The organism is Arthrobacter sp. NPDC058288, assembly GCF_042880995.1.
In the GTDB taxonomy this organism is placed as follows: Bacteria; Actinomycetota; Actinomycetes; order Actinomycetales; family Micrococcaceae; genus Arthrobacter.
Genome location: NZ_JBHVYH010000005.1, coordinates 57,672 through 115,342, shown reverse-complemented (window position 1 = coordinate 115,342; position 57,671 = coordinate 57,672). Strand labels below are relative to the sequence as shown.

The 57,671-nt window shown below is 66.5% G+C and carries 44 protein-coding genes and 1 pseudogene (1 of these 45 only partly in view); 14 read left to right on the top strand and 31 right to left on the bottom strand.

Features of this window, described 5'->3' with window-relative positions:
* Positions 1 to 251: 251 nt before the first annotated feature.
* From ACFVWT_RS14630 to ACFVWT_RS14620, 3 genes are all read left to right on the top strand, one after another.
* A complete protein-coding gene (locus ACFVWT_RS14630) occupies positions 252 to 1,700 on the top strand; it encodes a polysaccharide deacetylase family protein (RefSeq protein WP_390248946.1) in 1,449 nt (482 codons plus the stop codon).
* A 63-nt stretch (positions 1,701 to 1,763) separates the two neighbouring features.
* Positions 1,764 to 3,659 carry a polysaccharide deacetylase family protein gene (locus ACFVWT_RS14625; RefSeq protein WP_390248944.1) on the top strand — a complete coding sequence of 632 codons (1,896 nt, stop codon included), beginning with the start codon at positions 1,764 to 1,766 and terminating at the stop codon, positions 3,657 to 3,659.
* Complete coding sequence (locus ACFVWT_RS14620) at positions 3,656 to 5,101, top strand: glycosyltransferase family 2 protein (RefSeq protein WP_390248942.1); 1,446 nt, start codon at positions 3,656 to 3,658, stop codon at positions 5,099 to 5,101. Before ACFVWT_RS14625 ends, ACFVWT_RS14620 begins: the two co-directional genes overlap by 4 nt.
* A gap of 102 nt (positions 5,102 to 5,203) precedes the next feature.
* Here ACFVWT_RS14620 and ACFVWT_RS14615 read toward each other — a convergent pair whose 3' ends face one another.
* A complete protein-coding gene (locus ACFVWT_RS14615) occupies positions 5,204 to 6,253 on the bottom strand; it encodes a hypothetical protein (RefSeq protein ID WP_390248940.1) in 1,050 nt (349 codons plus the stop codon).
* A gap of 401 nt (positions 6,254 to 6,654) precedes the next feature.
* Between ACFVWT_RS14615 and ACFVWT_RS14610 the strand changes: the two genes are divergently transcribed.
* From ACFVWT_RS14610 to sufU, 3 genes are all read left to right on the top strand, one after another.
* Positions 6,655 to 9,315 (top strand): LuxR C-terminal-related transcriptional regulator, encoded by a 2,661-nt coding sequence (locus tag ACFVWT_RS14610; protein ID WP_390248938.1) that lies wholly within the window; start codon positions 6,655 to 6,657, stop codon positions 9,313 to 9,315.
* 124 nt (positions 9,316 to 9,439) lie between these two features.
* Positions 9,440 to 10,771, top strand: a complete 1,332-nt coding sequence (locus ACFVWT_RS14605; protein WP_390248936.1) for an aminotransferase class V-fold PLP-dependent enzyme — start codon at positions 9,440 to 9,442, stop codon at positions 10,769 to 10,771.
* Positions 10,768 to 11,253, top strand: coding sequence for a Fe-S cluster assembly sulfur transfer protein SufU (gene sufU / locus ACFVWT_RS14600; protein WP_390248934.1), 486 nt, complete (start codon positions 10,768 to 10,770; stop codon positions 11,251 to 11,253). The genes ACFVWT_RS14605 and sufU overlap by 4 nt, the downstream gene beginning before the upstream one ends.
* On the opposite strand, the gene ACFVWT_RS14595 is transcribed toward sufU, so the two are convergent.
* Positions 11,250 to 11,474 carry a helix-turn-helix domain-containing protein gene (locus ACFVWT_RS14595; RefSeq protein WP_011691098.1) on the bottom strand — a complete coding sequence of 75 codons (225 nt, stop codon included), beginning with the start codon at positions 11,472 to 11,474 and terminating at the stop codon, positions 11,250 to 11,252. The genes sufU and ACFVWT_RS14595 overlap by 4 nt on opposite strands.
* Positions 11,475 to 11,671: 197 nt before the next feature.
* Here ACFVWT_RS14595 and ACFVWT_RS14590 point away from each other — a divergent pair, with 197 nt between their 5' ends.
* A complete protein-coding gene (locus ACFVWT_RS14590) occupies positions 11,672 to 11,809 on the top strand; it encodes a hypothetical protein (RefSeq protein WP_390248932.1) in 138 nt (45 codons plus the stop codon).
* 329 nt (positions 11,810 to 12,138) lie between these two features.
* Here ACFVWT_RS14590 and ACFVWT_RS14585 read toward each other — a convergent pair whose 3' ends face one another.
* The 3 genes from ACFVWT_RS14585 to ACFVWT_RS14575 are packed head-to-tail and all read right to left on the bottom strand — an operon-like array spanning position 12,139 to position 14,413.
* On the bottom strand, positions 12,139 to 12,360 hold the full coding sequence (locus tag ACFVWT_RS14585) for an SCO4848 family membrane protein (protein ID WP_390248930.1): 222 nt from the start codon (positions 12,358 to 12,360) through the stop codon (positions 12,139 to 12,141).
* A gap of 4 nt (positions 12,361 to 12,364) precedes the next feature.
* The gene (locus ACFVWT_RS14580) at positions 12,365 to 12,862 is read right to left on the bottom strand and encodes a DUF2505 domain-containing protein (RefSeq protein ID WP_390248928.1); all 498 of its coding nucleotides are present in this window, start codon (positions 12,860 to 12,862) and stop codon (positions 12,365 to 12,367) included.
* A gap of 54 nt (positions 12,863 to 12,916) precedes the next feature.
* Positions 12,917 to 14,413: an SDR family oxidoreductase gene (locus tag ACFVWT_RS14575; RefSeq protein ID WP_390248926.1), complete on the bottom strand. Its 1,497-nt coding sequence runs from the start codon at positions 14,411 to 14,413 to the stop codon at positions 12,917 to 12,919.
* A gap of 202 nt (positions 14,414 to 14,615) precedes the next feature.
* Here ACFVWT_RS14575 and mfd point away from each other — a divergent pair, with 202 nt between their 5' ends.
* Together mfd and ACFVWT_RS14565 are read left to right on the top strand one after the other, a co-directional pair.
* A complete protein-coding gene (gene mfd, locus ACFVWT_RS14570; RefSeq protein WP_390248924.1) occupies positions 14,616 to 18,287 on the top strand; it encodes a transcription-repair coupling factor in 3,672 nt (1,223 codons plus the stop codon).
* Between the two features lie 4 nt (positions 18,288 to 18,291).
* Positions 18,292 to 19,116, top strand: coding sequence for a metal-dependent hydrolase (locus ACFVWT_RS14565; RefSeq protein WP_390248922.1), 825 nt, complete (start codon positions 18,292 to 18,294; stop codon positions 19,114 to 19,116).
* Between the two features lie 117 nt (positions 19,117 to 19,233).
* Here ACFVWT_RS14565 and ACFVWT_RS14560 read toward each other — a convergent pair whose 3' ends face one another.
* The 13 genes from ACFVWT_RS14560 to nirB all read right to left on the bottom strand — a co-directional run bounded on the left by ACFVWT_RS14560 (position 19,234) and on the right by nirB (position 35,625).
* The gene (locus ACFVWT_RS14560) at positions 19,234 to 19,464 is read right to left on the bottom strand and encodes a hypothetical protein (protein ID WP_209746460.1); all 231 of its coding nucleotides are present in this window, start codon (positions 19,462 to 19,464) and stop codon (positions 19,234 to 19,236) included.
* A gap of 72 nt (positions 19,465 to 19,536) precedes the next feature.
* Positions 19,537 to 20,280 carry a deoxyribose-phosphate aldolase gene (gene deoC / locus ACFVWT_RS14555; RefSeq protein WP_390248920.1) on the bottom strand — a complete coding sequence of 248 codons (744 nt, stop codon included), beginning with the start codon at positions 20,278 to 20,280 and terminating at the stop codon, positions 19,537 to 19,539.
* A 92-nt stretch (positions 20,281 to 20,372) separates the two neighbouring features.
* Positions 20,373 to 21,251, bottom strand: coding sequence for an FAD-dependent oxidoreductase (locus tag ACFVWT_RS14550; protein WP_390248918.1), 879 nt, complete (start codon positions 21,249 to 21,251; stop codon positions 20,373 to 20,375).
* 234 nt (positions 21,252 to 21,485) lie between these two features.
* Positions 21,486 to 22,838, bottom strand: a complete 1,353-nt coding sequence (locus tag ACFVWT_RS14545; protein WP_390248916.1) for a patatin-like phospholipase family protein — start codon at positions 22,836 to 22,838, stop codon at positions 21,486 to 21,488.
* Positions 22,835 to 23,326 carry a hypothetical protein gene (locus ACFVWT_RS14540; RefSeq protein WP_390248914.1) on the bottom strand — a complete coding sequence of 164 codons (492 nt, stop codon included), beginning with the start codon at positions 23,324 to 23,326 and terminating at the stop codon, positions 22,835 to 22,837. Before ACFVWT_RS14540 ends, ACFVWT_RS14545 begins: the two co-directional genes overlap by 4 nt.
* The gene (locus ACFVWT_RS14535; RefSeq protein ID WP_011691112.1) at positions 23,323 to 23,805 is read right to left on the bottom strand and encodes a hypothetical protein; all 483 of its coding nucleotides are present in this window, start codon (positions 23,803 to 23,805) and stop codon (positions 23,323 to 23,325) included. The genes ACFVWT_RS14540 and ACFVWT_RS14535 overlap by 4 nt, the downstream gene beginning before the upstream one ends.
* Positions 23,802 to 24,758 carry an acetoacetate decarboxylase family protein gene (locus ACFVWT_RS14530; RefSeq protein WP_390248912.1) on the bottom strand — a complete coding sequence of 319 codons (957 nt, stop codon included), beginning with the start codon at positions 24,756 to 24,758 and terminating at the stop codon, positions 23,802 to 23,804. Before ACFVWT_RS14530 ends, ACFVWT_RS14535 begins: the two co-directional genes overlap by 4 nt.
* Positions 24,755 to 25,819: an alpha/beta fold hydrolase gene (locus ACFVWT_RS14525; protein WP_390248910.1), complete on the bottom strand. Its 1,065-nt coding sequence runs from the start codon at positions 25,817 to 25,819 to the stop codon at positions 24,755 to 24,757. Before ACFVWT_RS14525 ends, ACFVWT_RS14530 begins: the two co-directional genes overlap by 4 nt.
* A complete protein-coding gene (locus ACFVWT_RS14520) occupies positions 25,816 to 27,867 on the bottom strand; it encodes a hypothetical protein (RefSeq protein WP_390248908.1) in 2,052 nt (683 codons plus the stop codon). The genes ACFVWT_RS14525 and ACFVWT_RS14520 overlap by 4 nt, the downstream gene beginning before the upstream one ends.
* Before the next feature lie 13 nt (positions 27,868 to 27,880).
* On the bottom strand, positions 27,881 to 30,607 hold the full coding sequence (locus tag ACFVWT_RS14515) for a GMC oxidoreductase (RefSeq protein ID WP_390248906.1): 2,727 nt from the start codon (positions 30,605 to 30,607) through the stop codon (positions 27,881 to 27,883).
* A 167-nt stretch (positions 30,608 to 30,774) separates the two neighbouring features.
* The gene (locus ACFVWT_RS14510) at positions 30,775 to 31,929 is read right to left on the bottom strand and encodes a uroporphyrinogen-III synthase (RefSeq protein ID WP_390249264.1); all 1,155 of its coding nucleotides are present in this window, start codon (positions 31,927 to 31,929) and stop codon (positions 30,775 to 30,777) included.
* A 19-nt stretch (positions 31,930 to 31,948) separates the two neighbouring features.
* A complete protein-coding gene (cobA, locus tag ACFVWT_RS14505; protein ID WP_390248904.1) occupies positions 31,949 to 32,983 on the bottom strand; it encodes a uroporphyrinogen-III C-methyltransferase in 1,035 nt (344 codons plus the stop codon).
* 2 nt (positions 32,984 to 32,985) lie between these two features.
* Positions 32,986 to 35,625 (bottom strand): nitrite reductase large subunit NirB, encoded by a 2,640-nt coding sequence (nirB, locus tag ACFVWT_RS14500; RefSeq protein ID WP_390248902.1) that lies wholly within the window; start codon positions 35,623 to 35,625, stop codon positions 32,986 to 32,988.
* A gap of 281 nt (positions 35,626 to 35,906) precedes the next feature.
* On the opposite strand from nirB, the gene nirD reads away from it, so the two are divergent.
* On the top strand, positions 35,907 to 36,272 hold the full coding sequence (nirD, locus tag ACFVWT_RS14495) for a nitrite reductase small subunit NirD (RefSeq protein ID WP_390248900.1): 366 nt from the start codon (positions 35,907 to 35,909) through the stop codon (positions 36,270 to 36,272).
* Here nirD and ACFVWT_RS14490 read toward each other — a convergent pair whose 3' ends face one another.
* Positions 36,273 to 38,015, bottom strand: coding sequence for a phospho-sugar mutase (locus ACFVWT_RS14490; RefSeq protein ID WP_390248898.1), 1,743 nt, complete (start codon positions 38,013 to 38,015; stop codon positions 36,273 to 36,275). It abuts the gene before it with no gap.
* Positions 38,016 to 38,110: 95 nt separating this feature from the next.
* Between ACFVWT_RS14490 and ACFVWT_RS14485 the strand changes: the two genes are divergently transcribed.
* Complete coding sequence (locus ACFVWT_RS14485) at positions 38,111 to 38,596, top strand: RrF2 family transcriptional regulator (protein ID WP_390248896.1); 486 nt, start codon at positions 38,111 to 38,113, stop codon at positions 38,594 to 38,596.
* Between the two features lie 31 nt (positions 38,597 to 38,627).
* On the opposite strand, the gene ACFVWT_RS14480 is transcribed toward ACFVWT_RS14485, so the two are convergent.
* Positions 38,628 to 39,446 (bottom strand): purine-nucleoside phosphorylase, encoded by an 819-nt coding sequence (locus ACFVWT_RS14480; protein WP_390248894.1) that lies wholly within the window; start codon positions 39,444 to 39,446, stop codon positions 38,628 to 38,630.
* A gap of 95 nt (positions 39,447 to 39,541) precedes the next feature.
* Here ACFVWT_RS14480 and ACFVWT_RS14475 point away from each other — a divergent pair, with 95 nt between their 5' ends.
* Positions 39,542 to 40,957, top strand: coding sequence for an NAD(P)H-quinone dehydrogenase (locus tag ACFVWT_RS14475; protein ID WP_390248892.1), 1,416 nt, complete (start codon positions 39,542 to 39,544; stop codon positions 40,955 to 40,957).
* Positions 40,958 to 40,959: 2 nt separating this feature from the next.
* On the opposite strand, the gene ACFVWT_RS14470 is transcribed toward ACFVWT_RS14475, so the two are convergent.
* From ACFVWT_RS14470 to ACFVWT_RS14450, 5 genes are all read right to left on the bottom strand, one after another.
* On the bottom strand, positions 40,960 to 41,601 hold the full coding sequence (locus ACFVWT_RS14470) for a hypothetical protein (RefSeq protein WP_390248890.1): 642 nt from the start codon (positions 41,599 to 41,601) through the stop codon (positions 40,960 to 40,962).
* 102 nt (positions 41,602 to 41,703) lie between these two features.
* Positions 41,704 to 42,186: a hypothetical protein gene (locus ACFVWT_RS14465; protein ID WP_390248888.1), complete on the bottom strand. Its 483-nt coding sequence runs from the start codon at positions 42,184 to 42,186 to the stop codon at positions 41,704 to 41,706.
* Between the two features lie 220 nt (positions 42,187 to 42,406).
* Entirely contained in the window at positions 42,407 to 44,008 is a 1,602-nt protein-coding gene (locus ACFVWT_RS14460; RefSeq protein ID WP_390248886.1) for an FAD-dependent oxidoreductase, read from the bottom strand.
* Complete coding sequence (locus ACFVWT_RS14455) at positions 44,005 to 46,191, bottom strand: molybdopterin oxidoreductase family protein (RefSeq protein ID WP_390248884.1); 2,187 nt, start codon at positions 46,189 to 46,191, stop codon at positions 44,005 to 44,007. Before ACFVWT_RS14455 ends, ACFVWT_RS14460 begins: the two co-directional genes overlap by 4 nt.
* A gap of 1 nt (position 46,192) precedes the next feature.
* Entirely contained in the window at positions 46,193 to 47,605 is a 1,413-nt protein-coding gene (locus tag ACFVWT_RS14450; RefSeq protein ID WP_390248882.1) for an MFS transporter, read from the bottom strand.
* A gap of 268 nt (positions 47,606 to 47,873) precedes the next feature.
* Here ACFVWT_RS14450 and ACFVWT_RS14445 point away from each other — a divergent pair, with 268 nt between their 5' ends.
* Positions 47,874 to 49,286, top strand: a complete 1,413-nt coding sequence (locus tag ACFVWT_RS14445) for an MFS transporter (protein ID WP_390248880.1) — start codon at positions 47,874 to 47,876, stop codon at positions 49,284 to 49,286.
* A gap of 71 nt (positions 49,287 to 49,357) precedes the next feature.
* Here the strand turns inward: ACFVWT_RS14445 and ACFVWT_RS14440 are convergent, their stop codons facing one another.
* The 4 genes from ACFVWT_RS14440 to ACFVWT_RS14425 all read right to left on the bottom strand — a co-directional run bounded on the left by ACFVWT_RS14440 (position 49,358) and on the right by ACFVWT_RS14425 (position 54,189).
* Positions 49,358 to 50,089, bottom strand: coding sequence for a glutamine amidotransferase (locus tag ACFVWT_RS14440; RefSeq protein WP_390248878.1), 732 nt, complete (start codon positions 50,087 to 50,089; stop codon positions 49,358 to 49,360).
* A 96-nt stretch (positions 50,090 to 50,185) separates the two neighbouring features.
* Complete coding sequence (locus tag ACFVWT_RS14435) at positions 50,186 to 52,033, bottom strand: acetyl/propionyl/methylcrotonyl-CoA carboxylase subunit alpha (RefSeq protein WP_390248876.1); 1,848 nt, start codon at positions 52,031 to 52,033, stop codon at positions 50,186 to 50,188.
* A 124-nt stretch (positions 52,034 to 52,157) separates the two neighbouring features.
* Entirely contained in the window at positions 52,158 to 52,832 is a 675-nt protein-coding gene (locus ACFVWT_RS14430; protein ID WP_390248874.1) for a Maf family protein, read from the bottom strand.
* Between the two features lie 709 nt (positions 52,833 to 53,541).
* The gene (locus tag ACFVWT_RS14425) at positions 53,542 to 54,189 is read right to left on the bottom strand and encodes a uridine kinase (protein WP_390248872.1); all 648 of its coding nucleotides are present in this window, start codon (positions 54,187 to 54,189) and stop codon (positions 53,542 to 53,544) included.
* A gap of 308 nt (positions 54,190 to 54,497) precedes the next feature.
* Between ACFVWT_RS14425 and ACFVWT_RS14420 the strand changes: the two genes are divergently transcribed.
* On the top strand, positions 54,498 to 55,424 hold the full coding sequence (locus ACFVWT_RS14420) for an RHS repeat-associated core domain-containing protein (RefSeq protein ID WP_390248870.1): 927 nt from the start codon (positions 54,498 to 54,500) through the stop codon (positions 55,422 to 55,424).
* 499 nt (positions 55,425 to 55,923) lie between these two features.
* Here the strand turns inward: ACFVWT_RS14420 and ACFVWT_RS14415 are convergent.
* Both ACFVWT_RS14415 and ACFVWT_RS14410 read right to left on the bottom strand, forming a co-directional pair.
* Positions 55,924 to 56,732 (bottom strand): annotated as a pseudogene (locus ACFVWT_RS14415) (AAA family ATPase).
* A protein-coding gene (locus ACFVWT_RS14410) for a Mu transposase C-terminal domain-containing protein (protein WP_390248868.1) crosses the window boundary here: on the bottom strand, positions 56,729 to 57,671 show its 3' portion. 479 nt of this gene lie beyond the right edge of the window; 943 of the gene's 1,422 nt are visible here — the last part of the coding sequence; its start codon lies beyond the right edge, outside the window; it ends in the stop codon at positions 56,729 to 56,731. The pseudogene ACFVWT_RS14415 and the gene ACFVWT_RS14410 overlap by 4 nt, the downstream one beginning before the upstream one ends.

Below are 57,671 nucleotides of genomic sequence, written 5' to 3'. Positions count from 1 at the left end.
GGAACGCGCCGGCCAGAGCGACCTGCCGGTGACTTCTCGTCCTATTCTGCCGACACAGCTGCCGCGAGGCAGCCAGCCCTGGCGCACAGGCCCGGGGCCCATGAACGGGGGTCGGTGGCGAACAAGCCTTTGAGACCAAGGCTTCCCCCCAGTCGTCACCGACCCCTTCGAGGTGTCAATCAATGAAGCACTACGGCCTGGGGGGATCCTCTTGCGGCCGGGCGATACGGATGTAAGAGGGGATATCTGTCATGAGCCAGAGGCATGAACTGCCGGGGGAGCAGGGCGGTCCGCCCGGTTCCGGTCTGACACGCCAGCGGAAACGGACAACGCTCAGGGCGGTCTCGTGGCTGGCCGGGCTGGCACTCCTGACGGGATCCGCCGCCCTGGTGCCCAAGGCCGGCCCGGGACCGGCCCAGGATGCGCAGGGCCCCTTGAAGAATTTTGCGGCACCGGTGGACACGAGCCTGGCGCTGACCACCGTCACGCTGACGTTCGACGGTGGCAGGGCCAGCCAGCTGGCCGCCGCCCAGACCCTTCGAAGCCAGGGATTGCGGGGAACGTTCTTCGTCAACTCAGGCTTTATGGGGGCGAAGGACTACATGACGGTGGAGGATCTGCACGCGCTGGCCGCGGACGGCAACGAGATCGGCGGCCACACGGCAACCCTCGCGGATCTGACGGCCCTTGAACCTGCTGAAGCCACCCGACAGGTCTGCAATGACCGGACGAGCCTCACTGACTGGGGTTTCAAAGTCACATCCTTCGCGTACCCCTTTGCCGCCAAGTCGCCGGAAGCCGAGGCGATGGTGGCCGGCTGCGGGTACAACAGCGCGCGCAGCCAGGGAGATCTCCGCAACAAACTGGGGTGTGCCGCTTGCGCCGTGTCTGAAACTGTCCGGCCGGCCGACCCGTTCAGCACGCGGTCGACGCCGGAGATCGGTTCTGCGTGGACCCTCGCGGACCTTCAGCAGTCAGTGATGGACGCCGAAACCACCGGAGGGTGGCTGCAGCTGAGCTTCTTCGACATCGATGACAGCGGGAGTCCGCGGTCCGTCAGTCCTGCACTTTTTAACGACTTCGTCTCGTGGCTGGTGACCCGCACAGACGAGGGAACCACGGCCATCCGCACCGTTCACGATGTGATTGGTGGCGGCGCAAAACCCGCAGTTCCAGGACCAGTTGCTCCGCCTGCGCCGCCGGGCACCAACGCGCTCCGCAACCCGGGACTGGAAACAGCCGGAAAATACGGCCTACCCGAGTGCTGGCAGGTTTCCTCTTACGGCGAGAATTCACACGTCCTGAGCACGCTGACTCCCGGCCGCTCGGGCACTATAGCCCGGCGCCTGGACGTGACCGGCTATGCATCCGGGGACGCAAAGCTCCTGCCTGTCATGGACCTGGGGGCGTGCGCACCGAGCGTCGTCGCCGGCCACAGCTATACGCTGCGCGCGTGGTACAGCTCCACATCATCCACGCAGTTCGAGTTGTATTACCGCAACAAGGTTGGCACCTGGACCTATTGGACAGCCAGCCCATGGTTTCCCGCCAGCGCTGCCTACCGGCAGGCTGAGTGGACTACACCGCCGGTGCCGGCAGACGCCGTCGGCATCAGTTTTGGCTTGAATCTGTTCAGCGACGGGGAGCTGGCGACAGATGACTACGAGATGTTTGACACGGGGGCGCCGCCCGCCCCGTAGGCCCCCGCCCGTTGCCAGCGCAGAAGCTCCACGGGCTCGAAAATAAGAATCGAGTCGATTCCCATGAAGTTACAAACTTCCGGGCGTTTAGCATGGCAGATTGACCTTGGCCCCGCACTTAAGGGGATCAGGAGGCGGACGAGGACGGCCGTCACGGTCTTGGGCATTGTGGCCCTTGCCGTGACGGGCGTGGCTGCGCTGGCATTTCCGGCCCAGGCAGCGGCACCGACGGTTGTTTCGTTGACGTTCGACGACGGCAACGCCGACCAGATGACCGCGGCACAGATCATGAACAACGTTGGCATCGACGGCACGTTTTACATCACCTCAGGGGTCATCAACACCACGAACTACCTGACTGTTGCCAACCTCCAGGGCCTTGCGGCGAACGGCCATGAGATCGCCGGCCACACCGTAACCCATCCGGACCTTGTGACATTGCCTTCGGATGAAGCCACCCGCCAGGTGTGCAACGACCGGGTCAACCTGACCAACTGGGGTTTTGCCGTCACGAGCTTTGCCTATCCGTTTGCGTCATCGAACGCTGCAGTCGAGGGCATCGTGAAAAACTGCGGTTACAACAGCGGGCGCGGACTCGGTGACATCCAGACCCGTTTCAGTTGTGCCGGATGCCCCCTGGCAGAGACCATTCCGCCCGCCAACGCCTACAACACCAGGGCGCCGGACCAGGTAGATAACACGTGGTCGCTGGCCGACCTGCAGAGGTCCGTGACACAGGCGGAGTCGGTGGGCGGCTGGATCCAGCTGACCTTCCACCACATCGCGGCGTCCAGTGCGGATCCGCTCAACGTTACGCCCACCGTCTTCCAGCAGTTCGCTACCTGGCTGAAGGGCAGGCCGGCCACCACCACGGTGAAAACGGTGAACCAGGTCATTGGCGGAACCGTCAAGCCAGCCGTCTCTGGCCCGGCTGTTCCGCCGCAGCCCACGAGCGGGAACCTGGTGAAAAATCCGGGCCTTGAAACCATGGTCAACGGTGTGCCGCAGTGCTGGCAGGCGGGCGGTTACGGGACGAACACCCGCACGTTAACGACGGTCAGCCCCGGCCGGACCGGGTCCGTGGCAGGCCGCGTGGTGGTCTCGGGTTATGTCGACGGCGATGCCAAATGGCTGCAGTCGCTGGACCTTGGCGGATGCTCGCCGACAGCTACGCCCGGACACACCTACGCCCTCGGCGCCTGGTACAAGTCAACCGCCAACACCCAGTTCGCCCTGTACTACCGGACCGGTCTCGGCTCCTGGGTCTACTGGACTTCGAGTCCGTGGTTCGGGCCTGCCACGACCTTCCAAAGGGCCAGCTGGACAACCCCCGCGTTGCCTTCGGGGGCCAGTGGCATCAGCTTCGGGCTCAACCTCTTCAGTAACGGAACGTTGATTACGGACGACTACGAAATGACCGACACCGCGTCGTCCACACCTCCGCCACCGCCGCCGGCCGCCGGCACGAACCTGGTGCAGAACGCCAGCCTTGAAACAGCAGGCACCGGTTCCGCGCCACAATGCTGGCAAACGGCAGGTTACGGCTCCAATACGGCGTCCTTTAGTACCGTCTCAACCGCCCGGACCGGGACGAAGGCCGAACGGCTGGTGATGAGTAACTACGTCAACGGTGACGCGAAACTCCTCCAGACGCTGGACTCCGGTTCGTGCGCACCGCCGGCGGTCGCCGGCCACACATATTCGCTCCGCGCCTGGTACACCTCGACGACGGTGACCCAGTTCGCTGTCTACTACCGGAACTCCGCCGGGGCCTGGGTCTACTGGACATCAAGTCCCTGGTTCGCTGCCGTCGGTTCCTACACGCAGGCCAGCTTCACCACCCCCGCGTTGCCCTCCGGCGCAACCGCGATCAGCTTCGGGCTGAACCTCTTCAGGAATGGCACGCTCGTCACGGATGACTATGCCATGTACGACACGATTGGAGCGCCGTCGCTGTGATAGCCGTATACATCGTCCTTGTCCTTGGAATCAGCACGATCTTCTGGTCGTTCGTGGGTTTGGTGCGCCTGGCCAACGAGCAGTACACCCGGCGGATCACCCTGGGGCCGCCACTGAGCGGGCGCATGTTCCGGCTCCTGCAGCGCTGGCCGCTGGCCAACCGGCTCGGCACCGGAGTCCATGGCGCCCACACCCTGCCGGCGCCGCGGGCACACCGGGGGCAGATCCAGCGGGAGCATGGCCGCCACCGCGCCAGGGACCCGAGGATCCTGCCCGCAAATGTCGCGGTGCTTATTGCTGCCCACAACGAAGCCCTGGTCATCCGGGAAACCATCCGGGCCGCCTCGGCCCTGGTGCCGCTCCGGAACATCCATGTGATCTCGGACATGTCCACGGACGACACCTCCGCGATTGCCCGCGCGGCCGGGGTCAAAGTGCTGGACCTCGAACCGAACCGGGGGAAGGCCGGCGCGCTGGCCGCCGGAATCGCGTATTTTGAGCTGTGCCGGAAGTTCAAAGTAGTGATGCTGCTTGACGCGGACACCCGGCCTACCCCGGATTACCTGGAAACCGGTCTGCCGCTCTTCCTTGACCACTCTGTGGTGGCGGTGGCCGGCAGGGCAAAGTCCATCATGACGCCCCCGGCCCCCACTGCGCTGGGACGGTTCCTGGTGGCCTACCGGGAACGGCTGTATATCGTGGTGCAGCTGCTGCTCAAGTACGGCCAGGCGGCCAGGGGCGCCAACGTTGTCTCGATCGTGCCGGGCTTTGCCAGCATGTACCGGACAAGTGCCCTCGCCAAAATCAAGGTCCTGGCGCCGGGCCTGGTCATTGAAGACTTCAATATGACCTTCGAGATCCATGCCAAGAAATTGGGGCGGATAGCGTTCCATCCTTCAGCCGCCGTGGCGTACACCCAGGATCCGGACAACCTGCAGGACTACACCAGGCAGGTCCGGCGTTGGATCCTCGGCTTTTGGCAGACGGTCCGGCGGCACCGCCTGCAGGCCGGAAAGTTCTGGTTCGTGCTGGTCTTCTACATCATCGAGCTCGTGATCAGCTGCATGTTCTTCGTCTTGTTGATTCCGGTCTTCCTGCTCTCGCTGGTGGCGTCCATGCAGCTCCAGGCTTTCGGCGACAATGGCGAATCGTTCCTCTACCTGTCAGGGCTCATGCGCCCGCAGGACGTCCTCCTGGGTGTCCTCATCCCTGACTTCCTGCTCACCGTGATAGCGGCGCTGGCCCTGCGACGTCCGGGCATCCTGCTGATGGCACCGTTCTTCCCGCTCATGCGCATCCTCGACTCCGTCATCTGCCTGATGGTGCTGCCCCGGGCCTTCTCTGCGGCCTCATCGGGCGTATGGGTCAGTCCGGTGCGGCGCATCCAGGGCGAAAGCCTCGAGCTGGAAGAGGCTACGGCGGGTGCCGGGATCACCCGATAGCGCAGAAACGCCCCTCCCGCAGGACACTGTGGTCCGGCGGAAGGGGCGATTCTGCGTACAGGGTTCCTGATCAGGCTTCCTGCCTACACATACGTGCTGCTGTTACGAGCTGACACCCGAGGTGGTTTCGACGTTCAGCCACGGTCCGGCAGGAACATCTGCGCGGTCAACAAACCTCCACGAGACGTGATCGCCGCTGCCGTCCAGTTCGGCGAAGCCGAGGCAGCCGTTCAGCGCGGGGGAGACATCCATTCCTGCGCCCTGAGTGCCGTCGGCGGAGAAATCGGTGTTTGCCGGCCGGGCGTCGGCCGCACCGAAGACGTAGTTCGCGTCGTGGTATTCGGAACCACTGGACGGACCGGCATCCTCGATCTGTCCGTAGCAGACGTTGCCGTTGGGCCCGGTCATCTGGACCCACCGGTTCTTCATATACGAATAGCTGCCGTCCGCGCAGTGGTTGACACCCGTGGCGGCGTTGTCCGCGGCAGCCCACGGGATGACCTGGCAGCGCTGCTGGAACGCGACGGTGTCGTTAACGTCGTCGTAAGGCAGGTCAAGATAGAACGGGTTCTCCAGCGGCGCGGGCTGGTTCTTGGGGAAATACCCGTTGGAGGCATCGCGTGCTTCCGTGGCGCAGGTGAACGAGCTTCCCGAGCCGGAGCTGACGCCGTCGCAACCGCCGTAGATGCTGCCGGGGCAACCGGAGGCGGAGGCGGGGGTAGTGCCCGCATTGATGCCGGTGTGTTTGAAAGCCCACTGGCCGTTGTACGTCGAGCAGACCTGGGAACCGTCAGCGAGGTTAGCATTGAAGATTTCGCCTACCCAGAAAGTGGTGCTCACAACGTTGGTGTGCAGCGGGTACTTGGTGGCAGCCGGGGCGGCCGCGGGCTCAGCTGCGGTTACGGCCAACGGTGCGGGAGCTGCCACAGCAGGTTCAGGTGCGGAAACCGCGGCGGGCGCAGGTTTCTCGGCGGGGGCCGCGGCCGGCGTCGAACTGGGTGACGGGGATGCCTTCGGCGTTACCTGCGCGGCTTCTGCGCTGGCTGACGAGGGACTGGGGGAGGCCGACGGGCCGGGCGCCGGTTGGGCGGCACAGCCTGCGGTCAATACTCCGAGAAGGAGGATCAACACAGCCATGATGGGCGTGGTCATGTGTTTCATTTTTTGGGATACATATCTGTTGGGGACATTAACAGGGATGGCGGGTACCCAATGAGGGCACGCCAAGCACGGGTCATGACCGCCAGATTGGCGCGGCAGTGGCCGCGCCCAGAATCGATGCTGATTGTGAAATCAGCGGAGCCGCTTACTCCCCAGAAGCAGCCAGCGGGACCGTCAAGAGACCCGTAGAGACCGTTAATACGCGCTCCACTTTACACGTAAGCCTGTGAGTAGCCTGAACGGGCCTGAGAGCATGGGCCCGTCATTTTCGAGTAGTCACTACTCACGCCAGCGCGGGCAGTAGCTAGGTAGCGTAGGAGTTGCTAATGCCGGCAGATGGTTGGGGGGCGGTCCGGAACTTCACGCTCCGCGGCTAAGGAATCGACGCAACCATGGACGTTAGGGCAGGGAATCCATCGTTCCCCCCGGTCATTCGGGTGGCCGAACTACGGGCCGTCACCAACGCGCTCTCCGCTTCAGAGAGTTCGGGCGTCATCGTTACCGGCGCTGCCGGTTCGGGCCGGACCAGGCTGCTTGGCGCCGCGGCGGAGGAGCTCTCCGGACGGCTCACCGTCATTGTCCACAGCGTTCCGCAGTCCTGCCGCCGGATGAAGTTCGGCATCGGCAGTGTGCTGGCGCCGGCGTTGCCTGTGAATTCCAAGGTGTCGCCCCTGAACATCGTCCGGGCCTGCCGTGATGCGCTCCGCAGCCAGGATCCCGGCGCAAACGGGATCCTGGTGGTCCTGGACAACGTGGACCACCTCGACGGAACGTCCCTCTGGGTCCTCAACCAGCTCCTCGCAGAACCGGACATCAGGATGTTGGCAAGCCACCGTTCGGACCGGCAGCTGCAGATGGAGCTGATGGAATCGGTGGTGGCCCGGCAGCTGTCCATTGTGGAACTGGAGGATCTGACACAGGACCAGGTCCGCACTTTCCTCGAGCACCGGCTCCCGGGCCGGCCCGGTCGCAGCCTGGTGCGCGACATCCACGCCGCATCGCGCGCCAATGCGCTAACGGCCAGCTGGCTGGTCGACGCAGCGTTGGCGGACGGCCGGATTGTGGAGCGCAGCGGCAGCTGTGCCATGGTCCGCCCGCCGGACCGGTCGGAAGGACGTCAATTCGACCTTGCCCGGCGGCGGATCGAGGCGCTTCCAGCGGAACAGCGCCAGGTGGTTGACTTCCTGGCGGCCGCGGATCCTGCTCCGCTTTCCGTACTCGCCCGGGCCGTGCCGCCGGCCGCCCTGGCCGCGTTGGAACTTGGCGACTTCATCCGGCTCCAAATCAGGGTCGACGGCGGGGCCGACGTCACGCTGAATCACGAGGTCGAGGCCAATGCTGCCAGGCAATATCCGGGCGGGGCCGGGCCGCTGGACCTGGGGCCGGAAGCAGACCTGCACGGCAGGGGGCCGGCTGTCTCCCGGCGAGCGGCGGAGGAACCATTGTGGGACCTCTTCCGGCGGGTGGAAACCGCGCTGGATGCGGGGACAGTTGTCCCGGACCTGGACCTCCTGGCTGTGGCCGCCGCCGCAAACAACCTTTACGACAGCGACCGCGCACTGAAGGCGGCCGAATCGATCAAGGCACCGGAACTCCAGCTCATGGCGCAAACGGAGGCCGCCCGGGCACTGTTCCATTCCCACGAGTACGGCCGGAGCGCTGCGGTTCTTAGAGGCGTTGTGGAGACCACGCCGGCCGTGCTGAGCATGGAGTTCGCCCGGGCAGTGGGCCTGCTTCTGCAGGCGCTCATGCCGACGAATCCGGGCCGGGACGCACTTCAGTCCGTACTGGACGGAGCAAGGCGCCGCCTGGCCATGGCGGCTACTGCGTCCGGCGGTGATACGGCCGCCGACACCTACCAGAACGCCGTGCAGGATGAGCTGGATGTCCTGCAGCTTTACCTGGAGTCACGGGAGGGACACTGGCCCAGCCCGGGTGGCGAGCTCTTCCACCGGCTTTGCCCTCCCGGTTTCTGCGACGGCGGCCAGTCCGGTCGCGATGATGCGCCGGATACCCATGCAGGCATCCTGCTCCTGGCGCTGGCCTCACAGGGGCTGTCCGTGCGGGGGAAGTCCGCTGATGCCCTCGCTCTTTCCACCCGGGCGCTTAGCGCTGTGGAACGGCTGCCGCGATGCAGCGTCGATTTCCACTCGACAGTGCTCACCATCCATGCGTCCAACCTCGCCCGCCTGGGCCAGGGGCACGACGCCGGCAGTGCGGACAAACGGTCCGGCCGCAACAAATGGATGAGCTACCCGGGCGGCCCGCTGCAGCTTTTCCGGGCCATGATGTTCTGCCGGCAGGCGGCCGGGCGTGCAGCTGAGCAAGCGTACGGCGGCACGGACGCCGGAACAGCAGGTGATCCTGATGACCTGCTGGCACTCACCGTCGGCGCGCAGGCCACTGCGGAGTGGCTGACCTGGGACCTGGCGCAACTGCCCGGCGCCGGGGGCACCCCGGCAGACGGGCGGGCAGGGGACAACCGGGCAGCGGACGGCGACCTCGCGGCGAGGCTGGCTGAAACCTACGCATCGGTGGCGCGTCCGGCCGTGACCGGCGCCGCCGGTCCGCCGCTGAGGGCGCCCCGGAAGCCAGCCCTGGCAACGGGTGGGGGCAGGAGCCGCCGGGCGCGCGAATTGTTGAACCTCGGAGCTGCGGGCAGGCCCGACGGAACGGCATTTGAACAAACGACCGACGGGCCGCCGGAGTGGCGGTGGTCGAGTGATGGGAACAGCGGGCAGGGGCCCGGCGAAACACTGGACTGGCTGTCGGAAGATACGGGCTCCGAACCGGGGAGAAGGGGCAGCGCGGGCCGGCGCGCTCCTTCGGGCAGGAACGGGCAGGCCGCTGATGCCGCCAAGCTGTCGCAAAGGGAGCGCGAAGTTGCGGTACTTGTGGTCACCGGCATGGGGAGCGCACGCGTAGCGGCGGAACTCGGGATTGCAGTGAACACGGTCAACGCGCATCTGCAGCGCATTTACGGCAAGCTGGGGGTTTCCCGGCGCCAGGAGCTTGCTGAACTCTGGAACAGCCTGGACGGCGCCGGCCGGTGACGGCCGGGCGGAACCGGGGCCGGGCAATAGTGGGACAATTGAGGAGTAGCACCGCGGACGCAAGCGGTGTGCCTGCCCGTGGCGGCGAGCCGTCGGCAGGTTTTGCCTATCAAGGAGCTCCAGTTTGGTCATGGTATCCACTCCCGCTACCGCAGACACCCAGGTCGGGCTAAGTGATGTCGAAGTCCTGCGTATCCGCAACGATTTCCCCGTCCTGGACCAGGAAGTCAACGGCAAGCCCCTTGTTTACCTGGATTCCGGCGCCACGTCCCAGAACCCCAGAAGCGTGCTCGAGGCCGAGCAGGAGTTCTATGAACTGAGGAATGCCGCGGTGCACCGCGGTGCCCACCACCTTGCCGTCCAGGCCACTGACGCCTTCGAAGACGCCCGTGCCACCGTGGCCGGATTTATCGGCGTGGCGGAGGACGAGCTGGTGTGGACTGCGAACGCCACCGCCGGGCTCAATCTCCTCGCGTACGCCTTTTCGAACGCCAGTGTCGGGACCGTCCGGGGTGAGGCCGGCCGTTTCGCCCTCGGTCCGGGGGACGAGGTCCTGGTCACCGAGATGGAACATCACGCGAACCTGATTCCCTGGCAGGAACTATGCCGGCGCACCGGTGCCACCTTGAAGTTCATCCCCATCGACGACGACGGCGCGTTGCGGCTCGAGGAGGCGGCGCGGCTTATCACCGGGCGCACCAAGGTCCTGGCGTTCACCCATGCGTCTAATGTGCTCGGAACGATCAATCCGGTCGCCGAGCTCGTGCGGCTGGCCCGGGCGGCAGGCTCCCTCGTTGTGCTGGACGCCTGCCAGTCGGCGCCGCACCTCCCGTTGGACTTCAAGGCACTTGACGTGGACTTCGCTGTTTTCTCCGGCCATAAGATGCTGGCGCCCACGGGGATTGGCGGCGTGTACGGGCGGCGGGAACTGTTGAACGCCATGCCTCCGTTCCTGACCGGTGGTTCCATGATCACCACCGTGACGATGGAAAAGGCCGAGTACCTTCCGGCGCCCCAGCGGTTCGAGGCCGGTACCCAGCCCATCTCCCAGGCTGTGGCGCTCGCAGCAGCCGCCAACTACCTGCGCGAAACCGGAATGGAACGGATTGCCGGCTGGGAAGCCTCCCTCGGCCAGCGGCTGGTCAGGGGGCTGAGCGCCATTGACGGGGTTCGTGTCGTGGGGCCGGCCGCCGGCGTGGAACGGCTCGGCCTGGCGGCCTTCGACGTTGCAGGCGTGCATGCGCACGACGTCGGGCAGTACCTCGACAGCATGGGCATCGCCGTCCGGGTGGGTCACCACTGCGCCCAGCCGCTCCACCGCCGGCTGGGCCTCACTGCCACCACGCGGGCGAGCACCTACCTGTACAACACCACGGAAGAAGTGGACCTCCTGCTCGAGGCTGTGGCCCAGGTCAGGCCTTACTTCGGCGTAGAAGGCACGGGGGTATCCAAATGAGCGCCCTGGATGCGATGTACCAGCAGTTGATCCTGGAGCATGCAAAAGCCCGGAGCGGGGCCGACCTGACGGCTGAGGAAGCCACTGGGGCGCCTGACCAACCAGGAGTCGGGCAGTGCCATCAGCTCAATCCGGTCTGTGGCGACGAAATTACGCTGCGCCTGGAACTTGAGGCCGAGGGGAACCCGCCATCCGTGAAGGGAATCCATTGGCTTGGTGACGGCTGCGCCATTTCAATGGCCTCGGCCTCGATATTGAGTGAATTGTCCGAGGGGGCATCTCCGGACGAGCTCAGCGAAATGATCGGCCACTTCCGGGAGCTCATGCGTTCGCGGGGCAGGCTGGAGCCGGATGAGGAAATTCTGGGTGATGCGGCGGCCCTGGCGGGGGTGGCAAAGTACCCGGCCAGGGTCAAGTGCGCCATGCTGGCGTGGGTGGCTGCCGAGGACGCGCTGCGGCAGGCCGTAGCCACCAGCCGCTAAGTCTTGCCGGCCTCCGGGTGCTCATCGTCCGCGAGGGTGGAATGGTGCTGGACGTAGTCTTCGATGGCGTGCTCGGGGACCCTGTAGGAACGGCCAAAACGTACGGCAGGCAGGTCGTGCGCCTTGACGAGACGGTAGACGGTCATCCGGGACAGGCGCATGACTTCTGCGACTTCCGAAACTGTCAGGAAACGGGTATTTGAAAAACCTTCAGCGGCCACTGTTCTCAGCTCTCCTGGGACGTAGTTCGATCCTGAGGACGTACTTCAATCCTGAGACAAACGTCGCTGAGCCGATCGCCGATCTTATGGCCACTTTATGGCATGGTGAGCTTGATGTGAAGAGCGCGCCGCAATGGGGATAAAGACAAGTAGTGACTACTCTAGTGGCGTGCAGGCGGGACCCGTAGCGTCTTTATATGGTTGATATCCAGGACGAGGCTGAATGGCGGCAGACGCAGCACAGGATTCACAGGGCGGAAATTGTTTGTGTTCTGGCCCTCGTGGTGCTCACTGTGCTCACGATCGTGGCCGGGTACTCCGATTTTGTCCGGTAACGCCGCGCGATGCGGATATCGGCCGGCACGAAAAATAGAACTCCGGCAGGTGGGGACCCGCCGGAGTTCAGGTTATGGTGCGGAAAATTACAGAATTAGTGGGGAAATACAATTATTACCCACGCAATAAGCCCCAATAGGGTGAGTGCGAAATACAACGACCAATTTCTGCGGTCGATTTTACGGTGGCTTCCGTGCCAAATCCGTTCCATATCGTTCGCGTCCATAGCAGAAATCTAGGGCTTATCACGTTGAGATAACAGCGTGTCCTCCACCTCACTTATGGTCCCTCCCACTCCATTTGCCGTTGCGGCTACTCGAGTGGTCGGCTAACCGATCATGCCGGCGATGCCGATTGCCGCGGTGGCCGCGCCAAGCACCAGTGAGATGGACACCAGGACGACGTGGACCGTGAGGAACCGCGTCGCTTTGCCGGCGGAGTCACGGGCGCGCGGATCCTTCATCACCCGCTTGAGGAACTGTGGCCAGACCACCAGGGACCAGACACCGGCAATGACCAGGACCCAGGCCAGGGCAACGGGAAGCTGCACGGCGTCAGTGGCTTTCCAGCCAGGCCTGCGCCTGCTGGGACTGGATGTTCAGGGCCTTGCCCACCATGGGCTCAGCCGCATCGGCGATCTTGCCGCCCAGGAACGGTACCGAGGACGTCACATTGCCCTCCAGCTCCACGCGGGTGCTGCCGCCGTCGGCCACCAGCCGCTGCACGGCGCTGACGTCCAGCGGGGCACCTGCGATCTTCAGGCTGATGCTGCTCTGCCGCGAGCCGTCGGCGGCAGGGGCTTCCCACGTCTCAAGCTGGGTGACGGTGAGGCGCTCGCCCACGAATTTGCGGGCAATTTCCGGCAACCGGGTGGTGGGCAGGGTACGCACCGAGGTGGTGCTGAAAGCGCCGGCAACATCGCCGTCGACCTTGAACGATTCAAGGGTTCCGCCCACCAGCTCACTGGTGTGGCGCTGGAAGTCTTCATTGGCGAATACGGCCGTTACGCGGTCAACGCTGTGCGGCAGGGTGGTGGAAGCACTCAGTGCCATTGTTCCTCCATTGGGGTTGGGGGGTATGGGGCATCGGTTTTTGCCTCCCACATCCTATGTGGTGGACCCGGCGGACTCCGATTCGGCTTCTGCCAGCTTTTGCGCAGCAGCAGTGATGTTGTGTGACATGGCGGGGAATATGACGCTGTGAAAGGGCAGTACGGCGAGCCAGTACAGCTTGCCGCTGAGGCCCTTCGGGAAGAAGATTGCGCGCTGGCGGTAGCGGCTGCCCGTCCCTTCCGGTTCCACGGACAGCTCCAGCCAGGCCCGGCCGGGAGCGCGCATTTCCGCCCGGAGCCGCAGCAGCCGGCCACGGTCTATCCGCTCTGCCCGCCACCAGTCCACCACCTCCCCTTCGGCAAGCAGGTGGGGATGCCGCCGGCCGCGGAGCAGGCCGGCGCCCCCGGTCAGCTTGTCCAGCCAGCCGCGGACCTGCCATGCCAGCGGCAGGGAGTACCAGCCGTTGCGGCCCCCGATCCCCTCGATGATGGTCCAGACATACTTGGGGTCCACCGGACTGGAATAGCTTCGCTCGTCGACGTACACCCGGTGGCCGGCCCAGTCCGGATCGCTCGGCAAGGGATCCGCGTCCGCGCCGGCGCTGGCCCAGGTTGTTTCGACCTGGGCGTCGCGTTCCTTGCCCAGGGCGAGGGACACGGCGCGGCGGTAGGGTGTCAGGCCGCCCTCGGGCAGCGGTATGTAGTCGTCGATGTCGTGCTCGCGCGCCACTGCGTCGTGTTGCAGCGATTCGACAAGCGGCAGCGACATGGACAGGGGGATGGGAGTGGTCAGGGCCACCCACATGCCGGCGAGTTTCGGTGCAGGGATGGGCAGGGCAAGCACCACGCGGTAGGGCAGGCCGGCCTCGGCGGCGTACTCCTTCATCATTCCGGCGTAAGTGAGGACCTGTCGGCACCCGATGTCGAAGGTGCGGTTAATGTGGCCTTCCAGGGACGCCGCGGCTACGAGGTAGTACAGCACGTCCCTGACGGCGATCGCTTCGATCCGGTTCCGCACCCAGCTCGGCGCGGGCATCAGGGGGAGGGTCTCTGAGAGGTGCCGGATCATCTCGAAGGATGCCGAACCGGATCCGATCACCACTCCCGCCTGGAACACGACTGCGTCCACCGGACTCGCAAGGAAGACCTTGCCCACGGCTTCGCGCGAGCGCATGTGTGTTGAGAGTTCCGCCCCTTCCGGATGGAGGCCGCCAAGGTAGACGATCCTCTCCACCCCGGCGTCTTCCGCGGCCATCGCGGCGGTCTCCGCCATGGCCTTCTCTTTGGCTTCGAAGCCGGCGCCGGTGGCCATTGAGTGGACCAGGTAATAAAGCACGTCGACGCCGTCCAGCGCCTTCCGGAGCATGTCGCCGTCGTCGAGGCTGCCTTGGATGACCTCCACCTTTTCCAGCCACGGAACGCCGGCGATCTTGGCCGGAGTCCGGACTACGACTTTCACGGTGTGCCCGGCTTCAAGGAGCCGGGGGACCAGCCGCCCGCCGATATATCCGGTGGCACCGGTGACAAGCACGGTTTTCGGGATGCCGTTCATTTGGATCTCCTTGGAACGAAAGCGGAGTGCGTCGGTGCAAAGCCAGCTTAGCAATCCAGGATTTTAGCTAAGTCCCAAAAGCGGGGACGGGAAATGGGGTACAGCTCCGCGGTCGCGGTAGGCTGGGAAGACCCCGGGATTCTCGCGAATTTCGGGTTTTCGTGTTGCCTGCTTTCCCGTGATCATTTCAGGAGCTTCTGCCATGAGCCTCACCGGCCCGTCACTCACAGGCCTTCGCCGCGCGCTCGCCGGAGACACAACGTTTGCCCGTGTGCAGGCTGAAGCGTCCCGGAGTTTTGGAACCCGCAGCGAGGATTACCAGATCAGCGCGCCGGCCGGACTGCGCGCGGCGCTGCTGGCGGAGATGTCTGACGGCCTCGCGGCGCTCCACGCCGGCGGCGGCGCGTCGCCGGAGCCCACCAACGACGACGCCGGCGGGGCACCCCTGGTGCTGGCAGTCACCGCCACCGGCCGCGAAGCCGAGGACCTCACCGCGGCGCTGCGGGCGTTCCTGCCGGCCGGCTCCGTGGCCGAATTCCCCAGCTGGGAGACGCTCCCGCACGAACGCTTGTCTCCGCGTTCGGACACCGTTGGGCGCCGCCTGTCGGTGCTGCGCCGGCTGGCCCACCCGGGGACGGCCTCCGGCGGACCGCTCCGCGTGGTGGTGGCACCTGTGCGCGCAGTGGTTCAGCCGATTGTGGCGGGCCTGGGCGATCTCAAGCCCGTCACGCTGAAGGTGGGCCAGGACGCTCCCTTCAGCGACGTGGTGCGCAGCCTCTCCGACGCCGCCTACGCCCGTGTGGACATGGTGACGCACCGCGGCGAGTTCGCCGTCCGCGGCGGCATCCTGGACGTCTTCCCGCCCACCGAGGACCACCCGATCCGGGTGGAATTCTTCGGCGACGAGGTGGACCAGATGCGCTGGTTCGCCGTGGCGGACCAGCGGTCCCTCTCATCTCCCGGCCTGCACCATCCCACCGAACTCCATGCCCCGCCGTGCCGCGAGATCCTGATAACCCCCTCCGTGATGTCCAGGGCCGCCACGCTCAAAACCCAGCTGCCCGCCGCTGCCGACATGCTCGAAAAGATCGCCGGCGGCATCGCGGTGGAAGGCATGGAATCCCTGGCGCCCGTCCTGGTGGACGCCATGGTTCCCTTTGTGCAGCAACTGCCCGGCGGGTCCATCTCCGTAGTGATCGAGCCGGAAAAAGTCCGCACGCGCGCCCACGACCTCGCCGCCACGAACGAGGAATTCCTCGAGGCGGCCTGGTCCACGGCGTCCGACGGCGGCACGGCACCGCTTGATTTGAGTTCCGCGGCGTCCGAAGCGCTGCATTCGGCCAGCTTCCGCTCCTTGACGGAGACTCGCACTTCGGCCCTGGGACAGGAAGTCTCGTGGTGGTCCATCACCTCGCTGGCCACCGACGAAGAGCTGACCCCGGACATCAACGTGCTCAACCTGCATGCCCGGGAACCCCGCGGCTACCAGGGCGACGTGGCGGAAATGATGGAGTTCATCGGTTCCCACGTCCGGGACCAGTGGCGCATTGTGGTGGCCACGGAGGGCCCCGGCCCCGCCCAGCGCCTGGCCGAACTGTTCCATGACGCGGACATCCCCTGTGCCCGCGTTGACTCCTTGGACAACGAGCCCCAGCCCGGCATCATCGAGGTGACCACTGCCGCCGTCGGACGCGGTTTTGTCCTGGACGGGCTGAAACTGGGCCTGCTGACGGAAGCGGACCTGCTGGGCCGCACGTCCGCCGGCTCCACGAAGGACATGCGGCGCATGCCCTCCAAACGGCGGAACGCCGTGGACCCGCTGCAGCTCGTGGCGGGAGACCACGTGGTGCACGAGCAGCACGGCATCGGCCGCTTCGTTGAGCTGATCCAGCGCAAGGTTGCCGGAGGCGGCGAGGGTGTCCGCGAGTACCTTGTCCTGGAATACGCGCCCTCCAAGCGGGGTGCTCCGGGGGACAGGCTCTTTGTGCCCACGGACCAGCTGGACCAGGTGACCCGCTACGTGGGCGGGGACACCCCGGCGCTCAGCAAGATGGGCGGATCGGACTGGGCCAGCACCAAGTCCAAGGCGCGCAAGGCCGTCAAGGAGATTGCCGGCGAACTCATCCGGCTGTATTCCGCCCGGATGGCGTCCAAGGGCTTCGCCTTCGGCCCGGACACCCCGTGGCAGCGCGAGCTGGAAGAAGCTTTCCCGTACGTGGAGACCCCGGACCAGCTGACCACCATCAACGAGGTCAAGGCGGACATGGAACGGGAGATCCCCATGGACCGGCTGGTGTCCGGCGACGTGGGCTACGGCAAGACCGAAATCGCCGTCCGGGCAGCGTTTAAGGCAGTCCAGTACGGCAAGCAGGTGGCGGTGCTGGTGCCCACCACGCTGCTGGCCCAGCAGCACTATGAAACCTTCACGGAGCGTTTCTCCGGCTTCCCGCTGCGGGTGAAGCCGCTGTCACGCTTCCAGGCCTCGAAGGAGGCCAAGGAGACCGCGGAGGGCGTCAAAAACGGTTCCGTTGACGTGGTGATCGGCACCCACCGGCTCCTGTCCAAGGACTTCGCGTTCAAGGACCTGGGCCTGGTGATCGTGGACGAGGAACAGCGCTTCGGCGTCGAACACAAGGAAGCGCTCAAGAAAATGCGCACCAACGTGGACGTCCTGGCCATGAGCGCCACCCCGATTCCGCGCACCCTGGAGATGTCGCTGACCGGCATCCGCGAAACGTCCACCCTGGCCACCCCGCCGGAAGAGCGTCACCCGGTGCTGACCTATGTGGGCCCGTACACCGACAGGCAGACCTCCGCAGCCATCCGCCGCGAACTGATGCGCGAGGGGCAGGTGTTCTTCGTGCACAACCGCGTGTCCACGATCGAACGGACCGCGGCGAAAATCCGCGAACTGGTCCCCGAGGCCCGGGTGGAGGTGGCCCACGGCCAGATGTCCGAGAGCCGCCTCGAGCAGATCATCGTGGACTTCTGGGAGAAGCGCTTTGACGTGCTGGTTTGCACCACCATCATCGAGACGGGCCTGGACATTTCCAACGCCAACACATTGATCGTGGACGGCGCGGACAAGTACGGCCTCTCCCAGCTCCACCAGCTTCGCGGACGCGTGGGCCGCGGCCGGGAACGCGCCTACGCGTACTTCCTGTACCCGTCCGAGAAACCTCTGGGCGAGGTGGCGCTGGAACGGCTTAAGGCGGTGGCAACCCACAACGAGCTGGGAGCCGGCATGCAGCTGGCCATGAAGGACCTTGAGATCCGCGGTGCGGGCAACCTGCTGGGCGGCGAACAGTCCGGCCACATCCAGGGCGTTGGCTTCGACCTCTACATCCGCCTGGTGGGTGAGGCCGTGGCCGACTTCCGCGGCGAGGCCGAGGAGAAGGCCGCCGAAATGAAGATCGAGCTGCCCGTCAACGCCCACCTGCCGCACGACTATGTGCCGGGCGAACGGCTGCGCCTCGAGGCCTACCGCAAGCTGGCGTCCGCGCTCACGAACGAGGCCATCGACGAGGTCCTGGCCGAACTCGTGGACCGTTACGGCGAACCGCCGCTGCCGGCGCAGAACCTGATCGCCGTCGCGCGGTTCCGGGTGGGAGCCCGCGAAGCCGGGCTGTCCGACGTCGCCCTGCAGGGAAACTTCATCAAGTTCTCCCCGGCCCAGCTGCCCGAATCAAAGACCATGCGGCTGGCCCGGATGTACCCGGGCTCGCAGTCCAAGCCCGCCCTGGACGCGGTGCTCATCCCGAAGCCCAAGACCGCCCGGATCGGCGGCCGCGACCTGCAGGACGCCGAAATCCTGGAGTGGGCCAACGGCGTCATCCGGAACATCTTCTCCGACGCCCCGCTCACAGTCGGTTAGCCGCATGATGGGAGGACACCACGCCGCGTCGGGAGCCGCGGCGTGGGTAGCCATTGCCTCGACGGGGCCTTACACGCTGGGCTGGTACCCGCTGGACGCCACCGGAATCCTGATCGGCGGCATGGCGACGGCGGGAACGGCGCTGGTATGCGACTGGGACCACCGCCACAGCACCGTAGCCAATTCACTGCCGCCGCTGTCCAACGTGATTGCGGTGGGGATCGAAAATGCCAGCGGCGGGCACCGGCAGGGGACGCACTCGGTGCTCGGGGCCGCCTTCTTCGTGCTGCTGGCCACCATTGCCGGGCAGCTCCAGCTGCACACGGATTGGGGCCTGCTGTCCGTGGGTGCCGGCCTGCTGTGCATGTTCATGATCAATATCGCCGCCAAGGCCCTGAAGCTCTTCCCCAAGTCAGGCTTCATCAGCAACTGGCTCTTCGCACTGACCATGGCCGGACTGGTCACCTGGTTCGCGCCGGACCAATGGACCTGGCTTCCCGTCTCGATGCTCACCGGGGTGGTGGTGCACATCGTCGGGGACATGATCACCACCGGGGGCGTGCCCCTGCTCTGGCCGATCGTGATCAAGCCGCCCCGGTTCCTGCGGAAGCTCCCGGTGCTCAACGACGTGTGGAAAGCTAACGGCGCGTTCTCCATCCCGCTTCTGGGACGGGCCGGCTCCCGGCGCGAGTGGCTGGTGCTGATTCCCGTCAGCGCCTACGCCATGGTGGGGATGTGCGTTGCGGCCTGGGCGCTGGCCAAGGCCCATTTCCCGGCCGCCCTGGCGCTGGGAAGCGCTCTGGTCAGCAGCCTGTTCGGCGCGGGCTAGGCGCCGGCCCGCACCGGCCGCGCATGGCCTGCCCCGGTCGCGTAAGCACGCTCCGGCCGCTTAAACAGCTGAAGCCCCCGGATGATCCGGGGGCTTCAGCGTGTTAAGTTCGACGGATTAGTTCTCGCCGGCCGAATCCGAACGGCCCAGGAGGGTCTGCGGGATCCAGAACGCCGCGGCGAAGAGGACCAGGCAGACGGCCATCGGCCACGGGTTGCCCAGTGTCAGGAAGGACAGCGAGTAGATGGAGCCGAGGAACAGGGCCATCATGACCACGAAAACGGCGATGCTTCCGGCAAGGCTGTTCTCGTTCTGAGGGGTCTTGGGGCTATCAACGGTCTTGGACATTCATTCCTCCTCGGCCCCGCAGGGCTCAAAACGCCCCGAAGGGCTCAAAAACTGTGGCGCTTCCGGACCCGGTCAGTACGCGGACGAACCCTGTTCGCCCTTGACGATCGCAATGCCGGAGCTGGCGCCAATACGTGTTGCACCTGCAGCAATCATAGCCTGAGCGTCGGCCAGCGAACGCACACCGCCGGAGGCCTTGACTCCGACATCCGGGCCTACCGTGCGGCGCATCAGGGCCACGTCCTCCACTGTGGCGCCGCCGCCGTTGAAGCCCGTGGACGTCTTGACGAAGTCCGCTCCTGCTTCCACTGCGGCCTCGCAGGCCAGGACTTTCTGCGAATCGCTGAGCAGCGCGGTCTCGATGATCACTTTCAGGATGGCGTCGCTGCCGTGCACAGCCTCGGCGACGGCCCGGATGTCATCAACCAGCGCGCCTTTGTCATCGGCGCGGGCGGCCGCGATGTTGATCACCATGTCCACCTCGTCGGCGCCGTCCAGCACAGCGCCGCGGGCTTCGAAGGCCTTGACGTCGGTGGGGGTTGCGCCGAGGGGGAACCCGACAACCGAGCAGGTCAGGACTCCCGAACCCTTGAGGGCGTTGGTAACGGTCTTCACCCACACCGGGTTCACGCAGACGGATTTGAAGTGGTATTCGGCAGCCTCGGAACAGACCTTGAGGATCTCCGCTTCACTGGCCTCAGGCTTCAGCAGCGTGTGGTCGATGAAGGAGGCGATTTCTCCGGGTGCGGTGGCCCCGGGTGTCGTGACTCCGCCGGCGGTTTCAGGCATGCCGGCCGCGGTGGCTTCGTTGCTCATGGTGGTCCTTCCTGGTGCGCCTGCCGGGCCTTGTGGGCAACGGGCGCCGTGGTCTTCGTGGCTTCTCAGGTGACCATCTTGCCACAACGGTGCTAGGCGGCAGCGGCCACAGGTTCCTGCAGCGTTGCCTGCATGAGCCGGGCTGCGCAGACTCCGGCTGCGGAGCCCGACGCCACGAGAAGGCCCAGTCGCACGCCGTCGAACGAGGCGGCGTCGCCGATGGCCCAGATCCCGGGAACTGACGTCCGGAAGTCCTGGCCAATCACGATCCCGCCATTGGCTGCCGTCTCAAGGCCAGCGCTCGCCGCCAGGCCGTCGCGTGCCACCCGCTCTTCGGCGAGGACCACCAGGTCGCCGTTCATGCTGCTGCCGTCTTCGAAGACAATCCCGGCGGCGGGGAGCACTGAGCCGGCCAGTGTCGGAACCACCGCGGCCGGCCGGAGCGTGGTGCGGATAGGACGCACGCCGCGGGCCCGCAGCACCGCTTCGGCCTGTCCCGCCTCGGGGCCCGTTCCTACCAGGATTCCCAGCGGCCTGCGACCGAGGACGCGGGTGACTTCCTTGACGGCGTCACCGATCCGGGCGGCGTCGTCGATGGTGGAGTAGCTGAGGCACCGGCCTGCGCCGTCCACGGGAGAAAGGGCCGGGGCGGAGCCGGTGGCAATCACCAGCTGGTCATAGCTGAATTCCATACCGTCCGCGGTGGTCACCATGCGGTTGGCCGCGTCGATGAAGCTGGCCGGCTGGCCGAAACGGACCGAAACCTGCGGAAGGGCGGCCAGCTCGAGTAGCTCGGACGGGGCGTCGTCGCGGTTGCTGAGCACCGTGATGGTGCCCGCGAACCGGGACTTCTCCAGCTGGCCTACCAAGGCGCGGGCAGCGGGTCCGGCGCCGGCGATGACCACGCGCGGTGCCGGGGAGGACCCCCGGAACGTGGCGGAGGAGGAGATGGACGGTGCCGGAGCGGACATGTGAAGGCCCTTTCGCTGGTGAGGCCCTCGTCAGGCCCGGGTTGGTGATGGGATCAGCCTAGGCGCACGGTTTTTCGGGGGTGTTTCCCCGTTGTTGCCGGAATGACAGCGCCTGTTCCACGATGTTTACCAGTCGGCAACAAACGTGTCCTTGGATGTGTTGCGGGTCACAATCAAGGCGCTGCAGCCGGCCCTGCCACGCCTCTTAGGCGGCAGCGTTGCCGGCTGCGGCCTTCAGCCGTATCGGCGGAAGGCCTCCCGGAGGCCTCCGGCCACGACTTTTGCGACGACGCCGGCGCGTTCTCCCGGACCGTGGACGCCTGCCGGTTCCACCGAGGCGATCAGGGCCGCTGCGTCCGCCAGCCCCATGGTGACCGGGGCATCCAGCAGCGATCCCACGGTGAGGCGGGCCTGCCTGGTGTCCTCCCAGGCGTCCGGTCCGGGATCGTCGTGGAATACCCTGGCCAGGGACAGCCGGTGCCAGGCGCCGCGCGCATGCACGGACGCCCGGTAGGTCACCGATTCGCCGCGGACGTCCACCCGTCCGCCCGCCAGGAACACCCTTGGGCCGAAGGGCGCGTGGTCAAGGAACCCGGTGAGCCTTGCTACCGCGCCTGAACCGTCGAGTGGCAGGGCCACCGTGACTGTGAGCCGGACTTCCTGACCGCCGGCGTCGCCACGCAGGCGTTCGGTGAAGCGGATACCGGCCGGGGGTTCCACCATCGCAGTGCAGGAAGCGTCCTTGGACAGGCCTTCGGCTGTCATGTCCTTGAGGTAGCTGCGGGCGTCCCGGTACCCCATGCCGATCAGCGTGTCCGCATCGACGCGGCCCAGGTAGAACTCCGGGTCCAGCGGCAGGGGATTCTCCGGCCTGACCACGTGGAGGATGAAGTCCCGTCCGGCCGCTGCCGCAGCCTCGAAGTCTGCCAGCAGCGCGCCCATGGCGCTCATCTCGATCATGTGCACGTACTGCTCCAGCGGACCGTCGCCCCAGTACCCGGTGTTGCCGATGCACCAGACCAGCCAGACCTCGTCCGCCCCGCGGCGGAGGGCTTCGGCCACGTTGGCGTCACGGATCCAGACTGCGTCCGTCCAGACTTTCCCCTCCCGCCGCAGCGGAGTGAGGAAGATGGGCAAGGACATTCCCGCCGCCATCAGTTCGGCGTCGACATCACGGGCGTCGATGGCGTGACAGCGTTTTTCGGTGAACTCCACCACGTTGAAGGTGCCTTCGACGGCGCCCGGCAGGGCGGCGCGGCGGCGGATCCCGCCGGCGTCGATCCCGAGGGCCGGGAACACCTTGCCAAGCAGGCCGTCGGCGTCGCCGATGGCGGGCAGCGACCACGGTCCTTTGACGTAGTCGCCCAGCGGCAGCGCCGAGCCGAAGTCCTTGACGTTCACAGCGGACCAGTTCCGGCACATGTCCTCGGGCGACACCCCGGACAGCAGCATCCCTGCTGTCAGGATGCCCCCGGACGTCCCGTCCACGTGGTCAAAGTGCAACCCCTCTTCGGCCAGTGCGCGGACCACTCCGGCCTGCCACGCCACGCGCATGCCGCCACCGGCAAGGACCAGCGAGCGCTTCATTGCAGTGCTCCGGGTCCGGTGGCTTGGCCGGCACCGTTCCCCGCCGGGCCCCCACGCAGATAGGCCAGTCGGCGCAGGTAGATCAGGCAGAGGGCCGCCGTCGCAAGGTCAAACAGCGCTACGGCGAGCGCCACCGGAGCGAAGACGCCATTGAGGACGCCGACCGCGACGGCGGCGCAGGCCCCCGCCTTCTGCACGCCGGACCACAGCAGCACCTCGGACGCCGGCTGCGGGCGCAGCAGCGTGTGCAGCAGGAGGCCGCCCACCACCACCATGAACATTCCCACGGTGGCGAACAGCTGACGAGCCGCCGTCGTCGGCTCCGCGCCGAGCAGCTCCAGGACGGCGCCGCCGAACGGGATCTGCACCGCACCGGAAAGGACGGTGACGACGGCGATCCCTGCCAGAAGGGCACGCAGCGGATCGGCCGCGACCCAGGCGCCGACGCCGGAAAGAGCCGACCCGGACGGGCGGACCGCCCCGCTCATGCGAACGCCTCCCATAGCCGTCCCCGGTCCACCAGCAGCCAGACGATGGCCAGCCAGGTGAGGGTGGAAACGTAGAAGCGGATGTCGTTGAGCAGCATCCACCGGCGCAGCAGGGACCGCAGTTCGGCGTCGTCGGCAAAGTCTCCGCCCCGGATCCGGATGTTAACGGGAATGATCATGGCCTGGCCCACCACGGTGAGGGTGATGATCCCGAGGAGGCACAGCACCGCGGGGATGATCCGGACCGTGCCCCATTCGGTCCAGACCAGGATGATGCCGCTGATGAACATCGGCGGCACCACCACAGTGAAGAACTTGGTGGCCTGGCGGGTGGGGATGCCGAAGTGCATGTCCACGTTGCCGCGGTTCAGGGACTCCCAGGTGGGGTAGAGGAAGAACTTCAGGACCCACATGGTGCCCACGTACATCGTGGCGCCGAACAGGAAGTACAGCGCGTTCAGCAGCAGGAGCCAGTTCACCGGGTGTCTCCGGTGCCGGTGCGGGTGGTGGCGCTGCGGTCCGGTGCGGGCAGCCACTCCTGGCCCTGGCCCAGGCCCGCCACGGATTCGAGGGGGTCGCCGCCGGGGATCCGGGCGGCCTCCTCGGCAGTTGGGGCGGTCAGGAACCAGGCCTCGTAGTGGTCATCCAGTACTCCGTGGGCTTCTGGCAGGTAGGCGGTGAACACCGGTTTCTCCGCCGGCTGGAGGCCTTTGAGGGCGGCAACACCGGGCGCGTCGCCCAGCACCAGCCGGGCCTTTGCGTCGCCTCCCAGGGCGACGTCCCCTTTGGCTTCGAAATAGATGTCGGATTTCATGAGCATCCCGCGGAAGGCGCAGTAGTTCGACGCGGCGAGCTTGAGCGGGATGCCCATCGCCGGGGGACGTTCAATTTCGATGAAGCAGCCCAGCTTCCCGTCGTCGTCGTACTGCGCGGAAACCGCGCTGTCCGTGACCACGAAGTCCAGGTTTGCCTGGTGCTTGGGCATGCCCCAGATGCCTTTGCCGCCCTTGACGGAGATTTCCGTGCTGACCGGCAGGTCCACCACGTACTGGCCCAGTCCGAAGGTCTTTTGGAAGACCAGCGGCAGCAGCGGAGGCGCCGGCCGGGAGCCGTGCGTGACCGCGATCGCCAGCGAGTATTCGATGTATTGGCCGATGTCCGTGGACCTGTAGTTCACCACGGTAACCACCAGCAGACCCTTCCCGCCGAGGCTGAACGGCCGGAGTTCCGTGCCCGGCAGGACGGCCGCTGCGGCGCGCTTGTTGATGGGGAAGGCCGCCATCAGCACCGGGGAATCGTCGGAGTTGACCGGCATGGAGTATTTGATGCCGTCCACCGTGGCGTGTTGCCCCCGCAGTCGCTCCTGGCGGTGCGGCACGGGGGAGGGCACCAGCCGCAGCAGGGAAGCGGCAAGACCGATGAGTTTGTTCATCTGTTCAGCTCCTTGAGGATGACGGGATAGGTGTCCGCCCAGGCGCGGGCACCGAAGAAGACGTCCAGGTGCCCGTACCCGGGCAACAGGTGCAGGGAATCCTTGCCGGGGCGGTGGCCCTGGAAGAAGGCGTAGGTCCGTTCCTGGCTTTCGGGCAGGAAACAGCGGTTGTTGCGGCCGGCGAGGAAGGAGAACCTGGCATCGGTCTGCGGCGCGTCGGCTAGGAAGTTCGCGGGCAGTTCCGGGTGGTTCCCTGCGGCTACCATGCGCCGGGCCAGCACGCTGCGGCCCATCTCGGACAGGAACGTAAAGGGCACCTCGGCGAACTCCCCGCTGATCCAGTTGTGGGTGGCCTCGTCCAGGTTCTCGTGGGACCAGAGCGCGGGCCGGCCGCTGCCGTACGTGAAGCTGACCAGCCGGCACACCAGGTTGTCGCATTCGTGGTGGGTGGCCTTGACCATGGACCTGAGGATGCGGGAGAAGTACCCGTTGGATTTGTAGCCCCACGCCGGCGAAAGACAGGGCGTGAACGGCTTCAGCAGCCCGGCCAGGTAGGTGATCTTGATGACCGACCACAGCGGGATCACGGGATGCAGGGATACTGCGTTGGACACCACCGTATCCACCCGGGGAAGGAGCCCGGCCACGGCCGCCATGGTGAAGGAAACCGACCCCTGGCAGTGGATGACCGCCTTCAGCGTTTCGGCGCCGGTGGCTCCCAGGACGTAGTCGACGGCGGCAGGGTGGTCGTACACGGCGGCGTCGCCCAGGGTCCATGAGAGGGGTTCCAGATCGATGGAGGCACGCCAGTTCAGGAGCCAGACGTCCCAGCCGTCTTCCAGCAGGGCGTCCACCAGGGTCCGCGGCAGCGGTGGCCGGAAGAGCTCGGCGCGGACCCCGGCCCCGTGGACCAGCAGCACCGGCCCTTTTTCCGGAGCTCCGGCGTCGCGCGGCGCAGCGGAGGTGACGTGCACCAGGGTCAGCGGCGTGCCGTCGCGGGAGGGAAACGGGATGACTTCCGTGACGTGGTCCGCCCGGGTGATGGTACGGGGGCTGTTCATGGCGCGAATCCTTCCCTGCCGACGGTGACCGGCGGTTCGAAAAGCCGAAGCGGCGGCAAGCCGCCGGCCGGCACCGGGCGGAGTCCGCCGTCGTCGTTCTCCTCAAGGGTCCAGTCCCGGCAGACGCGGTCCACTGCCACCGGATAGACCGTCAGGGTGCCGTCTGCGGCGATCCGTATCCGCAGGAAGCCCTTGTGGTCCTCAATGGCCTGGCCGGACATGGCCCACGACGCCACTTCACCGCGCGGTGTGCCCAGGATGAAGAGCGCGAACGCCTCGCTGCCGGCCGCGAACCCTGTGGCGAAGGTGATGGCGAGGACCAGCGCGAGGGTCAGGAACGGCGGCCACCCTGCCGGCCAGGGAAGAAGGAGGACGACGGCGACCCCGGCACCGAGAGCCGTCAGCTGCCAGAGCACACCGCGGGCGGCGGTGAACCCGGCGCCGTGTTGGCGGTGACCGACCAGGAGGCGGGAGGCCTCCAGGAACGCCAGGAGGGCGGCCGGAACTGCCGCGATCGCCAGTGCGAGGAACCCGGTGTTGCCTGCCCTCAGGCTGAGGAGGCTGTCCACGAAGGAGAGGCCGCGGAAAGCACTGAAGACGGTCCAGAGCGTCAGCGCAGCCACCAGGTGTGCGATGCCGAGTGCCGAGCCGAAGCCGGGGTTCCGCAACGGCAGCCAGAAGGGGGACAGCGGATTGGCCAGGCGTCCGCGGAACTGCCGGGACTCTACCGCGCCCGGGAACGTTCCCGGGGCCCGGAAGAAGCGGCGGCCGGGGCCGGGATTGATCCGTGGTTCTGTGGCGGCCGGGGTGCGGGGCTCGGTGCCGGCGACGGCATGTGCGGGCTGGTGCGCAGGAAGTGTGAGCTCCGCGGGCAGCCACCGGGCATCCAAAAGGAACGCGCCGCCCAGTCCGCAGGTGATGAGCTGGGTCCGGCGCGGGTCGTGGGGCGGGTCATCCCCGGTCCGGGTGCCCGCCGCGGAGGCAGCTTCCGGTGCCAGTTCCTCGTAACGCGAATAGTGGTGCAGGTCCCCCGTGAGCCAGAGCCGCACGGACGCCCCGGTGTCCTCGAACAACCCGGCGCGGCGGTTGAAACGGCGCCGCAAGTAGTCCTGCTCGAAGAAGTGCACCTGCCGGAAAGAGTTCGCGTTTTCCGTTTCCCTCACCCAGTAAGGGGCTGCCACGCAGAGGATGATGGCATCGCCCGGCAGCAGCTTGGTGGTGACGGTGTTGTAGAAGTAGTCCAGCTGCGGTTCATCGATGTACTGGCCCAGCTGGCTGTCCAGCCCCACGACCCACCATCCGGGCGAGTCATCCCCGCCCGTCAGCCGGAGGGCAAAGTAGCTGCGCGTCTGGATGGTCCGCCAGCCGCCGATGTTCCGTTGCCGGGTGAACAGCCGGATGAAGGACGTCAGGCCGTCGTACCAGTCATGGTTGCCGGGCAGCGCCAGCAGCACGCCGTCCCGGCCGGGGGAGCGGCCGCCGGGCAGCGCCGTCCGGTACGGACCTACCATGCGGTCCTCGTAGGCGGCGGGGGAGGCCACCGGATACACCTCGTCGCCGCCCAGCACCAGCACCTTGCCGCGGCGCAGATCGTGCCCTTCCACCAGCAGCGACTCTTCGGCCAGCAGCGACGCCACGGTGTAGGTGGCATCAAAGCCGTCGCCAAGGTCGGCCGTGAAATCCAGCCACAGCGCCGTGGCCCCGGACTCGCCGGCCCGGTCCGCGCGGCCGTCTCCCTGGCCGCCGGATTCCTCTGCGGGTCCCTCTTCGGGTCCCTCGGAGCCCGAGGGGAGCGGCGTTCCGGGCAGCCCCAGCCCGCGGACCACCGGCTGCGCGGGCTGGCCCGGGACAGGGAGCCGGTCCAGGTCGAGATCGTAGCGGGGGAAGCCGCCCTCCAGTTCGCGTTTGTCGCCAAAATCGGCGAAGACGGACGCGAGGACAACCCGCACGGCAGTCCTGCCCAGCTGGGCCGGGGCGAGCCAGCGCACTGCGTCCCGCGGGGTGAAGCCAAGTCCGTCGCTGTGCTGTGCCAGCTCAGCCCGCTTCATGCCCCGTCGCCCTTCATGGCCGTCCGGCGGCCTTGCCGGCGTCTTCGCGGCCGTGCATCCGGCGCCCGTACACCTGCCAGAGCTCGCCGAGGAAGACCTTGCCGAATGCGGCCAGGGCGCTCGCAGGGTTCGGGCCCACCGCGCGGAACGTCGTCAGTTGCCGGGCGAAGTCCCACGGCCGGATAAACAGGATGCCTGCCCCCGCCACCGCATTAGCACCCGCCACCGCTTCGGAGTTTTTGTCCACATAATGCGAGTTAGGGGGCGCAGAAGTCCCTGAATCTGGACGAAAATTCTCCGGGGGCGGAACGTGCCCGCGCAGGACGGTGACATACAGCGTGGTGGTGTCACCCCAGACGTCGAAGCCTGCGTCATTGCGGACATCCTTGTGGCCCACGAAGGTCAGCGGCGTGCCGCCCGGATCCCGCAGCCAGAGCCGGTAGAGCATTTTCCGTCCGCCGGCTGCCCCTTCGGCACTCCCGCTTCCGGTACCGCCGTCCCTGACGAAGAGGTTGAACCAGCCCCGTTCCACCGGCAGGCGCCCGCCAAACTGATCGGCCAGGACGTAGCCTTCCGCGGTTGCCGGGTGGAGCGGATCCCGCACGAACTCGTCAATGTCAGGGGCGGTGATGGTCAGTTCGAACATCATCCGGCGGCTGCGGTCACGGCCCAGGCTGCGTCCTTGCTCGGGGTCCGCCACGCCGGCGCTGAACCACCCGTGCATCTGTTCGGTGAAACTGACGGAGGACGGCCCTGTTTCGGCGAGTTCCGCTTCCTCCTCGACCTCGGCTTCCTGCAGTGCCTCACTGCCGGGGGAGGAGACGGCGGCCTCCGGGGATTCGAGGTTTCGCGCGCCCGGCGACAGGCTGGCGGCCCGCGGGACGAACGTGCTTTCTTCGGCGGGGGCGTTGGCACCTTTGGTGGCGTCCGGCACCAGGTTGCGACGCGGCCCCGGCTGGTAGCCGGGAATGCCGCCGTCGGATGTCACGCCGTCGGTATTTCCGGGCGGGAAGCCTGCGGTGCCCAGGCCGCCGCGCTGCCGGTCCGCATCAGTTCCGTCCAGGATCCGGTGGCAGGCCCGTTCTGCAAAGGCGGCAATGGTCAGTGCCGGGTTGGCTCCCACCGGCCCGGGCATCACGGCGCCGTCCACCACGTGCAGCCCGGGGTAGCCAAAGACTTCACCGTAGGAATCGCACACGCCCTCGCTGCTGTTCCGTCCTGCCGGGGCGCCGCCCAGCGGATGCACGGTGATGACCCGCTTGCTCCACCAGAGCGGATTCTGTTTGAAGCTCCCGCCCAGTTCCGTGGCAATCGCCTGCATTGTGGCCTGCATCCGGCCGAAGTACGCCGCCGAAGTGGCCAGGGTCCAGTTGATGGCCAGCCGGCCGCCCTGGAGGGTCATCACGCCGTCCGGTATGTCACGTCCCATGCCGAGCAGGGGCACGGAGGACGCCGACAGCCGGCCGTCTCCCAGGGCCGCGGCAAGATCGGCGGAGATGTTGGAGCGCTGGGCCTGGAAGAGCCGGTCCTTGAGGAGCTGCACCATCACTTTGCCCGCGCGCTTCGCCACCTGGCGGAATTGTCCGGTTTCCAGGAGCCAGTTCATGAAGGAGGGGTACCCGGCGTCTTCGATGTAGTACCCGCGGCCGTCGCCGCCGTCGGTGGAGTCGGGCGTGCGGATGGCAGTGGTGATCACCGGTCCCATGCTGCCCGAGAGCGTGCGCGTGACGCCGTCGGGGTCCCTGGCGTCAAGGACGAAGCCCAGCAGGTCCCCGTTTCCGCTGAACCTGGTGCCCAGTGCAGGGCTGAGCGCGGGCAGCGAGGCGCGGTTGCGCAGCAGCAGGAACGTGGTGCCGAACGTTCCGGCGGCGAGGACGAGCCGGCGGCAGTGGATCAGCTGTTCGCGCAGGAGCCCGGGCGCGGCGTCGGCGGGATCGTGGACTACGTAGCGGACTTCATAGCCGCCTCCCGGAAGGGGGCGGACGCCGCGGACGTCGTGGTGGGTCCGGATGTCTGCGCCGGCAGCCTTGGCCGCGGACAGGTAGTTGTGGTCCAGGGTGTTCTTGGCACCGGTGTTGCACCCGATGTCGCATTCGCCGGACAGGGTGCAGGTGGTGCGCACCGTCCCCTCGCCATGGACGCTTCCGTACGGGGCAGGCGGCAGCACCTGGTTCCTTGCGGGGGCGGCGCCCGGCGACTGGGAGAAGGTGACGGCGATGGGCGGCCGCGTGATGCTGAGTCCGAGTGCGCGCGCGGCGGTTTCCATGGCCAGGGTCTTGGGGGTGTCCTGGTAGGGGTAGGGCACGGGGCGGAGCATGGCTTCGGCGGCATCGTAATAGGGCTCGAGGTCCTGCCTGCTAAAGGGCCAGCTTTCGTAGCCTCCGCCGGGAACGGGGGATTCCTGGACAAACCAGTTCTTGTCCTTGCGCAGCAGCACGTTCGCGTAAATCAAGGATCCGCCGCCCAGGCCGCTGGAGACGATTCCTTCCAGGCCCCGGAAGGTCCAGGCGTCAAAGAGACCGTAGAGGCCTTTGTCCGGATCCCAGAAGTTCCGGCCCATCTCGGCCGGTGTCCTGGCGAAGCTTCCCGGCGGGTAGGCCCTGCCCCGTTCCATCAGGACGACGGACTGGCCGCCGTCCGCTAAACGGTAGGCCGCTACCGATCCGCCGAAGCCGGAGCCCACCACCACGGCGTCCACCGACTCCGCGGGATCATCGTCCCCTTGCACCACCGGTTCCACGCAATTCCCCTTGGAAGAGCTGACTCGCCGGACGCCACTGCGGCCACGTACCGGAGCGGTACGAACGCGGCCACGGGGCGGTCAGACGCAAACCATAGCGACATGTTCCCACTGCGGCCCGGGTCTGTCCACGGATTGCGGCCGCGGCCGGCGCCGGCAGGGAACCGCTAGACCCGGATCCGGTATCCGCGCTTGACCACGGTCTCCACCATGCGGCCGTCCGGCAGCGAGGACCGGAGCCGGCTGACAGTCATGTCCAGCGCGTGCACGGAGCCGCGCAGTTCGAGAAGTTCGGAGAGGGATTCCCGGGACAGGACGGCGCCTTCTGCGCCCAGCAGGGCCCGCAGCAGCAGGAGGGGCGCCGGGGCCATTTCGACCGGCTCCCCGTCGATCCGGAGTGACCGTCCGCGGAGTTCCACGTTTCCGGACCGGGTGTCCAGGCGGCGGACGTGGTTCAAGGCAAGGTGCTCGCAGACCAGCCGGATCAGGGCGCCCATCCGGAAGCGTTCCGGAATCAGCGGTGACAGGCCGGCGTCGATCAGCGGCTGGGCCGTGATGGGACCGACGACGGCGGTGGTGACGGTGGTCTTCAGAGCGTCGACGAGCTGCTTGTAGAGGCCCATCTCGTGCGCCGTGCTCCACATGGCGTCTACTGCGGGCGCGCTGGTGAAGGTCAGGACGTCCAGGTTGCCGCTGCAGGCTGCCTCGATCAGGCGCGGCAGTTTGTCCTCGCCGTCGGGCTTGACCCAGCGGTAGGGGGTTACCGTCAAGACGGTGGCGCCGGACATCTTGAGCCGTTCCAGCTGGCGGACGTCTGTGTAGCCGTGCAGCTGCACGGCCACGGTCTTGCCGCGGACGCCCTCCTTCAGGAGCATGTCCACCAGCGTGGCCGTCGTTTCGTCGCTGCTGATTCCGACGTCGGCAAGGCCGGCGGCGCGGACGGCGCCGCGTGCCTTGGGACCGCGGACAAACATGCGGCAGGCCGCGAGGGTCTCCAGCAGGTCGTCGCCGATCCCGGACGCGTCAGCCGCTTCGCACCAGCGGCGCATGCCGTAGGCGGTGGTGGCGATGCACAGGTCGGGCTGGGCGGCAATGATGGCCTTGGTGTCCTCGATGAGGCGCATGTCCTCCTGAACCGGCGCGATCTTGAGCGCGGGCGCGTGCAGCACCTCCGCTCCGCGCCGCTCCAGGGCCTCGATCAGGTCCTGGGAACGCCGATGCGACGTCACCCCGATCCGGAACCCCTCCAGGGGCGAATCGGGGGCGTCGGCAGCGGGCGAGTCCTGCGGGCCGGAGGCGGAAGCGGGGGCAATTGAGTTCATGGCGCTCATGTTTTTTCTTTCACGATTCCATCAGTGACGCTGCGAGGCGGTCGAGATCTGCCGCCGCCTCGGCGTGCCCGCGGTTGGCTTCAGCCACCCGCACCACCTCGCCGATGACCAGCACTGCCGGGTTGGTGCAGTCGGCAGCCGCGGTGACAATCGTACCCAGCTGGGCGATGGTGGTGCGCTGTCCGGGGCGGTAGCCGCGTTCGACGACGGCCATCGGCATCTCAGCCGGCATGCCCGCCCGGCGCAGGCCGGCGGCCAGCTGGTGCAGCGTTCCGATGCCCATGAGGACCACGATGGTCCCGCCCAGCCCGGCGAGGTGGGTGAGCTCCTTTTCGGTCAGCGGCGCGTGGCCCGACACCACGGTGAACATGTGGCTGACCTCGCGGTGGGTGACCGGGATCCCGGCCGCTGCCGGCACGGAGATGGCGCTGGTGACCCCGGACACCACCTTGACCGGCACCCCGGCAGCAACGCAGGCGGCAACTTCTTCGCCGCCGCGGCCGAACACGTAGGGGTCCCCGCCCTTGAGGCGGACCACGTTGTTGCCGGCCAGGGCGCTCTGCACCATGAGCTTTTCGATGTCGCCCTGGCTGACTTTGTGGTGGCCGGGCTGCTTGCCCACATCCACCAGTTCGGCCGAGGTCAGGGACGGCAGTTCCTGGTAGGGGGCCAGCCGGTCGTAGAACACGACGTCGGCATCGCGCAGCGCCTTGACGGCGGCAACGGTCAGCAGCTCGCCGACGCCGGGGCCGCCGCCCACCAGCGTTACGTGGCCCACTGCGCCGGCAGCCGGCTCCACCGCCACCGGGATGCCGGTTGAGCGGCAGCGGTCCAGCAGCGCGTCCCAGCCGGGCTGGCCGTCGTCGACGGCAGCCACGAGGAACGGGCGCTCGGGCAGCGGCCCGTCGTGGCTTGCTCCCTGCGGCGTGCTGAGCCGCGAGACGACGGCGCCGGCGGCCTGGTAGCGGCGGACCGCCTGCCGGGCGGCGTGGTCGGAGCCGGTGACCAGGATTTCGCGGCCGGTGAGATCAATGCTGAGCTGCATGCCTATACCTCGTTCTTGTCGAGTTCCGGGGTGGAGGGACGCATCGGGATGGTGGCCCCTATCAGGACCTTGCCTTTTTCCTCAGCGGTGGCCGGGCGCATCTGGCCGCGCTCGTCGGAGACGAACGTGATGGAGTCGTCCTTCTGGTCGGGGGCGTTGACGAAGGAACGGAACCGGCGCAGCCGCTCGGGATCCTTCAGGGTGTCCGCCCATTCGTCGACGTAGGTGTCAACATGCTTGGCCATCGCGGCCTCGAGTTCCTCGGCGATGCCCAGGGTGTCCTTGACCACCACATCCTCGACGTGCTTGATGCCGCCGTCGAGCTCTTCCTGCCAGCGAGCGGTGCGCTGCAGGCGGTCGGCGGTGCGGATGTAGTACATGAAGTACCGGTCGATGTACTTGATCAGGGTCTCGTCGTCGAGGTCCTTGGCCAGCAGCTGGGCGTGGGCCGGGGTGGCACCGCCGTTGCCGCCGACGTACAGGTTCCAGCCGTCAGCCGTGGCGATCACGCCGACGTCCTTGCCGCGGGCTTCGGCGCATTCCCGGGCGCAGCCGGAGACGCCCATCTTGAGCTTGTGCGGGCTGCGGAGGCCGCGGTAGCGCAGTTCCAGCTGGATGGCCATGGCCACCGAGTCCTGGACGCCGAAGCGGCACCAGGTGGAACCGACGCAGGACTTCACGGTGCGCAGGCTCTTGCCGTAGGCCTGTCCGGATTCGAAACCGGCGTCCACCAGTTCTTTCCAGATCTCCGGGAGCTGCTCCAGCCTGGCACCGAACATGTCGATCCGCTGGCCGCCGGTGATCTTGGTGTACAAGCCGTACTTCTCCGCCACGGCCGCGATGACGCCCAGTTTCTTCGGGGTGATCTCGCCGCCGGCGATGCGCGGGACCACCGAGTAGGTGCCGTCCTTCTGCATGTTGGCCAGGGCGCGGTCGTTGGTGTCCTGCAGGGTGCCGCGGCCGGCGTCGAGCACGTAGGCGCTGTTCTGGCTGGCCAGGATGTTGGCGATGGTCGGCTTGCAGATGTCGCAGCCGGTGCCGGTGCCGTACTTGGCCATGATCTCTTCGAAGGAGGTCAGTTCCAGGACCCGGATGGTCTCGAACAGTTCCTGGCGGGAGAGCTCGATGTGCTCGCACAGTGCCTTGGAAACCTCGACGCCGGACTTGGTCAGCTCGGTCTCGAGCAGCTTCTTGAGCATCGGCACGCAGGAGCCGCAGCTGGTTCCGGCCCGGGTGCAGCCCTTGAGCTCGCCTAGTTCCTGGACGGGAGCGTTGCCGTCGCAGGCGCCGCAGCCGTTGACGGCGTCGCGGATGGTTCCCGCCGACACGTTGTTGCAGGAACAGAGAATGGCGTCGTCCGGCAGTTCGGTCTCCGGGGCGTCCCCGCCGCCTGCAGCGGTGAGGTAGGCGCCGGGCTCGGCGGCGAGTTCGCGGCCCAGCATGGGACGGAGGCTTGTGTACGGGGTGGCGTCGCCCACGAAGATGCCGCCCAGGAGGGTCTTGGCATCGTCGGTGGTGACAATCTTCTGGTAGACGCCGCGGGCCGGGTCCGCGTAGACGATCTCCAGTGAGTGTTCGGTGCGGGCAAAGGCGTCGCCGAAGCTGGCAACGTCCACGCCGGAGAGCTTTAGCTTGGTGGCGGTGTCGAATCCCGGGAAGGTGGCGTCGCCGCCGTGCAGGCGGTCGGCCACGATTTCAGCCATGGTGTTGGCGGGCGCCACGAGGCCAAGGCACATGCCGCCGAAGTTTGCCACTTCGCCGATCGCCCAGATGCCGGGGATTTGGGTTTCACAGCCGTCGGTGATCACGACGCCGCCGCGCGGGCCGAGATCGAACAGCTGTTCCTCGCCTTCGGCGGCGCGGAAGAGTTCGTCGCGCGGCTTCACGCCAATGGCAACAATGACGAGGTCGGCGGGGATGATGCGGCCGTCCGCCATCAGCACGCCGGTGACCTGGCCGTCTTCGGAGAGCACCTCGGAGGGGAACACGCCTCCGTGGACGGTGAAGCCCTTGGCCTCGATCAGGCGGCCGAGGGCCTGGCCGGCGCCTTCATCCAGCTGGGTGTTCATGAGCCAGGGGGCGCCGTTGATAACAACGGGAGTCGCGCCGAGCTGTTCGGTGCCTGCGGCCGATTCGAGGCCCAGGAGCCCGCCGCCGATGGTGACGGCGGTGATCTTGCGGCCGAGCTTCTCGGTGAGTTCGGCGATCGCCTTGTTGATGGCCCATACGTCTTCGAGCGTGCGGTAGACGTGCACGTGCTCGGCGCCGGGGATCGGCAGGCGGGCGGCGTCGGAGCCGGTGGCCACCACAAGCTCGTCGAATTCATAGGTGTTGCCCGCTGCCGTCTCCACGGACTTCGCAGCGTGGTTGATCCTGATGACGCGTTCGCCGGTCTTCAGGGCCAGGGCGTCGTGGTCCCACATCGAGGCGCTGCCGAGGGTGAGGTCCACATCGCTGTCCGTGAGCGCCTTGCTGAGCGCTACGCGGTCGTAGGGGAGGTGGGCTTCCTCGGTAAGCACGGTTACCTGCCAGCCTTCAAGGCCACGGGCATGCATTGCGTCCGCAAAGCGGTGGGCCGCGGGGCCGCCGCCGGCGACCACGATGCGGCGTGGTGTCTGGGTGCTTGAAGTCTGTCCGGTCACTGTGGGCCTTTCGCATGGGCCGCAGACGGTGCTCTGCAGCTTGTCGTTCCAGACTAGGTACGCGCAGTTTCGCTTCAGTTTCCCTTATGTTTCGTGAACTTAACTTCTGCATCACGAACGGATTTCCGGACAGGTGAGTTGCCTTTTACGTCCCGGACACATTGACTGCACGCCGCCGAAACACCGCAGCCCTAGCTTGGAGATGTGGCCGCGTCGGCGGTCCGGGCCCGGCAGCCGTTCCATCGAGCGCCGGGCGGCAGGCAATGCGAGAGGGGCCGGAAATGACCGCAATACTTGAACTTGAAGACCAGAGCACCGGATTTGTGACGGGCTGGAACCGCGTCTGCGCAGTGGAGGAGCTGGAGCTGGCCTGGGGTGAGGCCGCACTGATCGCCGGCCGTCAGGTGGCATTGTTCCGCACCGCGCCCGCCGAAGTTTTCGCCGTGGCCCAGGAAGATCCCGCCACGGGCGCCCATGTGATGGCCCGCGGCATTGTGGGCTCCCGCGGGAATCGCCAGACCATTGCGTCGCCGCTGCACAAAGAGGTCTACGACCTCGAAACAGGTGAGTGCTTTGGAACCGCAGGGCTCCGCCTCCCCACGTTCCGCACCCGTGTGGTGGATGGTTTCGTCGAGGTTGAGCTCTAGCTAGAGCCCCAGGGCCTCCCGCACATCTACCAGGACGCCGTCGAGCGCTGCCCGTGCTGCCTGCCGTGCCTCGGGCAGCTCGGCAGCTGAGCCCACGCTCCGGATGACCTCGAGGTAGCACTTGAGCTTCGGTTCCGTGCCGCTGGGACGAATGATCACCCGGCTGAGGTCCTTCGTGAGGTAGAGCAGCCCGTCCGTCGGCGGCAGGGCTTCGCTGCCTTCGGCCAGATCCCTGAACGTTTCGACGGCGGACCCGCCGAAGGATTCCGGCGGCCCCACGCGTAGCCGGTTCATCATGGCGTCCAGCAGGCCCAGGTCCGCCACCCGGATACTGAGCTGGTCGCTGGCGTGCAGACCGTGCACCAGGTACAGCTCGTCGAGGGTATCGAAGATGGTCTTGCCGTCCGCTTTCGCCGCGGCCGCAAGCTCCGCGATGAGTACGGCGGCGGAAATGCCGTCCTTGTCCCGGACCAGGTCCGGGGCCACGCAGTATCCCAGCGCTTCCTCGTAGCCGTAGAGCAGGCCCGGAACGCGGGAAATCCACTTGAAACCGGTCAGGGTTTCCTCATGGGCGTACCCGGCGGCAGCGGCGATCCGCGCCAGCAGCCGCGAGGAAACAATCGAGTTCGCGAAGACACCGCGTGCCGGGCTTTCGCCGCCGGCAGCGAGCCTGGCCACAATGTGCGCCCCCAGCAATGCGCCCACTTCATCGCCCCGCAGCATGCGCCAGGCACCCGTGTCCGGATCCTTGGCGGCCACGGCGGCACGGTCCGCGTCGGGGTCGTTGGCCAGCACGATGTCGGCGTCCACGCGGGCCGCCGTTTCCAGCGCAAGATCCAGGGCACCCGGTTCCTCCGGGTTGGGGAAGCTAACTGTCGGGAAGTCCGGGTCCGGCCGCGCCTGTTCGGAAACCAGGGTGACGTCGTCGAATCCTGCCGCCTTGAGCACAGCTACGGCGGTGTCGCCGCCCACCCCGTGCATGGGGGTCAGGACGATCTTCAGGTCACGGGCCGGGAACTGCGCGGGCAGCGCCAGGGCAGCCACCGCAGCCTGGTAGTCCGCAGCGATTGAGGGTTCCAGGACGGTCCAGCCCGCGGGGGCCAGGGTAATGGAGTCCAGGGCGCCCACGCGGTCGATTTCCGCGGCGATCAGGGCGTCGTAGGGTGCCACGATCTGCGCCCCGCAGCCGTTGTCTTCCACTGCGTGCCTGCCGAGGTACACCTTGTAGCCGTTGTCCTGCGGCGGGTTGTGGCTGGCTGTCACCATCACGCCGCCGTCGCAATCCAGGGCGCGGACAGCGTAGGCGAGCAGCGGAGTCGGAAGCGCCTGCGGCATCAGGAAGGTCTCGATTCCCGCGGCAGTGAAGACAGCGGCGGTCTCCTCGGCGAAAACGTCGGAGTTGTAGCGGGCGTCATAGCCGACGACGGCGCGGGGCCGGGTGCCCGGGGAGGCGTCCGCAACGGCGGCGGTCAGGAAGGCGGCGAAACCGGCCGCGGCGCGCCGGACCACGACGCGGTTCATCCGGTTTGGCCCGGGCCCCAGCGCGGCGCGGAGGCCTGCGGTGCCAAACTGCAGCGTTCCGCTGAAGCTGTCTTCAAGCTCCTGGCGGGCGGCGGGTACTCCGTCCCCGGAACGCTGGATGAGTTCTGTCAAAGCGGCGGCAGTGGCGGGATCCGGGTCCTGGGCGGCCCAGTCGCGGGCGTCGCTCAGCAGTTGCGGAAGGTCGGCATCGGAAGACGTCATAGGAACAAAGCTATCGCCTAACCTCCGCGATTGGCTGTCCGACAAGCGCAGGGGCACCTTGACAGTAAATTTTCCGGACACGTAATGTCTGAAAAATGAAGATGGGGCAGGGGGTTGAGTGGGCGCTGCACTGCTGCGTCAACATGTCCTGGGCCCCTTCGGGTGAGGCGGTGAACAGTGCCAGGCTGGCTGAGTTGTATCAGTTGCCGGCCGCTTACCTGAACAAACAGCTGCAGGCGCTGGTCCGTGCAGGCATCCTGTTTTCCGTCTCCGGGCCTCGCGGCGGTTTCCAGCTGGCTCGGGCCGCGGAGAAGATCACCGTGCTGGACGTTGTCCTGGCCATTGAGGGTCCGGAACCCGCTTTTCGCTGCGAATCCATTCTTGCGAGCGCGCCCGGGGCGGATCCCGGTGAAGACTATCTCCGCAGTTGCCTGGTGTCCCAGACCATGCGGCAGGCCGAGCTGGCGTGGCGGCAGACGCTCTCCCGGCAGACTATTGCGGGCATTGCCGCCTCCGTTGAGCGGAAGTTTCCCGGCTCCCGGAAGGAAATCCTCCGCCGGCTGATGCCCGCCAGGAGTTAGTGCCTGGCGGGCGCGGCTGCGCCGTGTCGCCTCAGAGCTTGGCGATGATTTCCGCGAGCAGCTTGGAGATGCGCGGTCCGGCGGCCTGCCCGGCTTCCAGCACTTCCTCATGGCTCAAGGGCGCCGGGCTGATGCCGGCGGCAAGGTTGGTCACCAGCGAGATGCCGAAGACCTCCATGCCGGCGTGGCGGGCGGCGATGGCCTCCAGGGCTGTGGACATGCCCACCAGGTCGGCGCCGATCCGCTTGGCGTACTGCACTTCAGCCGGCGTTTCGTAGTGCGGGCCGGTGAACTGCGCGTACACGCCTTCGTCGAGGGAAGGGTCAACTTCGCGGGCCAGTCCGCGGATCCGTGCCGAGTACAGATCTGTCAGGTCAACGAACGTTGCGCCTTCCAGCGGCGACGTGGCGGTGAGGTTTATGTGATCTTTGATGAGCACGGGAGTGCCGGGAGTCCAGTCCTCGTTGAGGCCTCCGCAGCCGTTGGTCACCACCAGAACCTTGCACCCGGCCGCCGCAGCGGTCCGGACCCCGTGCACCACGGCGCGGACGCCCTTGCCCTCGTAGTAGTGCGTCCGGGCGCCCAGCACCAGGGCCCGCTTGCCTTCCCTGGTGAGGACGGAGCGGATGGTGCCTACGTGGCCCTCCACTGCCGGTGCGGAGAAACCGGGGACCTCGTCCGCGGACAGCGTGGCGGTGGTCTCGCCGATCAGGTCCGCGGCGTCGCCCCAGCCCGAGCCGAGCACCAGGGCGACGTCGTGGCTGTCCACGCCCGTCTCCTCGGCGATGTAGTCGGCGGCGGCGCGCGCGGCGTCAAAAGGGTCCGTGTTCAGGAATTCTGTATTACTCACTGGTACAAGTTATCGTGCCCGCGGTGCCGTGCCCAGCAGTGGCGCAGGTCCCTTTTATTGGTGTGCGGCGGCGGATGGGTAGAGAATGGATCTTTGTGACTACGCATCCGGATTTCAGCTCACCCCGCATCGCAATACTCGGCGGAGGGCCCGGCGGCTATGAAGCCGCCATGGTGGCAGCCTCGCTGGGGGCTCAGGTCACCATCATTGAGCGGGCGGGCCTGGGCGGCTCGGCGGTGCTCACCGACGTCGTGCCTTCAAAAACGCTGATCGCGACAGCGGACCTGATGACCCGCGTCGGCGAGGCGGGGGAGCTGGGCGTCAAGTTCGACGTCGACGGCGGCGATTTCGCCCCCGTGATGCGAGCGGACCTGAAACACATCAACGACCGGCTGCTCGGCCTGGCGCGGAAGCAGTCAGAGGACATCCGTGCCGGCCTGGAACACCAGGGCGTGCGCATTTTGATTGGCTCCGGCAAGCTGCTGGACAGCCACACCATCGAGGTCCTCACCGTGGACGGCACCGAGACAGTGGAAGCGGACACCATCCTGCTTGCGGTGGGCGCCCACCCGCGTGAACTTCCCACCGCCCGGCCCGACGGCGATCGGATCCTCAACTGGGCGCAGATCTACAACATGGACGAACTCCCCGAAGAACTCATCGTGGTGGGATCCGGCGTGACCGGCGCCGAATTCGCCTCCGCCTACAACGGCCTCGGCTCCAAGGTCACCCTGATTTCCAGCCGCGACCGCGTGCTGCCGGGCTCTGACACCGACGCTGCCGAGGTCCTGGAGGGCGTCTTTGAACGCCGCGGCGTGAAGGTGCTTTCCCGGTCACGCGCTGAAACCGTGGAACGCACGGACGACGGCGTGGTGGTCACCCTGGGCGACGGCTCCAAGGTCACCGGCAGCCACTGCCTGGTCTGTGTGGGCTCCATTCCCAACACGGCCGGCATCGGGCTGGAGGAAGCCGGCGTGGCGCTCAGCGAGAGCGGCCACATCAAGGTGGACGGCGTCTCCCGCACCACCGCGCCGAACATCTATGCCGCCGGCGACTGCACCGGCGTCCTAGCGCTGGCCTCCGTCGCAGCCATGCAGGGACGCATCGCCGTGGCCCACTTCATGGGCGACAGCGTCACCCCGCTCAAGCTGCACCAGGTGGCTTCGAATATCTTCACCTCGCCGGAGATCGCGTCGGTTGGCGTGTCCGAAGCGGAAATCGACTCCGGCAAGTACCAGGGCGACGTCGTGAAACTGTCCCTGCGCAGCAACGCCCGCGCCAAGATGCGCAACCACCGGGACGGCTTCGTCAAGATTTTCGCCCGCAAGGGCTCCGGCACCGTGATCGGCGGTGTGGTGGTGGGGCCGAACGCCTCCGAGCTGATCTTCGCGATCTCCATCGCAGTCACGCAGAAACTGCACGTCGACGACGTCGCAAGCACCTTCACGGTGTACCCGTCGCTCAGCGGTTCCATCTCGGAGGCGGCACGGCGCCTGCACGTTCATATGTAACGTCAGGCGGGCAAGGCACCCGCGTGCTCGGTGGACATCGCGGCGCGGGTCATCCGGGCCGCCACCAGAAACAGCAGTCCGGTGACCAGCGGGATCACGCTGATGGCGGAGAGAGACACTACTCCCGCGAGGTTGCCCAAGGCTGATAAGGCGATCGGCCCAAGGCCGAGGGCCACGAGCAGCCAGCCCGCAGTGGCCGTTCGTTTCAGGCCCAGGACGGCTGCCGGGAACGCGAGCACCAGCACGGCCACTGCGCGGACCGGGCCGTTGGCGTTCTCGAACTCGCGCCACGACACGGAATCCAGGGCGAACCAAATTCCCGCCATGACCACCAACGCGGTCAGCAGGGCCAGCACCCGTGCAGCCCATGAGGGACGAAGCCAGGCAAGGACGGCGAGCACGGCCAGGGGAACGGCCCACCACAAAACCAGCATGACTCCCTCGGTGCCGCCGGGATCAGTCAGGGCGTAGCCGCTGATGAACAGGCCGGCGAGGACCGTGAATACCGTCATGATGGCGGCTGCCGTCCACACCAGTGCACGGGCACGGACGGAACGGTCCGGCCGCCGCAGGGAGACGATCCCCGTGACGGCGGCAGCAACGATGAGCGCGGCCGCGGCCAGGAAGATCGTGACGCTGAACATGGCAACCCCTCCGTCTGAAGCTCGGACCGTAGCTTCCATGACACCCCGGGGGCACGGGCGGGGCAAGGGGCATAAGTCCCTTGGACCACGCGCCCTGCGTCCCTAGCGGATGGCAGCAAGAATCGTTTTGAGGGCGTCCTCCGGCATGGCGCCAGGAATGTTGCCGAGTGAAGCGTTGAAGACGTGGGTGCCGGTGCAAACCTGTGCTTCGTTGACACCGGCTTCCTTGGTGGCGGTCCAAGCGGACCACCCACGTTCCCGGGCAACGCTCTCCACCTGAGTTACTCCGGGGGTCAGCCCACTGTACTTGCAGCCTTCCGCCAGCCACGATGGCATCTCACCGGGAGCAGATAAGTCGGCGAAGGTCAGCACGGCATAGGGTTCAGTTTCTTCACCGGACTCAGAATAGGCGCAGCCGGTCGAATCCGGGGACGTCCGAAGGTTTCCCGCGGGTTCATATCGTGGCAGCCCCGGAAAGCGCGCCAAGTACACCGCCCCGGCCGCGCAGAAGTCCGGTGCCGGCTGCCCTGACGTGGGAAGCCCGGTCGGGGAATCGGGGAGAAGGCCGGCTGATTCCGTCGACATGGAAGGGCTTGTCACGGCCTGTTGAACAGCCGGCCCGGTGCCGGACGCCTCCGGTCCCGGCGCAGGAACGGCGCACCCCGAAATCACCAGTGTCAACGCAGCAGTCAGAACCCCCGTCACAGCCGGATTCACGGCACCCCCTCGTCGATGATGGTTCAGGCTAGCAGGCGGGGATGCCGGAGCGGCAGGGGCCCTGGCGGGTCCGTAGGGTCACCTCACGTCAGGCGGCTGCTGCCGCCTGGAAGTGTTTTTCGATGATGTCCTTGATGTCGGAGTGGCAGCCGCCGCAGCCGGTGCCGGCGCGGGTGGCGCCGGAAACCTCTGCCACGGTGGAGCAGCCGTCAACAACAGCATCCTGGATCTTGGTGCCGCTGACGCCGGCGCACCGGCAGACGGTGCGCGCGGGGTCGCTGTTGCCCGGGGCCGCCAGCTGGTCGGGGCCATCCAGGCGCAACAGGAGCGACCTGTCGGCGGGGAGCTCATCGCCGCGCTCGAACAGGGACACCAGCTCCGCAGCGGTGCGGGGCATGCCCACGGCCACGAGGCCCTCCAGGACGCCGCCGCGCGTGGTCATCTTGACGTAGCGGCCGTGTTCCGGATCCGCCCACTGCGCGATCTGCAGGCGCGGGCGGCCGTTCACCGCACCAGCCGTAAGGACCTCGTCGTCCCACGGCTCGGCTGCGTTGTCACCGGCCACGGCCATGTTCAGGCCCCGGGCCTTGAGGACGATAACACCCGGCTTTTCCATCGGCAGCTCGGGCAGGGAATTCGCCGCGTCGGCCAGCCCTGCGTCGCCGGACCCGTCACCGGGTCCCGCCGTGGATCCCTCGGACAGGAGGGTCAGGTACTCGGCGAGCCATTCCGCCTGGCGCCAGCCCGGGCCCACCAGCCCGGAGGGGCCCGCCGCGCTGCGGCATTCGCTGCAGGACGGATCCGGGCAGCGGACTTCGGCGCAGTCGCCGATCGCGAAAATGTGCGGCTCGTGGTGCGCCCGCAGCTTGTGGTCCACCAGGATGCCCGCGCCGGTGGACAGCCCGCAGCCTTCGGCCAATTCCACGCGCGGCCGGACGCCGCAGGAGAGCACCAGAAGGTCGCCGTCGATCGCTGAACCGTCATCCAGCAGCAAAGCGGAGAATCCGCCGTCGGGAGCGTTGTGTTCGAGGCCGGTGGAGCGCGCATTGCCGGCCATCCGTACGCCGCAGTTCCGCAGGCTGGCGGCCAGCACCGCTCCGCCGCCGCGGTCGATGTTCCGGCCCAGCGGGTGCGGACCGTTGTGGACCACGGTAACCGTGGCACCTTCTTCGGCGGCGGCCAGGGCCGTTTCGAGTCCCAGGACGCCGCCGCCCAGCACCACTACGCGCTTGCCGCCGGAAACAGCCTGGCGGAGCACCTCGGCATCGCGCAGGTCGCGCAGCGCGGTCACGCCGGCGGGCAATACCGGGTGCGCCGGGTCAGGGTTGAGGCCGGTCAGGTTGGGGATGACCGGACGCGAACCTGTGGCAAAGACGAGCCGGTCATAGCGGGGCCTGGTGCCGTCCGTGAGGATCACCTGCTGGCGGGCGCGGTCCACCCGGCGGACGCGGACGCCGAGCCGGACGTCCACGCCGTCGGCGATCAGCGCGGCGGCGTCGGACAGCGCCAGAGCCCCGGCAGTGGTGCGCCCGACGCCGAGGTCGGCCACCAGCACGCGGTTGTAGGCGGCGTCCGCCTCCTCGCCGATCACCGTCAGGTGCGCCAGCCCGCTGCGGACGGCGGGCAGCAGCTCATCGACCAGCCGCGCGGCAACCGGACCAAAGCCAACAATTACTATCTGCTCACTCATGAGGCCTCCGATGCCTGAAGAACGCTGTGCTGAAGTCCGTTGGCGGCCACCCGCACCCAGACCTTGTTGAATTTGAACTCGGGCATCCCGGAAATGGGATCGGTGGCGGCCTCCGTCAGGCGGTTGGCGCTCTCGAGTTCCGGGAAGTGGAACGGCAGGAAGACCGTTTCGGGCCGGATGGCGGTGCTGAGTTCCGCCCGGCACAGCACCTCGCCCCGTTCGTTGGCCACGGATACAAACGCGCCGTCGGTGATGCCCATGGTCGCGGCTGCTGCGGGGTGGATCTGCAGCTTTGCCTCCGGCTGGGAATCCAGCAGCTCCGACACCCTGCGGGTCTGCGACCCCGACTGGTAATGCTCCAGAAGGCGGCCGGTAATGAGCGTCATGGATTTGGCGTCCTGATCGGGGTTCGGAACAGGAGTACGACGGCGGCGGGGCGCCACCGGCGTCATGACCGCCTTGCCATCGGCATGTGCAAAACCGTCCAGGAACAGCCGCGGCGTGCCGGTGCTTCCCACGGGGTAGGGCCAGTAGGCGGCCTCGCCGCGGTCAAGCATGGCGTAGTCGATGCCCGAGTAGTCGGCGAGACCGCCGGCCGAGGCCAGGCGCAGTTCCTCGAAGACCGTCTCGGGATCCTCGCTGTAGGTGGACGGGGCATCGAGCGCTTCGGCGAGCCGTGCCATGATCCAGAGTTCGCTGCGGGCTCCGGCCGGCGGCTGCAGGGCACGGCGGCGGCGCAGCACGCGCCCCTCAAGGTTGGTCAGCGTGCCTTCCTCCTCCGCCCACTGCAGGACCGGCAGGATGAGGTCTGCTTCGGCGGCCGTTTCGGAGACGAAGAAATCGCAGACCACCAGGAAGTCGAGGCTGCGGAGGCCCGCAATGACTGCGTTGGCATCGGGGGAGGCCACCGCGATGTTGGAGGCGTGCACGAAGAGGCAGCGGACGCCGTCGGGCTGTCCGAGGGACTTCAGGAGCTGGACGGCGGGGAGGCCGGGCCCGGGAATCAGTGATTCCGGCACGCCCCACACCTGGGCCACATGCGCGCGGGCCGCGGGGTCGGTGATTTTCCGGTAGCCGGGGAGCTGATCGGCTTTTTGGCCGTGTTCACGGCCGCCCTGGCCGTTGCCCTGGCCGGTGAGGGTGCCGTAGCCGCTGCGGGCGGAACCCGGCAGTCCGAGCAGCAGGCTCAGGTTTATGGCGGCGGTGGCGGTGTCCGTCCCGTCCACGTGCTGTTCCACGCCGCGGCCCGTCAGGATGTAGCTGCCGCCCTTGGTGGCCCCCTGGGCCAGCCGCCGGGCAGTCTCCCGGATCAGGTCTGCGGGCACGCCGGTCAGGGACTGGACCCGTTCGGGCCAGAAGGCGTTGACGCTGCGGACCACGGCGTCGAAGCCGCTGGTGCGCGCCTGAATGAATTCGGTGTCGGCCAGGCCTTCATGAATGACCACGTGCGAAAGGCCCAGCAGCAGGGCGAGGTCGGTGCCCGGCAGGGGCTGCAGGTGCAGGCCGCCGCCGTCGGAGGTGAACGCGGCAGTGGCGGAGCGGCGGGGGTCCACTACGATCAGCCCGCCGGCGTCGCGTACTCCCTGCAGGTGCTGCACGAAGGGCGGCATGGTCTCGGCCACATTGGAGCCGAGCATCAGGATGGTGCTGGCGCTGTCGAGGTCTTCGAGCGGGAACGGGAGTCCGCGGTCCACGCCGAATGCCCTCATGCCGGCGGCGGCCGCGGAGGACATGCAGAACCGGCCGTTGTAGTCGATCCGGGACGTGCCCAGGGCGAGCCGGGCGAACTTGCCCAGCATGTACGCCTTTTCGTTGGTGAGGCCGCCGCCGCCGAAAACGCCGACGGCGTCCGCGCCATAGCGTGAGCGGGTGTCCTTGACGGCTGCGGTGATGAGGTTCAAGGCGTCGTCCCAGCCCACGGGACGGTGGACTCCGTCGGAGCCCTTCAGCATCGGCTCGGTGACGCGTCCGGGGTGGTTCAGCAGGGACGCTGACGTCCAGCCCTTGCGGCAGAGGCCGCCGCGGTTGGTGGGGAAGTCGCGTCCGGATACCTTCAGGACGGGCGGAGCCGGCACGGGGTCTGACCCCGGCTGGACAGCCGGGGTCAGAGCCGCTGGGGACTTCAGCGTCATGGCGCACTGCAAGGCGCAGTAGGGGCAGTGCGTGTCGGCGCTTGTGGTCATGTTAGACGTGTCCCATCGCATTTCGGTTGGCGTTGCGGATGTAGCAGGCCCAGCAGACCGCGAGCATCAGGACGTATGCCCCGACGAAGCCGTAGAAGGCGGGGGTGTACGAACCGCTTGCCTGGTTGGAGGCGTTCAGCACCTGGGGGATAACGAACCCGCCGTAGGCGCCGATGGCCGAGATCAGGCCGAGGGCGGAGGACGCCAGGCGCTGGGTGGCCACCGTGCTGGCGCCGTTGCGTGCTGCCCGGCTGTTGGTGGCGAAGATGATGGGGATCATCCGGTAGGTGGCGCCGTTTCCGAAGCCGCTGGCGGTGAAGAGCATCAGGAAGAGCACCAGGAACAGCCAGAAGTTCTTGAGCGGCAGGGTCCAGATCATGGTGAGCGTGATGACCGCCATCGAGGCGAAGGCGGCAACGGTCATGCGGGCGCCGCCCATCCGGTCCGCCATCCGTCCGCCGTACGGGCGGGCCAGGGAGCCGACCAGCGGGCCGAGGAACGCGAGGGACAGTGCAACCGTACCCACTCCGATGGAGGAGAACGCGGGGAAGTAGTCCTTGATGAGTTTGGGGAATACACCGGCGAAGCCGATGAATGAACCGAAGGTGCCGATGTAGAGCAGCGCCATGATCCACAGGTGCGGTTCCTTCAGTGCAGCCACGGATCCGGCCACGTCACCCTTGGCACTGGTGAGGTTGTCCATGTACTTGAAGGCGCCGAACGCGGCGAGCAGGATCAGCGGCACCCACATGAGCCCTGCGACCGGAAGGTTGACGGTTCCGGCGGCCAGCAACGTGATGGCGATCGGGACGGCGAGCTGTGCGACGGCGGCACCGAGGTTTCCGCCGGCGGCGTTCAGGCCCAGGGCCCAGCCCTTTTCGCGGGCCGGGTAGAAGAACGTGATGTTGGCCATCGAGCTCGCGAAGTTGCCGCCGCCGAAGCCGGCAAGGGCAGCGACCAGGAGCATGACGCCGAACGGTGTCTCCGGGTTGGAGACGCAGAGTGCGAGTCCGGTGGAGGGGATCAGGAGCAGCAGCGCGGAGACGATGGTCCAGTTGCGGCCGCCGAACCTTGGGACCATGAACGTGTAGGGGATGCGAAGGGTTGCACCCACCAGGCTGGGCATGGAGATCAGCCAGAAGATTTCGGACGTGGAGAAAGTGAAGCCTGCTGCGGGGAGCTGGACCACGACGATGGACCAGAGCTGCCAGACGACAAAGCCGAGGAATTCGGCGAAGATGGACCAGTTCAGGTTCCGCCGCGCGATGGAGCGGCCCTGGGTCTCCCACTGCTCCTTGTTCTCGGCATCCCAGTTGGCGATCCAACGGCCGGGGCGGACTTCAAGGGCGGGGGCTTCAGCGGTGCGGGTAGTGCCGGGCTGTGCGCCGGCCTCTGCCGTGCGGTCAACAGTCACGGTGTACCTCCTTTGGGGGATTGTTGTTCTTCAAAGGTAGGGACGGCGCGTTTCGTGGACCGTCGCCGTTTGTTAACGTGCTGTGAAGTTTGCCTATCGGAGCACGAGCCACGGCGTGAGGCGCCGTTAATGAGACAAATCGAAAAGTCCGCATAATGGACCGTTTGTCCAGTCACTGGACGGCGGGAACTATTATTGAGAGATACGTATCCCTTAGCCGGGCAGTCTTTTGGGGCACCCGCCCGGTTTCTCACGAAAGCGTTACTACATGTCATCCACTGCCACCTCACCGCAGCCGGGGTCAGCCAAGCAGGTTAACTCGCGCGGGCGCGTGATCGTCGCCAGCCTCATCGGCACCACCGTTGAGTTCTACGACTTCTACGTCTACGCCACTGCCGCTGTGCTCGTATTCCCCAAGCTGTTCTTCCCGGGACAGAACGAGACCACCCAGCTGCTGAGTTCCTTCGCCGTGTTCGGTGTCGCGTTCATCGCCCGGCCGCTCGGTTCCGTGGTCTTCGGCCACTTCGGGGACAAGTTCGGCCGCAAGGGCACCCTGGTGGCATCGCTGCTGACCATGGGCATCGCAACGTTCCTGATCGGTTGCCTCCCCACGGCCCTTGTGCCGGGCTGGGGTTTCTGGGCGCCGGCACTCCTGGTGGTCATGCGCTTCGCCCAGGGCCTGGCCCTCGGCGGGGAATGGAGCGGCGCGGCCCTCCTGGCCACCGAGAACGCCCCCGCCAACAAGCGTGCCATCTACGGCACTTTCCCGCAGTTGGGTGCGCCCATCGGCTTCATCATTGCCAACGTGATCTTCCTCGTGGCCAGCTACCAGCTGTCCCCGCAGGCATTTGAGGCCTGGGGCTGGCGGGTTCCGTTCCTGCTCAGCGCCGTCATGGTGATCATCGGGCTCTATGTCCGACTCAAGTTGATTGAAACGCCGGCCTTCACCAAGGTCCTGGAATCCAATGAAGTGGCCAAGCTCCCCATCGGCCGTGTTTTCAAGACCAGCTGGCGCCCGCTCATCCTGGGTACATTCATCATGCTGGCCACCTACGTGCTGTTCTACCTGATGACCACCTTCACCCTCACCTACGGGACACGCCCCGCGACGCTGGACGCCGCGAAGGCCGCCGCCGAGAAGGCCGGGAAGCCGATGACCGAGGCCGCAGCCGCTGCGTTCGTCCCCGGCCTGGGCTACACGCGCAACGACTTCCTCTGGATGCTGATTGCCGGCGTCGTGTTCTTCGGCATTTTCACCCTGGTATCCGGCCCGCTGGCAGAGAAGTACGGCCGCCGCAAGATGCTCATCGCGGTCACTGCGGGAATCTTCGTCTTTGGGCTGCTGTTCGTCCCGCTGTTCAGCGGCGGCTTCGTGGGCACCATGGCCCTGCTGATCCTCGGCTTCACGCTGATGGGCCTGACCTTCGGACCCATGGGAGCGCTGCTGCCCGAACTGTTCCCCACTAACGTCCGGTACACCGGGTCCGCCGTGAGCTACAACGTCTCCAGCATCCTGGGTGCGGCTGTGGCCCCCTTTATCGCCGTGTGGCTGTGGGAGATGGCCAAGGGCAGCCCCGTGCTGGTGGGCGTCTACCTCAGCGCCATGGCGGTACTGACACTGGTGGCACTCTTCCTAAGCAAGGAGACGCGGGACCTGGACTACGAGAACAACGTAGCCTGACCCGATTATCCGACACCTGGAAATGCCCGGCACCCTTCGCGGGGGTGCCGGGCATTCGTCATTTAAGGCCGCTACCTTGCGTAGCGCTCTACGAAGTTGCTGAGGATTTTCATCGGTTCCGCTGCCGTGAACTGCCGGGCGTTCTCCATCAGCACCTCCGCCGACTCCGGCGGGAAGTAGCCGGCATGGCGGTAGATGTCGATCCGGGTGACCAGCCCGTCGGCATCGAGCTCCGGGTGGAACTGGGTGGCGTACAGGTTGGCCTTGATCCGGAACATGTGCACCGGGCAGGCTGCGGAACTGGCCAGGAGCACCGCGTGGGAGGGAAGGACGCTGACGGCTTCCTTGTGGCCGGTGAAGGCCGTGAAGCTCTCCGGCAGTCCGCGCAGGAGGGGATCCTGCCTGCCTTCCATTGTGAGGTTGATGGTGGTGCCGCCCAGGCCCTCGCCGTAGGTCCGGTCAATGACCGCGCCCTGGTGCAGGCCCAGCGTGCCCACGCCGTAGCAGGCGCCGAGGAACGGGAAATCCGCCGGCACAATGCGGTCCAGCAGCAGGCGAAGTTCACGCTCCACCCGGTGCTGGGCTGCGCTTTTGTGGTCCGCCGGGTCGCTGGAGGTGAAGGGGCTGCCGCCTACGATCACTCCGGAGTAATCGGACAGGTCCAGCGCAGGCATGGGGCATGCTTCCATCCGGATGCGCCTCAGCTGCGCCGGTTCAAGTCCGCCATAACGCAGGTAGGCCTCGTATTCTTCCTCGGCGGCCTTGTCCTCGGCGCGCGACGCAAGCAGTAGAAAAGGCTTCACACGCTAAGTCTGCATGGAGCCGCCCCCGGGCGCCATGGGCGCGCCGGGGGCGGCGGGCAGTGCTGTGCCGGCGGCCTGAAAGGAGCCGGCGGAGTCTCAGTCCTCGATCGTGGCGATCACGGCACCGGCGGAGACCGTCTCGCCAGCGATGGCGGCCAGGCCGGTAATGGTGCCCGCGCGGTGCGCCGTCAGGGGCTGCTCCATCTTCATCGCTTCGAGCACGACGACGAGATCGCCTTCGGCAACAACGTCGCCTTCCACTACGGCCACTTTCACGATGGTCCCCTGCATGGGGGAGGTCAGCGAGTTGCCGCCGGCAGCGGCCGCCGGTCCGCCGGAGCGGGAGCGTTTCTTGGCCTTGGCCGGCTTGCCGGAGCCGCTGCTGAATGAGCCGAGCGACGCCGGAAGGACCACCTCAAGGCGTTTGCCGCCCACCTCGACCACAACGCGCTGGCGATCGCCGGCGTCGGCCGCTTCGCCCGAACCGCCGTCAGGCGTCCACGCCGGAATGTCGTTGATGAACGCAGTCTCGATCCAGCGGGTGTGGACCTTGAACGGCCCCTCAGCCGGGGCGAAGTCGGGGTTGGTGACCACCGCGAGATCGAAGGGAATGACGGTGGGGATGCCCTCGACCACCATCTCCTCCAAGGCCCGGCGCGAGCGCTGGAGTGCCTGCTCGCGGGTGGCACCGGTGACGATCAGCTTGGAGAGCATCGAGTCGAAATTGCCGCTGATGACGTCGCCCTGCTCCACGCCGGAGTCGATCCTGATGCCGGGGCCTGTGGGGTTCTTCAACGTGGTGATGGTGCCCGGGGCGGGCATGAAGTTGCGGCCGGGGTCTTCGCCGGTGATGCGGAATTCAATGGAGTGTCCGCGCACTTCGGGATCGTCGTAGCCCAGCTTTTCGCCGCGCGCCAGCCGGAACTGCTCGCGGACAAGGTCGATTCCGGTGACTTCCTCGGAGACACAGTGCTCCACCTGGAGGCGGGTATTGACCTCAAGGAATGAGATGGTGCCGTCCTGGCCCACCAGGAACTCGCACGTCCCCGCGCCGAGGTAGCCGGCTTCCTTGAGGATGGCTTTGGACGACTCGTAGAGGCGGCGGTTCTGCTCTTCGGTCAGGAAGGGAGCGGGCGCCTCTTCCACCAGTTTCTGGTTGCGGCGCTGCAGCGAGCAGTCGCGGGTGGAGACCACCACGACGTTGCCGTAGGCGTCCGCCAGGCACTGCGTTTCGACGTGCCGCGGGGCGTCCAGGAAGCGCTCGATGAAGCATTCTCCGCGCCCGAAGGCGGCAGTGGCTTCGCGGACGGCCGATTCGAACAGCTCCGGAATTTCCTCGCGCGTGCGGGCCACCTTGATACCGCGCCCGCCGCCGCCGAAGGCAGCCTTAATGGCCACGGGCAGGCCGAACTTGTCCACGAACTCGAGGATTTCCTCGGCGGATTCCACCGGGTCGGCGGTGCCGGGGACCTGCGGTGCGCCCACCTTTTCGGCGATGTGCCGGGCCTGGACCTTGTCGCCCAGGGCGGAGATTGCCTCCGGGGAGGGGCCGATCCAGGTGATGCCCGCACCGATGACCATGGCGGCGAACTGTGCGTTTTCGGCCAGGAAGCCGTAGCCCGGGTGGATGGCGTCGGCGCCGCTCTGGTGCGCCACTTCGATGAGCTTTTCCATCACCAGGTAGGACTCGGCCGCGGTGTTGCCGCCCAAGGCGTAGGCCTCATCCGCCAGGCGGACGTGCAGGGCGTCGCGGTCCGGGTCGGCATAGACGGCCACCGAGGTGATGCCTTCGTCGCGTGCGGCGCGGATGATGCGCACGGCGATTTCGCCGCGGTTGGCGATGAGGACTTTGCTCAGCCGCTTGGAGCTCGTCAGGGCTGCACCTGCGTGGCTTGGGGCGGTGGACTGCTCTGGACTTGCGGACTGCTCCGAATTTGCTGACAAGGCGTCTCCTTCTTTCCTTCAGGGAGCCTAGCGCGATTTTGAGGGTTCCGCCGATTTTGCTTGCGGATTCCGCGTGTAAAGCTCCTGACCTTTGTAGGGATGCTACAAAGAGCTGCGAATTGCCTCACTCCGCGCGGACATCGGCGGGGTCAATGGCGCCGCCGGTCCACAGTTCGGTGATGCCGACCTGCGCCTGGCCCAGCAGCCCGCGCAGGGTGGAAATGGAAAGTCCGACGACGGTATGGGGGTCGCCGTCGACCTTCCGGATGAAGGCCCCGCCGTACCCGTCGATGGTGAACGAGCCGGCGCACTGGAGCGGCTCACCCGTCGCGATATACGCGTCGATTTCCTCGGCGCTCATCTCCATGAAATGGACCTCAGCGGAGGTCACGGAGCCCAGTGTGGCGCCGGAGCCGTTGGAGCCGCCGTCGTCGGGCGCGGTATCGCGGCAGTCCACCAGCCAGTGGCCCGTGTGTAGCACGCCCATGGCGCCGCTCATCCGCAGCATCCGTTCCCTGGCGACGTCGGCAGTGTACGGCTTGCCATGTGCCTCGCCGTCGAACTCGAAGACGGAATCGCAGCCGAGCACCAGTGCGCCGTCCGCGTCGGGCAGCGAGGCGACGGCTTCCGCCTTGGCGCGCGCCAGCAGTAGGGCCGTGTCATGCGGATCGGTCACGCCGTAGCGGGCCTGGACGGCATCTTCATCGACGTCAGAAACCAGGATCTCGTGACGGATGCCGGCGTGGCTCAGCAGTTTGGTGCGTGCGGGGGACTGGGAGGCAAGAATGAGGCGGGTCACCGCTCCAGCCTAGTTCCCCCTGAGTCTCATTGTCGCGGGGTCTTTTCGCTCAGGATTACTCGCTCGGGCTTATTGTCGGAGGTCGGCGGGATAGTTGGTTCATGGACGGGAACCAGGGATCGGAAGCGGCACGGACAATGGCCGGACGTGATGGAGACAACCTCCGCGGCGTGGTAGCGATGTGCTTGCACGCGCTTCAAGAGATTAAGGTGCCTGAGGGCGGTGCCGAGCAGATCGAATTCTGTCGGCGGCTGGAGGAGCTGGGCGCCGCATTGGCTCCTGTCATAACGCGTCTTGAGGTGGCGGCTGTCCTAAGTCGTGCGCCGATAGCTACGACCGGAGCGGGCACGTCCCCAATGGCACACGAAGCGGGCGACCGGCTCCTGTTTGCCCTCATTAATGTCGTAGCCCAAAGGGACACTTGAGCCATGGAAGGATATCCCGGGCCGGAAGCGGCGCTGGCAGCACGCCAGGGTGATTTCCGCTGTGCTTGCAGTTGCGGTCAACGGCCGGTTGCGGAAGATGCGGTCATTGACCTGAATGGTGGCATGCCTGAGGAGGACGGCGCTCGCTTGATTGATGAGATTCGGGCGTTGGAGGACAAGAAATCTGCGTTGTCTGCCCGTCAGGCCCGTGTCAGTTTTCGAACTCGTCTGCACGGAATGTCCACTCGTCTGCACGACCCAATACATGTCCGTATGGGGAACTCTCACCGGACAGTTGAAACCATGTCGGGACGGACGACTTTCGGTTTGGTGAAATCCGAGTTATCCACGACGAACGTGGCGCGTTCCCAGGGTCGTGCAGCGTCGAAGTAGAGGCGCTGTCCGCCGACGTACCGGCGCATCGTTGGGTGCCCCGGGTCGGGGTTGCTACCGTCCCGTTCTGCCATTCGTGCCGCGGTTTCGGTGAACGGAACGTCCAGGAATACCGAAGCATCCCAGTAGGAGGTGAGTTCATCGCGGTGCAGGAACATGCCTTCCACAACGACCAGTGCATCTGATGGAGCGCGAACTACCTCCACTCGTGCCATTCGGTCGGTCGCTGCGTCATAGGAAGCCGGCGAGTACCAGCCGTCCCCCTTTGGGCCGAGTGGCGCGAGCACCTGATCCTGCAGGGCCTCGTAGTTGTAGGTATCCACCCAGAACCCTTCAGGTGAAGCACGCCCCTTGGCATGCCTGACAGGCGAGGGGTTCAGAAAGTCGTCGGCGTGGATGATGATCACGGGTCGATTCTGGATCTCGGATGCCAGCTTTGCGGCGAAGGATGTCTTGCCACTGCCATCCACGCCGTCGATTGCCACGAACCGGCGCCCGGAACCGACGGCGCTGAGAATGTCGGTTGCCAGTGATCGCATGAACTTCTTCATATCGCCATGTTCCCAGAAGCGGCCCCTAACCAGCGTCCGCAAGGGGAACCCCAAACGGGACGAATTTCTCGACCGGGATGGCTGAGACACGCTCAATCGCTGTAGAAGCTAGCCATGGCCTCTTTCGCGCGACCTGCAATCGTCGACGGACGCAGTCCATCGTCAGGAAGTCTCTCGGTCGTGGATGCCCAAACGACACCCCAGAACGCATCGTAGTCCAAGTCGTAATTGAATGGGCGACGGATGTACCAATCGAACCCACGGGGTCTCGGCGGTATGCCCGCCTCGGCCAGGCAGTGACCGGAACCGCCACCGAAACGTGGACCTACGACAAGAACGCCAACCGCACCAAAGACACCAAAACCGGCACCGCGGACGTGTACAACGCCTACAACGCCGCGGATCAGCTCTGCTGGGCCGGGTCCAGCGCCGGGACCTGCGCCTCACCCCCCGGCGGCGCGACCACGTACAGCTACGACGCCAACGGCAACACCACCGTCGCCGGGGCCACCACGCAGGGGTACAACGTCTTTGACCAGTACACCTCGAACAGCAACGGCGGCACCACCAACTACACCTACACTGGTCCCCGCGACGAACGCCTCACGGCAGGGGCCACGGCATTCCTCAACGGCTCGCTCGGGATCACCCGCCAAACCACCGGCGGGGCCAGCACCTCGTTTATCCGGGACCCGGGCGGTAACCTGATCAGCATGCGCACCAGTACCGGGGCCAGCTTCTACTACACCACCGATGTGCTGGGCTCGACCATCCTGCTCACCGACAGCGCCCAGGCCGCCGCTGCGACCTACGCCTACGACTCCTGGGGCCTCGCCACCACCGCCACCGGCACCCAAGCAGCAGTAAACCCATGGACTTACGCCGGCGGATACAACGACACGTCCAGCAACCGCATCAAATTCGGTGCCCGCTACTACAACCCCTACCGCGGCCGCTTCACCCAACCCGACCCCTCCGGCCAGGAAAGCAACAGGTATCTCTACACAAACGCTTGCCCAGTCAATAGCACCGATCCATCTGGTCTTGATACGAGGAATCAGTTGGTGTGCTTCGGGTCTTGGTTCTTCGGGGCCGCAGGATTTGTCAGCCTGCTGCTCGCCCCTTTTACGGGAGGCTTGGGAGCCATAATTTGGGCGGGGATCGTCGCCATTGGGTCTACGCTGCTAGCTCTCGATGCTTGCGACGAATCGAGATGGGTCTAGACATGCTGTACGTATACGCAGGCTTTGCCGCACTTGCCGCCGTCCTTGCCATTTTTTCGACTTCGACGCTCGGGAACATTGGTTGGGCGATTCTAGCCATTGGCAATGCCGCAGCTGTTGTTCTGACGCTGCGGAAAAGAAGGAACCAGCGCGGAAGCAGCCGGCATGGAGACCTGCCCAAGTAGCCAGCATGGAGACCCTACTCAACAAATGCACGCCAGATTGGCCAGCCTACGCACCGGTGCAGGGCAAGACTCTACTACACCAACCGATGCGCTAGGCTCGACCAACCTTCTCACCGACAGCGCCCAGGCTGCAGCCGCGGCCTCCGAACGAGATCCGCAACGAATCGACGTGGCCGCGCGCGCCAAATGTAGTTGACAGTCAAGGCGGTGAAGTGTTCTTGAAAACGAAGGATTCCGAGAAAGGATCGAATCGAGAATGCCGGGTGTGACTGTTGGTTCGGAATGGCGGTTTTTTCACAGCTCGGTTTGGCGGTTCAGCTGATTCCGATGACTAGAGTTGAGCGTGCGGCCTCGATGACGTCGTCGGTGATGGTGCTGAGTTCGTTTATTTTCATGATCCGTTCGATTTGGGTGAAGAGCCGGTCGATGAGGCGGAAGTTGCCGCGGGTGATGCGGGCGACGGCGGCGATGGCTTGGGCATCGGTGAAGTCGTCGGGGTCAAGGGTTTGGCCGAGTTTGTGCCATCGGCGCTCGAGGACGAAGTTCAGTTCTTGGGCGAGGGGCCGGTATTCGTGGGCGAAGCCGACTCTGCTGTACAGCTGTGCGTAGCGGCTGAACATTTTTCGATCCCGGGCATGCCGATGAGGATCAAGGCTATGTTGTCCCGGTCGTAGCGGTCGCGCAGCAGTTCCAGTGCGGTGGCGTTGAGGCGCTCGGATTCGTCGATGATGAGCAGTTCGACATGCTTTCCTGTGCGCGTGTGCGGTTCTGTCTTCTTGCCAATTTTTTCCAAGTGTTGGTCAACGCAGATTGAGACCCGGGTGCTGATGTGTTCGAGATCGGCGTGGATCTGTTTGGGCGTGGTGAGCACGGCAGGGGTGTAGAAAACGCTGCGTGCCCGGGCCAGGGCCGCGTAGATCTGGTAGTCGGAGTCGTCCCGGGGACCCCATTGTTCTACGAGGGTCTCTGCCTTGTGCCAGTTGGCGTAGCGTCTGGCGGAGAGCGTCTTTCCGATCCCGGCCTGCCCGTAGCAGATGCCGATTGTGTGCTGGCGGCGTACCGCGTCGGCGAACTCTGCGAACCGGCGGTGCTCTTTCGTGGCGATGAAGCTTGGGGTGCTCATTGGTCGTCCTCCAGGTAGGTGCGTAGCTTTGGGCGCTTTTTCGGTTGCTCTACCGGGGCCGGGGCTGGCCCCGGTGACGCCAATTCCGGTAAGTGGCTGGCCACGACGGCGATCCGTTGATTGATTTGTCCGCGCAGTTCCCTGCGGCGGGCCGATCGTGCGGCCTGGATGTCCTTGAGGGTGAGGGTGGAGGTTTCGTGGTCGGGGTCCACGGCTTTGCAGATGAACTGGTTTTTGTGGAAGATGCGGATCTCTGTGATGTCGCGCGGGTCGTAGCGGACGATGACGGGTTCGCGGACGTAGGCGGCCAGGAGTGGCGAGACGTATCTGAGTCCCTGAAAGTGCACGCCGTCGCGGTGGACGATCCGGGGTTTGGCGACGGTCAACAGGAGCAGGTTGAGTTCGTCCATGGTTGCCGGGAGGCGGGGCAGCCAGCCGTCACCTACCCAGGCATGGTGCGGGGTGGCTTTGATTTCCAGGTGCTTGCGCTGGTGGTAGTTCTCCGTGATGAAGCGGCCGATGGTCGTGTCCAGCTCCTGAAGGGTCAACACCGGCGCCGGCGGTGGGTTGCCACGGGTCAGGTGTCCGGGCAGTTCGGTCAGCAGCTCCGTATTAACGGTGCCATAGAACCGTTCGATCTTTCCCCGGCCTTGGGGTCTGGCGATCGTTGAGTAGGTGATTTCGAAGTGCAGGTCCTTCGCGGTCTGGGTCAGGTGGTGGCTGGTGAAATCTGAGCCGTGATCGACGTAGAGGACGTCGGGGATCCCGCACATCGGCCACCCTGTGCCGGCTTTGGGCCAGATCCCCTGCCGCAGTGCCAGTGCGGTGTTCAGGGCGGACGGCGCCCCAAGGAAGAGCATGTAGCCGCATATCGCTCGGGAGTAGTCGTCAATGATCGTCGTGAGCCACGGGCGCGCGGGTTTCAGGTTGGCGTCCAGG

Excerpts from the sequence above, each read along its gene's own strand:
- mfd (WP_390248924.1), top strand. The coding sequence starts at position 14,616 with ATGAGCCTCACCGGCCCGTCACTCACAGGCCTTCGCCGCGCGCTCGCC.
- ACFVWT_RS14530 (WP_390248912.1), bottom strand. The coding sequence starts at position 24,758 with ATGAACAAACTCATCGGTCTTGCCGCTTCCCTGCTGCGGCTGGTGCCC.
- ACFVWT_RS14625 (WP_390248944.1), top strand. The coding sequence starts at position 1,764 with ATGAAGTTACAAACTTCCGGGCGTTTAGCATGGCAGATTGACCTTGGC.
- ACFVWT_RS14460 (WP_390248886.1), bottom strand. The coding sequence starts at position 44,008 with ATGAGTGAGCAGATAGTAATTGTTGGCTTTGGTCCGGTTGCCGCGCGG.
- ACFVWT_RS14565 (WP_390248922.1), top strand. The coding sequence starts at position 18,292 with ATGATGGGAGGACACCACGCCGCGTCGGGAGCCGCGGCGTGGGTAGCC.
- ACFVWT_RS14425 (WP_390248872.1), bottom strand. The coding sequence starts at position 54,189 with ATGCGATCACTGGCAACCGACATTCTCAGCGCCGTCGGTTCCGGGCGC.
- deoC (WP_390248920.1), bottom strand. The coding sequence starts at position 20,280 with ATGAGCAACGAAGCCACCGCGGCCGGCATGCCTGAAACCGCCGGCGGA.
- ACFVWT_RS14550 (WP_390248918.1), bottom strand. The coding sequence starts at position 21,251 with ATGTCCGCTCCGGCACCGTCCATCTCCTCCTCCGCCACGTTCCGGGGG.
- ACFVWT_RS14510 (WP_390249264.1), bottom strand. The coding sequence starts at position 31,929 with ATGAACTCAATTGCCCCCGCTTCCGCCTCCGGCCCGCAGGACTCGCCC.
- ACFVWT_RS14465 (WP_390248888.1), bottom strand. The coding sequence starts at position 42,186 with ATGTCGACGGAATCAGCCGGCCTTCTCCCCGATTCCCCGACCGGGCTT.
- ACFVWT_RS14490 (WP_390248898.1), bottom strand. The coding sequence starts at position 38,015 with ATGACGTCTTCCGATGCCGACCTTCCGCAACTGCTGAGCGACGCCCGC.
- ACFVWT_RS14520 (WP_390248908.1), bottom strand. The coding sequence starts at position 27,867 with ATGAAGCGGGCTGAGCTGGCACAGCACAGCGACGGACTTGGCTTCACC.
- ACFVWT_RS14525 (WP_390248910.1), bottom strand. The coding sequence starts at position 25,819 with ATGAACAGCCCCCGTACCATCACCCGGGCGGACCACGTCACGGAAGTC.
- ACFVWT_RS14610 (WP_390248938.1), top strand. The coding sequence starts at position 6,655 with ATGGACGTTAGGGCAGGGAATCCATCGTTCCCCCCGGTCATTCGGGTG.
- ACFVWT_RS14445 (WP_390248880.1), top strand. The coding sequence starts at position 47,874 with ATGTCATCCACTGCCACCTCACCGCAGCCGGGGTCAGCCAAGCAGGTT.
- ACFVWT_RS14470 (WP_390248890.1), bottom strand. The coding sequence starts at position 41,601 with ATGTTCAGCGTCACGATCTTCCTGGCCGCGGCCGCGCTCATCGTTGCT.
- ACFVWT_RS14580 (WP_390248928.1), bottom strand. The coding sequence starts at position 12,862 with ATGGCACTGAGTGCTTCCACCACCCTGCCGCACAGCGTTGACCGCGTA.
- nirD (WP_390248900.1), top strand. The coding sequence starts at position 35,907 with ATGACCGCAATACTTGAACTTGAAGACCAGAGCACCGGATTTGTGACG.
- ACFVWT_RS14575 (WP_390248926.1), bottom strand. The coding sequence starts at position 14,413 with ATGAACGGCATCCCGAAAACCGTGCTTGTCACCGGTGCCACCGGATAT.
- ACFVWT_RS14540 (WP_390248914.1), bottom strand. The coding sequence starts at position 23,326 with ATGAGCGGGGCGGTCCGCCCGTCCGGGTCGGCTCTTTCCGGCGTCGGC.
- ACFVWT_RS14590 (WP_390248932.1), top strand. The coding sequence starts at position 11,672 with ATGGTTGATATCCAGGACGAGGCTGAATGGCGGCAGACGCAGCACAGG.
- sufU (WP_390248934.1), top strand. The coding sequence starts at position 10,768 with ATGAGCGCCCTGGATGCGATGTACCAGCAGTTGATCCTGGAGCATGCA.
- ACFVWT_RS14615 (WP_390248940.1), bottom strand. The coding sequence starts at position 6,253 with ATGACCACGCCCATCATGGCTGTGTTGATCCTCCTTCTCGGAGTATTG.
- ACFVWT_RS14545 (WP_390248916.1), bottom strand. The coding sequence starts at position 22,838 with ATGAAGCGCTCGCTGGTCCTTGCCGGTGGCGGCATGCGCGTGGCGTGG.
- ACFVWT_RS14485 (WP_390248896.1), top strand. The coding sequence starts at position 38,111 with ATGAAGATGGGGCAGGGGGTTGAGTGGGCGCTGCACTGCTGCGTCAAC.
- cobA (WP_390248904.1), bottom strand. The coding sequence starts at position 32,983 with ATGCAGCTCAGCATTGATCTCACCGGCCGCGAAATCCTGGTCACCGGC.
- ACFVWT_RS14630 (WP_390248946.1), top strand. The coding sequence starts at position 252 with ATGAGCCAGAGGCATGAACTGCCGGGGGAGCAGGGCGGTCCGCCCGGT.
- ACFVWT_RS14455 (WP_390248884.1), bottom strand. The coding sequence starts at position 46,191 with ATGACCACAAGCGCCGACACGCACTGCCCCTACTGCGCCTTGCAGTGC.
- ACFVWT_RS14560 (WP_209746460.1), bottom strand. The coding sequence starts at position 19,464 with ATGTCCAAGACCGTTGATAGCCCCAAGACCCCTCAGAACGAGAACAGC.